Raw genomic sequence first — 57671 nt, 5'->3', positions numbered from 1 at the left:
ATTCCGAGTTTGCTCAATTCCCTGAACATTATCTCTGGTGAGACCTCAGCGCTGTACGGGATGGCGTCGCGTTACTTGTTGCCGGCGAGTTTGGTGCTCTTTACTATCAGCCTCGACCTGAAAGAGATCTGGAAACTGCGCCATAAAGCCGGGCTCATGTTCATCACTGGTACAGTTGGTATTATCATTGGCGGCCCACTGGCGATTCTTATTGTCTCTACTTTCGCACCCGATGTGGTAGGAGGAGCAGGGCCTGATGCTGTCTGGCGCGGATTGACTACCATTGCGGGCAGCTGGATTGGTGGTGGTGCCAACCAATTGGCCATGTACGAGATCTTCCAGCCTAGCCCGAACCTGTTCTCTGCTGTGATTGCCGTGGATGTGATTGTGGCCAACGTTTGGATGGCGGTGCTCTTGTACGGAGCTGGTAAGTCTGAGAAGGTGGATGCTTTCTTTAAAGCCGACAGTTCCGCCGTGACTAATCTGAAAAACAAGATTGAGCAATACCGCAAGAGCATCATGCGAGTACCTTCCATGCCCGACCTGATGCTGATAGCCGGCATAGGCTTTGGCCTGACAGGTCTGGCGCATTTTTTCGCTGACATCATCGCTCCCTGGATTGAAGCTAATGCCCCGGGATTGGCCCGCTTCAGCTTGACATCCGGTTTCTTCTGGCTCGTAGTACTGGCCACGACTTTTGGTATGCTGCTGTCCAATACCAAGGCCCGTAATCTGGAAGGGGCGGGTGCATCGCGTGTCGCCAGTATTTTCCTGTACATACTGGTCGCCACTATTGGCATGCAGATGGATGTGACAGCCATTGTGAGCCAACCGGGGCTGTTCCTGGTCGGTCTTATCTGGATTTCGATGCACATGCTCTTGTTGTTCATTGTGGGCAAGCTGATCAAAGCGCCATTCTTCTTTTTGGCGGTGGGAAGCCAGGCCAATGTGGGCGGTGCGGCCTCGGCTCCGATTGTGGCGGCGGCCTTTCATCCGGCGTTGGCGCCGGTGGGGGTACTCTTGTCCATTCTCGGCTATGCTGTGGGCACCTATGGGGCTTATATCTCGGGTATCTTGATGCAGCTCGTAGCGGAGTAACGAATTATTGTTAATGTATTAATGTTCAGTATGTAATGCTGTTGTCAGGCCATAGTGCCTGCCCAAGAATCAAAACTTATACTATGATTAAAAAGAGTCTTTTTGCGTTGTTGCTTCCATTGGTGCTTTCAGCCTGTGCTGGTTCACAAACCACGACACCTGAAACGACAACCGCAGCAAGCGCTGCCTCGGCTGTTTCTCCTGCCAAAACCCACATCGATGCCGTGCGCCAACAGTTTGCGCCGGATAAACGTGTGGCTTTGTTTGATGTGGAGCCAAATGGCCAGGTGCTGCGTGGCGAAACCAACATGCCCGAAGCCAAAGCCGATTTGCTAAAGCGTCTGCAGGCAGCTAACGTATCGTTTGTGGACAGCATACAAGTGTTGCCGGAAGCTGAGCTGGAGGGAAAACATCAGGCCATCGTAACGATCTCGGTTGCCAATCTGCGCTCACAGCCGAAGCACTCTGCTGAACTAGCCACCCAGGCTACTATGGGCACACCCCTCAAGGTATGGAAGAAGAAAGATGGTTGGTATTTGGTGCAGACTCCTGACCAGTACCTGGCTTGGGTAGACTATGGTGGCGTGGCGCTGATGGACCAGACAACTTTCACAAACTGGCAGCAGGGCAAAAAGCTGATTTACACCAAAACCTACGGTTTCGCTCACGCCACGGCTGACAAAAATGCGACCACTGTGTCGGATATGGTGTACGGTGACGTGATGGTGCTGAAAAACAAAGTGAAAGATTTTTATGAAGTGAATTTCCCGGATGGTCGTTCTGGATTTGTGTCAGCTTCTGAGGCCATAGGTTTTAAGGAGTGGGTAAGCAGTCGTAAACCAACAGAAGAAAACCTTGTCGCTTCGAGCAAAGAGCTTTTAGGACTGCCATACCTGTGGGGTGGCACTTCCGTGAAAGGTATGGACTGCAGCGGCTTTACCAAAACTGTGTTCTTTATGAACGGACTTGTATTGCCGCGTGATGCTTCACAGCAAATACACATTGGCGAACTGGTGCCTACTGATAAGGGTTGGGGCGAGCTTCGTCCGGGTGATCTGTTATTCTTCGGTGTCCCTGCCAAAGACGGTAAGCCGGAACGTGTAGTGCACGTAGGTATGTGGATCGGTGGCAACCAGGAATTTATTCATTCAGCCGGCCGTGTGCGCATCAACAGCATGAACCCATCAGCCGAGAATCATGACGCTTACGAATTAGGCCGGTTCCTGCGGGCAAAGCGTATATCTCCCGAGGCTACCTTGGTAGATTTGCGTGAGAAACCACTTTATGAATAAGGTATAGACCCAATAGATATAATAGGAAAGGCAGTGGCGAAAGCTACTGCCTTTTTTTATGCTAGCATATCCTATACTTCTGGCTTCACCAGAAATAGGAATTGATGAAATTTTAGATCATTAAAAAGTAGATAAAATAAAAATTTTAGAATCATTAATAACTTTAATAAAAATTTAATAAAAGTATTTGGATGTTAGCGATTAATCTCCGTACTTCATATTATCACAACTAAACTGAACGCATGAGTGCATTCCTGGCATTGGAAAACGATTTTCTGGAGAAGCTAAACCACGTAGAGCGGAAGAAGCATCTGCAGAAGATCAAGATCGTGCGGCACTTGTATGTGAAAGGCGCTCGGTCAAACGCCGAGATTTGTAACAGGTTCAGTATCAGTTCGCCCACTTCCATGGCGCTGCTAAACGAACTGATCTCTGAAGGACTGGTAGAAAAGCAGGGTCGTGGTGAGTCAGTAGGAGGGCGTAAGCCTGAATTGTACGGTTTGCGAAACAATTCACTTTTCGTGCTGAGCATTGAAATGGAGAAGTTCAGCACCCGCATGGCCATCTTTGATGGGAATAACAACAACATCACCGGCACGCACACTTTCCCGATTCGCCTGTCTAAGAACCTGCAGACACTAGACGAGCTTTACCAGCATGCCAACAGTTTGGTGCTGTCCTCAGGTATGGATGCCGATAAACTAATGGGCATCGGCCTGAGTATGCCAGGGCTTGTTTCCTCGCGCGAAGGCGATAGCTATACCTATCTGATCACCGGTCAAAACGAGACACCGCTACAGGATTTGCTGGCGTTGAAGTTCAACAAACCGGTCTACATTCAGAATGACGTGAAGAGCGCTACGCTAGCTGAGTACCGTTTCGGAGCTGCCCAGGGCAAGCGCGACGTGCTCGTGCTCACATTGGACTGGGGCATCGGTCTGGGGATTATCATGGATGGTAAACTGCGTATCGGTACCTCCGGTTTTGCGGGTGAGTTTGGCCATATCCCGTTTATAGATAATGGAGTGCTGTGCCACTGCGGTAAGCGCGGTTGTCTGGAAACAGTAGCTTCGGGAAGTGCCCTGGCACGTATGGCCCGCGAAGGCCTTCAGGCCGGACAGGATACTTTGTTGAAAGCACTGTCGGGGCAGGAACTGGAGAAGATTGAACCACAGGCGATCATTCAGGCCGCGCACGAAGGGGATCAGTATGCGATCAACATACTGGCCGAGACAGGGCGCAACCTGGGAAGAGGCATTGCGATGCTGATTCAGCTCTACAATCCGGAACTGATCATCATCGGTGGCAAAATGGCTGAAGCCCGTCAGTACCTTACCACACCAATACAGCAGTCCATCAACACTTACTGTATGACGCAGTTGCGCGAGCGGACCGAAATTGCCTTGTCGAAGCTAGGGCAGGAGGCAGGTATACTGGGGCCGGTGGCCACGGTGATGGAGCGCATTTTCGAGCACCGCATTGAATCAACCAAATAAAGAAACACAACATCACATTATAGCACATTAGAAACTATGGCTCGATTAAATCTTCTGGAAGAAACCCGTTTTGAAAAGCTTCCGGTTACCGTTTACTCCGATGAATATGTCGCTTCTGTCAAAGTGGCGCAGCGTATTGCGGAGCTGATCCGATACAAGCAAGGGCGCAACGAGAAGGCTGTGCTCGGACTGGCCACCGGTGCCACACCGGTAAAGGTATACGCCGAGCTGGTGCGCCTGCACCGCGAAGAGGGCCTGAGCTTCCGCAATGTGATCACCTTCAACCTGGACGAATACTATCCGATGCAGCCAACTGCGGTGCAGAGCTATGTCACGTTCATGAACGAAAATCTGTTCGACCACATCGACATCAACAAAAATAATGTGCACATACCGGATGGCACCCTGCCGCAGGAGAGAATCCATGACTACTGCCTAGAGTACGAGCGCAAGATCGAAGCCGTAGGCGGACTGGATCTGCAGCTGCTGGGTATCGGTCGTACGGGTCACATCGGTTTCAACGAGCCGGGTTCTGCACCAAACTCAGGTACACGCCTGGTGACGCTCGACGACCTGACCCGCCGTGACGCTTCCCGTGACTTCGGTGGTAAGGAGAACGTCCCGCGCAAAGCCATTACCATGGGCATCGGTACCATCTTCAAAGCCCGCGAGATCATCCTGATGGCTTGGAGCGGCAAGAAAGCGCCAATCATCAAGAAGGCCGTGGAAGGCGAGATGTCGAGCGACGTGCCGGCTACTTATCTGCAGCTGTCTGACAATGTGGAGTTTGTGCTGGATATGGACGCCGCTTCGGATCTGACCCGCTTCAACACGCCATGGCTGGTGAAAGACTGCGCATGGGATGATGCTTTGATCAAAAAAGCGGTGATCTGGCTGTCGCAGACGGTAAAGAAGCCGATCCTGAAGCTGACCGAGGAGGACTACAACAACCACGGCATGGCGCAGCTGGCTACCGAAAAAGGTCCGGCTTACGATATCAACATCGATATTTTCAACAAACTGCAAAGTACCATCACGGGCTGGCCAGGCGGCAAACCGAATGCGGATGACAAGCGTCGTCCGGAGCGTGCCGAACCTGCACGCAAGCGGGTAGTGATCTTCTCGCCGCATCCGGATGATGATGTGATCTCTATGGGTGGTACGTTCATCCGACTGGTAGACCAGGGACATGATGTGCACGTGGCCTACCAGACTTCCGGCAACACCGCCGTGTGGGACGATGATGTGCTGCGTTATATGGAGTTTGCCATCGACTTTAACAAGAGCATCGGGCAAGAGACGGACCACCTGGAAAACCTGTACGAGGACATGCGAGGCTTTATTGAGAACAAGCAGCCAAATCAGCTTGATACGCAGGAAATTCGTGATGTAAAGGGCTTCATTCGCAAAAGCGAAGCCATCGCCGGTGCCCGTTACGCTGGTCTGGATGATGATCATATTCACTTCATGGCACTGCCTTTCTATGAAACAGGCAAAACCGTGAAGAAGCCGGTGACTGACATCGACGTGGAGCTGACCATGGAACTGCTGCAGCAGGTGAAGCCGCATCAGGTATTTGCTGCCGGCGACTTTGCCGATCCACATGGTACGCACATTGTGTGCTTCAACATCGTGCTGGCGGCTCTTTCACGCCTGCGTGAGACGGAGGAGTGGGCTAAGGATTGCTGGCTGTGGATGTACCGCGGCGCCTGGCATGAATTTGCTACCCACGAGATCGAAATGGCTGTGCCATTGTCGCCGCAGGAGGTGGAACGCAAGCGCAACGCTATCTTTAAGCACCAGTCTCAGAAGGATCATCCGGTGTTCCCCGGTGATGACGCCCGTGAGTTCTGGGTACGTGCCGAGGAGCGGAATCGCGAAACTGCCAAGAGCTACGATGACCTTGGCCTTGCCAACTACGAAGCCATGGAAGCTTTCGTGAAATGGAAATTCTAGAGTAGACAATGACAGCTGAAACGAAGCAAATTGCTTAGCTTTGTTTCAGCTGTTTTTTTATACCCGAGAGTAGGATGTCCTTCCCTTTTTAACAATGCCAAATGCTTTCTAACTTTGTCATCCTGTAAGGATCTTGTTAACAAGTAGCATAAGCTTGACTTCTTAGGTATAAGCCTTTTTTCTCATCCGAAAAGCCATAGTATCGCTTTTAAGCATTACCAACATTATCAAATTTTCATTTCTGACATGACTTTCAGAAAATACACTCTCACCCTTTTGCTCTCCCTTATCTGTACAGCAGGTATAGCTACGCTTTCACAGGCGCAGGTAAAGCCAGAATCACTCTCGCTGATACCACAGCCCGTGAAGCTGACCACTCAGAAAGGTGGCTTCCTGGTACAACCTTCTACCAAGGTATATGTGGATCCCAAAAATGACGACCTGCTGCGTGTAGGCGAATTTCTGGCGCAGCACATCGAGGACGCAATTGGACATAAGCCGGAAGTGATTCAGAAGAAGCCTAAGAAAAAAGAAACCAACCTGATCTATCTGACACTGAAAACAGACAACGATACATTGGGCGCAGAGGGCTATACCTTGGGTGTGAAACAGGGGCGTATAACACTGGCTGCAAAAGAAGCCCATGGCACTTTTCTGGGTATACAGACCATGCGTCAGCTCCTGCCTATCCAAAAGACAACAGGCTCGGCCCTTATACCTGCCCTTGAAATAGTGGACAAACCCCGCTATATCTGGCGCGGCATGCACCTGGATGTGACACGCCATTTCTTCCCGGTGGAATTCGTGAAGCAGTACATCGATTTCCTGGCCATGCACAAAATGAACTCCTTCCACTGGCACCTGACAGATGATCAGGGCTGGCGCATCGAGATCAAGAAATATCCAAAGCTGACCGAAGTAGGCGCTTACCGCGACAGCACCCTGATCGGCCACTATTGGGACCTGCCACAGACTTACCGCAAGCGCCGTCACGGTGGCTACTATACCCAGGAGCAGATCAAAGAGGTGGTGAAATATGCGCAGGACCGTTTTGTCAACGTAGTGCCGGAGATCGAAATGCCTGGTCATGCACTGGCTGCGTTGACTGCTTATCCGGAACTTTCATGTACCGGAGGACCGCATAAAGTAGAGTCGAAGTGGGGGATTTTTCCTGATATTTTCTGCGCAGGCAACGAGCAGACATTTGCTTTTCTCGAAGACGTGCTTACCGAGGTGATGGAGCTTTTTCCAAGCAAAATTATTCACATAGGGGGCGATGAAGCTCCCAAAACCCGTTGGAAGGTATGTCCGAAATGCCAGAAGCGCATTGCTGACGAGGGCCTGAAAGACGAGCATGAACTGCAGAGCTACTTTGTGCAGCGCATGGAAAAATTCGCGAACAAAAACGGCCGCATCATCATCGGTTGGGACGAGATATTGGAAGGTGGATTGGCGCCGAATGCCTATGTGATGTCGTGGCGCGGTACCAAGGGTGGTATAGCTGCTGCCAAAGAAAAGCACTATGTGGTGATGTCACCGGGTACGCATGTGTATTTCGATCATTACCAGGGTGAACGCGACCTGGAGCCAACTGCCATACACGGTTATAGCACGCTTTCTAAGGTATATGCCTACGAACCAACGCCAAGTGAACTGTCAGCCGAGGAGAAAAAGTACATACTAGGCGCGCAGGCCAATGTGTGGACCGAGTATATTCCGACTGAGGAGCATGTAGAGTACATGGTTTTCCCTCGGATAGCGGCGCTGAGTGAAGTGCTCTGGACGCCTGCCAAACTGAAAGACTGGAAGAGCTTCCAGAATCGCATGAAGGAGCAGTACAAGCGCTACGATGCGATGGGTGTCAACTATGCCCGCAGCGCTTTCAACGTGAATCAGCAACTGCAGGTGGACTCAACAAGCAACCGGGCCACCGTGACCTTCGAGACTGACGCGGCGGATGTGAACATCCACTATACCCTGGATGGATCGGAGCCAACGGCCAAGTCGCAGGTATACAAAGGGCCTTTCTCACTTAACAGGACTTCCACAATTAAGGCTGGTTCGTTTGAAAACGGCAAGCTGATTGGCAAAGTAAGCACCCGCACTTTCGAGGCGCACAAAGGCTTCAACAAAAATATTACCCTTACCACTCCGGCTCACCAGAGCTTCGCCAAGAAATCAAAATTAGTAAATGGCCTGAAGGGTTCTACTGATCAGTACGACGGCCACTGGGTTGGATTTTTGGGAACAGACGTAGAGGCAATCATTGATTTGGGTAAGGAGCAGCCTATCAAAAGGTTGAGTACTAACTTTATGCAGCACATTGGCTATCGCATTTTCCTGCCTGTTCAGGTAGAATACGCGCTGTCAGTGGACGGTATAAGATATGTGACAGTAGACGTGATTGACGACCCGAATCCACTAGGGGCAGAAGGCATTACGACCCATGAAGTAGCCGCCACAATACCGCTCACCAAAGCCCGCTTTGTGAAAGTGAAAGTTCGCAATGTAGGGGTGAGCCCAGAGAAATACCCATCAGCCGGACAGAAAACCTGGTTGATGCTGGATGAGATTGTGGTAGAGTAAGCAATCGCCTAAATTTTAAGGTTATAACACCTGATATCCACGAGATAAATTTTATATTGTACTCTTATTCCCGGGCTTGTTGACCCGAAATAGTTTTGCACCTTATCCATACCTTAACTAAACATGACTAAAGTAGCCCCTTCCACAAACAACAAGACCGGGCAGGAGAATGCTTCTGGTGGGTACATGCGCTCGATCATCATCATCGGTGCACTGTTCTTCATCTTCGGCTTCGTTACCTGGCTGAACTCCGTGCTGATCCCATACCTAAAGATCGCCTGCGAGCTAAATGACTTCCAGTCTTACCTGGTAGCCTTTGCCTTTTACATTTCCTACCTGGTGATGGCGATTCCTTCGGCCTGGTTGCTCAAGAAAACGGGCTTCAAGAAAGGTATGTCGGTTGGCTTGCTGATCATGGCAGTGGGTGCCGCTATTTTTGTACCAGCGGCTATGACGCGTATTTACGAACTGTTCCTGCTGGGGCTCTTTGTACAGGGCACAGGTCTGGCAGTGCTCCAGACAGCATCTAACCCTTATGTAACCATACTGGGTCCTTTGGAAAGTGCCGCCAAGCGCATCAGCATCATGGGTATCTTCAACAAAGTGGCCGGATCGCTGGCGCCTATCGTGCTGGGGGCTATTGTGCTTTCGAATGCTGATGCCTTGGTAGAAAGCCTGGGAGCGATGAGTGCTGCCGAAAAAGCCGTTGAGTTGGACGCCCTGGCTGCTAAAGTGATCACGCCATACCTGGTAATCGTAGCAGTCCTTATTGTGCTGGCAGTGCTTATATACTTCTCGTCACTGCCCGAGGTAGACACTGATCAGGAAGACGAAACTGTAGCCGCCGCCAATACCAACAAGACAAGTATTCTGCAGTTCCCGCATTTGCTGATGGGGGCTTTTGCACTGTTCCTGTATGTGGGCGTGGAGGTGATGGCCGGTGACACGATCATCAGTTATGCCGCCTACGGACAAGGTATACCCTTTACGGAAGCTAAGTTCTTTACATCCGTTACCCTGATCGCGATGATTGTCGGTTACCTGATTGGCATCGCGGCTATACCTAAGTTTATCCGTCAGGAAAAGGCGCTTCAAGTATCCGCTGTACTGGGTGTGCTGTTTACGATCTCGGCTATCATGACAGAAGGCTACTTCTCCGTACTTTCTATCGCACTGCTGGGCTTTGCCAACGCGCTTATGTGGCCTGCCATCTGGCCGCTTGCTTTGGCTGACCTTGGCCGCTTCACCAAGATCGGATCCTCTTTCCTGATCATGGGTATAGCAGGTGGTGCCATACTGCCGCTCGTATACGGTGCGCTGTCTGATGCAATCAACTCGCAGCAGGCTTATTGGATAATGGTGCCTTGCTACCTGTTTATTCTATACTTCGCTATTGTCGGCCATAAGGTACGTACGAAGTAATTTTTTGAGCGCTATAAAACAGCAGGAGGAGCCCCGTAAGAGGCTCCTCCTGCTGTTTTATAGGTATGGGTGACCTGCCAGTTAGCTGCAGGTATAGCCAAAGTATAGGTATGTACTATATAGTATTTGGCAAGATTGTTGTGTTAGCGGCAGTAGCAGGGGCCTCAACCGGCGCATCTACAGCTTGCGCATGGTTGTCGTCGCAGGACGAGAAAAGGGCGAGGACGAGTAGGGTCAGCAGCAGCACCCCATATAGTCTGTTCAGCATGGCTTCTCAAGTTTAACATGCCAGGAGGTTGGCACTTGGATTAGTACGAAGGTGGCTTTTGCTAAGTTGATGCTGAGACGTCGAAGTGATAAATTAATTTTATAGGACGGAAGCCATGGATACTTTAGTTTTTAAAACAATTGCATTAAATACAGTCACAAGCATGGTTAGGTAATCGACTGAATACATACATTTGTACCTGCCAAATACATTTTATTTCCCACAACTATAATATACACTTCAAATGCAAAGCCTTAGACTTCTTCTTTTGGTTGTACTATCTGTCGCTACTATGGCGTCGTGTACTTCATCCCGTAAGAAAAACAGCAATACCGGTCAGGTAGTCATCATCAAAGACAGCAAAGCCGGGCATCACAAGGGCTACAAAAAAGGCTGGACTAAGAACACAAACAACCCGCATCACCCACGCACAACCAATCCGGGCCACACTAAGCACAAGCAGGGCAAGAAAGGCGATACCGTGATTATTGTGAATAACAACAATACCACCGTCAAGCAGGCTGCCCCAAAAGGTAAGCCCGGCCATGGCAATCACCATAAAGGCGGAAAAGGCAATCAAGGCAAAGGAAACCCTGGTAAAGGAAAGGGTGGCAAGAACTAAGCAGCTGTAATTCAATGCGCTGCTGCTCAGGTATAGGCAGGTTCGGTTTCGGGCCTGCCTTTTTATTTGAGCGAGTTTCAGTAAGTATTGGTCGTGAGAATAGTCTGATTTGTATATAGAATACCTTATTAGGTATAAATATCCTGTGTTATGAAAAGTAAAAAGACTATATTTAAGACATATCCTTCAATGCACTGTGTAGGATAAATACGTGCAGCCTTTTCCAGGCAATGAACAACAACCTTAATTTTAAAAACTTTAGATGAACAAAAAGTTTTACACCCTGGCCCTGACAGCCATCTTGCTAGGTACGTCCGTAGAGCAGGTTGTACTGGCTCAGAAGCCGGTAACGTCAGCAGTAGCGGAACTGAATCAACCTATTCCGCTCAACCCGAATGTGCGTACCGGTAAGTTAGCCAATGGCCTGACCTATTACATCCAGAAAAACGGAACGCCCGAGAAACGTGCCGAGTTGCGACTTGCCGTTAACGCGGGTTCCATTCTGGAAGATGACAGCCAGCAGGGATTGGCTCACTTCACAGAGCACATGGCCTTCAACGGGACCAAGAACTTCAAGAAGAATGAGCTCATAAACTACCTGCAGTCTGTAGGGGTGAAGTTTGGAGCGCACCTGAATGCCTATACCGGTTTCGACGAGACGGTATACATCCTGCCTATACCCACCGACAAGCCAGAGATCATTGACAGAAGCTTGCTGATACTGGAAGACTGGGCCTTCAATGTGACCTTCGAAGGAGAAGAGATCGACAAGGAGCGTGGTGTGATCGTGGAAGAGAAGCGTTCACGGCAAGAGGCAGGTATGCGCATGGCTTACCAATACTTCCCGGTGCTTTTCAAAGACTCCAAGTATGCGCAACGTCTGCCAATCGGCACTGATGAAGTGCTCAAGACCTTCAAACACGAAGAGATCCGTCGTTTCTACAAAGACTGGTATCGGCCTGATCTGATGGCAGTCGTCGTAGTAGGCGATATCGACGTGGATGCGATGGAGCAGAAGATCAAAACGAGCTTTGGCAAGTATAAGGCAGCCGCCAACCCGAAAGAGCGCAAAAGCTTTGAAATTCCAAACCACAAAGAGACCTTAGTGAAAGTTGTGCGTGACAAAGAGGCCACCATGCCCGGCGTACAATTGCATTATAAGAAAGACGCTCAGAAGCTGAAGACGCTGGGTGATATGCGCAACAAACTGGCCCGCGACATGTACAACGGCATGCTGAACCAGCGCCTGAGCGAACTACAGCAGCAGGCCGATGCACCTTTCCTGTTTGCCAGCACAGCATATACCTCCTTGCAGGGCTTGAGCTCTAAAGATGCTTACTCGTCTTATGTGACCACAAACGAAAGCGGAGTGGTACGCGGACTGAAAACAGTGGCCGAGGAAAACGAGCGCGTGATGCGTCATGGTTTTACAGAGTCGGAATTCAACCGTTATAAAACCCAGATGCTGGCCTCGTACGAGCGAGCTTACAACGAGCGCAGCAAAACCAATTCGGGCGTATACGTGAACCAATACGTAGCCAACTTCCTCGACAACATGCCGGCCACAGGTATAGAGTTCCAGTTCGAGTTTATCAAAAAGCACCTGGAGGGTATATCGCTTGCAGAAGTGAATCAACTGGCTACTCAGTGGATGACGGATGAAAATCGTGTCGTGGTGATCACAGCACCGGATAAGGAAACTGTGAAGCTGCCGTCAGAAGCCGAGATTCTAGCCATTCTGAAAGAAGCCTCTACGGCCGATCTGCAGCCTTACGAAGACAAGATGACCGCTACCGCTCTGATGGAAGGAACGCCAAAGGCAGGTACGATCACCAAAGAGAGTAAGATCGAGAAGTTGGGTGTGACAGAACTAACGCTCTCCAACGGAGTGCGTGTTGTGCTTAAACCAACCGATTTCAAAGACAACGAGATCCTGATGTCGGCTTACAGCCACGGTGGTCACTCCCTTTATAATGATGATGATTACTATACCGCTTCTTTTACTTCCGAAATCGTGTCACGCAGCGGTGTGAAGGATATGTCGGCGGTAGATCTGCGCAAATTAATGGCTGGTAAGAGTGCCAATGTGAACGCTTTTATTTCAGAACTGCGCGAAGGACTTTCAGGTATGGCGACGCCAAAAGACCTGGAAACCATGCTGCAGCTTACCTACCTGAAGTTCACGGCGCCACGCAAGAACGAGCAGGACTTCCAGGCATTCCTGACGCAGTACAACGGCATCTTGCCTAACCTGATGGCTAGCCCGCAGAACTACTTCTCTGATCAGGTTTCGCGCATCATGACACAAGACCACTTGCGTGGCGGAGGTATACCTACAGTAGAGCAGCTTCAGAAAATAAACCTGGATCGGGCTTATGAAATATACAATGACCGCTTCAGCGATGCCAGCGACTTCACTTTTGTGTTTGTAGGTAACTTCGATGTAGAGCAAATGAAGCCAATGCTGCAAACTTACCTTGCTAGTCTGCCGACCAAAAACCGTAAAGAGAGTTTCAAAGATGTAGGCAAGCGTGCGCCAAAAGGTGTTGTGACCAAAGACTTGGTGAAAGGTACTGACCAGAAAAGCAATGTGATGATCAGCTTCCGTGACCAGACCAAGTACAGTAAAGAGAAAAGCTACCACCTGGCTGCCCTATCCGAAGTTATGAAAATCAGGTTGACAGAGAAGCTGCGTGAGGATATAGGCGGCGTGTACGGCACTAGTGTGTCAGCCAGCGCAAGCCGTGTGCCTTATCAGAACTACGCCTTCAATATCAGCTTCACCTGTGCTCCCGAAAACGTTGATAAACTGGTAGCGGCTACTTTCGAAGAGATTCAGAAGCTTCAGAAAAGCGGTGCGATTGAAGCCGATCTCAACAAGGTAAAAGAGGCTGACAGACGCAGCATCGAGACCAATATGCGTGAAAACCGTGCCTGGCTAAGCTCACTCGAAAGCGCTTATTACTACGGTGAGCAACCTGCAGCCATCAATGACAAGCTGGCGTTAGTGGAAAAGCTCAACTCTAAAGATATCAGTAAGGCAGCCAAGAGCTATCTGAAGATGAATAATTACATCAAAGTAGTGATGAACCCTGAGCCAGTCCAATAGGCGAACTCAAAACTCAAAACGGAGGTGCTGCATGCGACCTGGCTTAGGCTGGTCTCGTGCAGCACCTTTTTTTGTTATACCTTATCATTGGCTGCCTACGTATAGGCAGCTATGGAAACAGCGAACACGCACTATACCCGTACTCCCCGTACCGAAAACCTGAAGTGGGTTGACAGAATCACGCACTTGATGGACAACCAGTTCCGCTTTCCAGGAACGAACTGGCGATTTGGGTTGGATCCTGTGCTTGGTCTTTTTCCGGTAGTGGGTGACCTGGCATCTTTTAGTGTGTCTGCAATGCTTATCCTCACCATGGCCCGTTATGGTGCCAGCGGCAAGATGGTTACTCTGATGCTGCTCAATGTGGCGCTGGATGCGCTCTTCGGCAGTATCCCCATTCTCGGTAATATCTTTGACTTTGCGTTCAAGGCCAACGAACGAAATGTACGCATGCTGAGGGAGCACTACGAAGAGGGTAAGTACCAAGGCAGTGGCAAAAATATCATTCTGGGTGTCATTGTCGGCATCATCGTGGTATTCATCCTGCTGGTCTGGGCCATTTGGGAGTTATTAGCTTTTGTATACCAACTGGCGCAGGGCTGGTTTTAAGCTATATCCTGCCGAGCGCCTTTGCCACAGCCAATGCTTTGTGGGCACTGGCTTCCTTGTCCTTTATTTCCAGCATGATGTCCATGTCGATATCCTCCGTCTCTACGAGGAAGTCATGAAAAGCCTGTTCTCCTATACTCTGCACGTGTTTGCCTTTGCGCTCCCCAGGTGACTGAGCACTATAGTCTACCATCAGGGTGCCATCACGATCAGGCTGCCAGGTTTGAGCAGCCAGCATCACAGCTTCGCGCATAGACTCCCCGTTGTTGATGCATTCGTGATGGAGGTTGTCAAAGATGATGGGCATACCTGTCAGCTCGTGCAACACCAGGCAGTCAGTAAGGCTGTAGGTCCGGTCATCATTTTCTACGCATAGGCGGGCTTTTACCGCTTCGGGCAACATGGTGTGATATACTTCTGCAAAACGATGGAGAGCGGTCTCTTTATCGCCATAGGCACCGCCACCGTGTATTTGTAGCTTTGCTGAGGCGTCAAGTCCTATCAGATCCAGTATGCTGCCCTGGTATACAAGTTCGGCAATGCTGTTCTGCACCGTCTGTGGGTTGGGGGAGTTGAGCACTACAAACTGGTCCGGATGCATGGATATGCGCAGGTTGTGACGCTTAATGTAATCACCGAGCCGGCGTAAGGTTAGTTTAAAATGTTCCTGCCAGTTGTAAGTGTTGATAGGGTGTGATGCAAAAGGCACCAGATCAGAGGTTAACCTGAAAAAGAACAGACCGTTCTCGACATTGAACTCCAATATGCGGCGCAGGCAGCTCAGGTTCTGCTCCACTGTTTGAATAAGTCGCTCCTCAGAATAGGAGGCCAATCGAAAAGTGCGGGACGAAGAGCAGTCCAGTGTCTGGTTAATGCAGGGGTATCCGATTTTCATAGGTATAGAGGTATGTATGGCTATACCCTAACCTACGCATCTGCGGATTGTTTTGCCGAACCAGACCCTAGAAAGGAGCTATTAGCGGTCTAGTTCGAAACCCGTATTATCTTTAAAAAAGCGGTTGTAATTTTCTTTTTCTTCCCTGCGGCGCTTCAGTTCCTGAATCAGGAGTAATTGCTGCAGTTTCTGGTTCTGCTTTCCTTCTTTAGAAAACATATCATAGAGCAGCGAGATAGGGCTTAGCGGTGTAGGGGCAACAGGAGGTGGCGGAGGCCCAGGCTCTAACTCAGGACGGTAGCCTTTGCGCTTTACATACTCTGGCTCTTCCTTTTTCATGTTACGCAGCGCCCGTTGTATCATTTCCTCAGATGGACGGCTTGTGATCTCTACTTCGCCCAGCATCACATTGTCTGGCTGCAATACGATGTTCACGCGAAGTTCTGAAACAGGCAGATTGCGGGGGAGGTATAGCAGGGACTTAAAGCCAACAGCACGAATCAGTAGTGTATCACTTTGGTCTATATCAATCAGGAACTTACCTTCCTCATCGGAGATAACGCCGTAATTAGTGCCATAGCGAATGACGCCCGCACCAGGTATAGGCGTGGTCTTGTCAGGTTCGAGCACGGTACCGCTCACACGGATATTGCGCTGTGCCTGGGCAGGCAACAGACATACCAATAGCAGGGTAGAAATAAGTAGCAGTCGCAGTAGGGGCATGTTGCAGCAGCGGCCACTTTAGCAGTGGCAAAGGGTTAATGTCAATACGCCAGAAAAGGCTTAAAAGTATACCATTGCCAAAATAAATAGTAGCAAAGCGGCATGATGCTAAATTACTAAAATTTAGCGTAAAACAGGCTTAAAATGCGAAAGCCCGTAGCTACGGGCGCTACAGGCTTTCAACACTATTTATACGTTCAGGAAATCTATTGGTTTCTCTTCATATTGGTGCCTGAGTTCGGGTTGCTGCTGTTTGTGCCAGGCTGATTGCTATTAGTACCAGAGTTGTTCATCTGGCCATTATTATTCATTTGATTCTGGTTCTGTATCGTACCAGAGTTGTCCAGCTGATTAGTGCCGTCATTGCTCATGCCCCAGTAGTTGGCACGTTTATCCAAGTACTGGCGAAACTGTTCCTGAGTTAGGATAGACTGCAACTCACGGTCTGTATCCTGCATGATACGCTCACGCTCCGTATCCAGGTCGGTAGTGCCTGTTGTACCAGCGGTATTGTTTTGTGCGTTCGTGTTCATATTGGTTCGGGTGTCGGTCATGGTGCCTCCATCTCTATCGTATCGGTCTTTTTCGGTAGTGGCCATATTGTCAACCTCTTCGGCTACCTGACCACCCATGCGGCTAGTTTCATTGTAGTTGTACTCTAATTCTCCTAATCGACGCTCTCGGTCATAAAGCACCTGCTGTACTCGGCTCTGAGTGGCAGTGTCGAGACGCATATCTGTTGCCATCTGGCCAGAAATACGCTCTGAATTGTTACGCCATGCCGCGTCAGAGTTTGCCATATCGGTTGTCGTGCCCATGGCTGTTTCATTGCCTCTGATATGACTTGGGTTTACATTTTCGTCCTGGTTAGCGTCTGCTGTTTCATACGTTTTACCTCTGTCTTCTGTACAAGAAGCAAACATCATGGCACTAACTATAGCTATTGAATAAAATACCTTTTTCATCTTTCAAATACTCTAAATTAAAAATCTAAAACAAAGCTTATTTGTCTAAAATAGTATAAAACAAATATTGCTTGTCCTAGTGTTTTACGACGAAAGGCATGATAGGTTTATGCGGAGGATTGTGGTTAGCTTTCAGAAAACATCTTTCAAGCCCCTTTGGTGTGTGTTGAGAGATGGTTTTTGGGCGCTGGTAGATTTTTGATATTATTAGCAATAATGAAGTCTGATTAAGTGTTTTTTTGTTCTGTTAATATGACAAAATATATATGCAGGTATTGCTCTAAATACAGCGAGCTGACCATTTATGGTCAGCTCGCTGTATTTAGAGTGAATTGGATAAGGTCGTTTTAAGCTTTTCTTAGCTCAAACACTGTGATTTCGGGTAGGAAGCCTACACGGCCTGGGTAGCCGATAAAGCCAAGGCCTGTGTTAACGTATAAGTGCTGTCTGCCTCGTTTGTAAAGGCCCGCCCACTGTTCGTACACATACTGCACCGGGCTCCATTTCAGGCCAGGTACATTGACACCGAACTGCATGCCATGGGTATGACCCGAAAGAGTCAGGTCTATGTCATCATACTTCTGGTTGATCTCGCCGTCCCAATGCGAAGGGTCGTGCGAAAGCAGCACCTTAAACGGACTGCTTTCTGCTCCGGCGTAAGCCTTGGTCAGATCACCGTATTTCGGGAATCCGGCTCGGTTACCCCAGTTCTCCACACCTAACACAGAGATATATTCTCCGTCTTTTTGGATGAGGCGGTTCTCATTCAGGAGCACATCCCAGCCCATACGGCGCTGTGTTTCGATCAGGGTCTGCAGGTTTTGTGCCTTGGTTTCACGGCTCTCCCAGCTCACATAGTCACCATAGTCGTGGTTGCCAAGTACTGAAAAAACGCCTTGCTTTGCCCGAATCTCTTTCAGGGTATCCACGTGCGGCATCAGTTCGGTGGCTACATTGTTCACAAGGTCACCCGTGAAAAACACCAGATCCGCCTCCTGCTTATTGATAAGTTTAACAGCCTCTTTCAACGGCTCTGTAGAGGTAAAGCTACCCGTGTGCATATCCGAGATCTGCAGCATCTTGAAGCCCTCAAAAGCCGCTGGCAGATTCGGGAAACGGAGAACAATATTTTTGACGCGGTAATCATAGGCGCCTTTTACCATACCATAGATAAAAGCCGAGAACGGCACAGCCGCCACCAACAGGCCCATCTGGTTAAGGAACTTGCTGCGGGAAGGGTCAAAAGTTGTTTCTCCGCTATTTACGTTGTTGAAAACCAGCTTGCCAAGGCGTAGGGCATCATCCACAAAAAGGAAGAGCACCACGACTAGCTTAGAGGCGAAAATGATGAATAGCGTGCTGGCCAGGTACGTTTTGAACGCATCGGGAGGTGTGCCCCGTGTAAACGAGGCAAGTGCAAATGTGCCAACTGTAATCGCAAAAATAGCCCAGTGCAGGATGAAAATGATGCGCTGTGTACTGGCAGAAAGGTTTTGGCTTACCGTTTTGATGGCCTGAAAGACATAAAAGTCCACCAGGAATAGGATGAAAATGACTATTCCTATTGAAAAGAATCGTTGCATGTTGTATGGTAATAGCTGCTTAGGAACACACCGCAGCAGCTTTTGTTTAAAATTGGATATTATGATAAAAAAGTAAGCAAACCGCCCACATACTCTGAACTATTTTCAGGTGAAACAGATTCACTTAACAATCTTTTATCTAACAAAATCTGTACCGCAGTGAAAGAAGAAGTTACGTCTGCACTTTTGGCATACGACACCGCCAACCTCAATATCAAGACCTGGGCTGAAGAAGACCGCCCCCGCGAGAAACTCCTGCTCAAAGGCAAGTCTGCCCTAAGCGATGCCGAGCTGATTGCCATCTTGATCGGCTCTGGCACCCCAAAACTGACTGCTGTAGACGTAGCCAAGCTTATACTGGCAGCCGTGGGCAACGACCTGAACGAATTGGCCAAACTGACAGTAAAAGACCTGACTAAAATAAAAGGTATAGGCGAAGCCAAAGCCATCTCAATTGTAAGTGCGCTCGAACTAGGGCGCCGCCGCAAAGATACCGCTGCCGCCGCTAAAACCCGCATTACCTGCTCTACTGACATCTACAACTACATCAAGCCTCAACTCCTGGATCTGCCGCACGAAGAGTTCTGGGTGATTCTGCTGAACCGCGCCAACGTGGTAATGAAAAAAGAAAGTATTAGCAGTGGAGGCGTGGCCGGCACAGTAGCCGATCCGAAAATGATCTTCAAGAAAGCCATCGAGCAGCTGGCAAGCTCCATCATACTGGTGCACAACCACCCCAGCGGTAACATCAAGCCGAGCGCCGCCGATATCGCCCTCACCAAAAAAATGAAAGAAGCCGGACAGTTCCTGGACCTGCCCATCCTAGATCACATCATCTTCACGGACAATGACTATTATAGCTTTGCTGATGAAGGGATTTTATAAGCCTGAAAAAATTCTATAATTGTCATTTCGAACGCTAGTGAGAAATCTGGTTATATTAAATCTTTACTTCCAGATTTCTCAGAGTTTCGCTCACCCCCTTCAACCTGCGTCTCAGGCGTGTTCAAAAAGACAAGGCCGTTTAATCTTCTTCCAAAACTTCTTTCACCCTGCCGACTTCCCCTGTCTCTAGCCTGACTTTGATACCATGCGGGTGGTTAGGCGAATTGGTGAGAATGGCTTCTACGTAACCCTCTGTCAAGTAGCCGGTGCGCTGGTCTTCTTTGAGCACGATGTTTACATGCGATCCTATCTTGATGTTACTGCGTTTGGTGCCGTCCATGTTAGTTTAATACTTAGGTTGGGGTTTTGAGATGATGTGTAGAAATTCTTCTTCGTCGTTTAAGCTCCAGCGTACAGGGGCCATTACATCCTGTTTTTTAATTTCTACTTTTTCGATCTGTTCCAGATTAGCCAAAATCAGGCTCGTGTCTTTAACTAATTGATTGTTGATGATCACTCTTAGGTTTTGCTGAGCGGCAGGTATATCGTATTTGGTATAAATATCCTCTAAAGTAGCCCATGATGCTGTTGGGTTTGTCTTGATGAGGACCGCTCCGTTTTTAGCTTTGTCGCCAAATTTACTTGTCGCCTGTTCATCTTTCAGTACTTCAGCGCTTTCAATGTGCCTGGCCGCTATCAGTGCCAGACTTGCTTTCTCTACCTGCTTGCCATCAACCTCAATGTAAGGCTGTGGTTGCTGCACGATCACTTGCTTTTGCTGTTCTTTTGGGTGGATGAGTTCTTGCTGCGCAAAGGCCTGTAGGCTGCTAGCGGCGAAGAGGAAAGAGAAGATAAGTTTTTTCATAACAGGGTGTTTACATACATGTGGTGGTCAGTATAACACACCAAATGGAACAAGCTTCAGATAACAAATTCCGCTCAGGATGTAACTTGTTTTCTGGCGATCCAGTCTTCCTTTGCGATCTTATATACGTAATTTAATTTTGGTAACTCTCCGAAATAAGCCACCTGTTGTTCAGAAACCTTTTCGGCACCCAAGCGGCCAATCGCTACCTGTGAACGAATGTTGTTTGCGCCGATATGAAAGTATACCTCTGTCACGTGTTGGAATAGGTAGTCCAATAAGAGTGCTTTTACTGCATGGTTAATCCCTGTACCCCAATACGCTGTGGCATAGAAGGTATAGCCGATCAGGATGCTATTGTCTTGTGCATTGTAATCGTACATACGGATGCTGCCAGCGATATTGCCGGTTGCCTTATCCACAATCTTAAAGGCGCCCTTGCTCTTCATAGCACCATCAAAAAAAATCCGGAAAACATCTTTCTTCCAGCGGTCATTGTTGGGGTGCTGCTCCCATATTTTAGGATCAGATGCTACTGCATACAATGCTTCAAAATCACTTTCCTGCAAAGGATAAAGGATGGCTTTGTCGTTTTCTAATGTGGGTTGTGTACTGAATGACATTGTTGATGATAATATGGTCTAATTTCAGCGGATGAGTAATTCGAAGCTTCAGATGCGCTCTATTATATAATTGTCAGGGCATGAAAAGCATATTCCACTGTGTATGAGTATGGCGGAATGCTGATTGTTTGTAGCGCTGTTCGGCCAAGCTATCCAGCCATTTACCTTCCAGTTTTTGAAGTATATAACTAAACACATGCTTGCCTTCCGCTCCCTCCGCAACCTGCCCTTTTCTGCCGACCGAATCTGCTTTCATCTGTTGATTATCAGATTCCACCATTCGTTCGATCAGGCGGTAGTCTTCCATGGACAATACTGGCTCTGTAAAACCGCTACTGTCAAATTCAATCAGTGTGTTAACGGCGGCAGAGTTGTTGAAGCCTGCCTGTAATAACTTTTTAAAATAAGTCAGTTTAAACTGCTCAATGTAGATTGTTCTGTACTGTTGCTTCAGTAATCTTTGTCTGCTGGTGCTACACTGTGTACAGGTTCCTAAAATGAAAAGTAAAAGGAGTGAATATGTAACAGTTGATTTGAACATAACTTATTGAAATTATCGCTTATGCTTCCGAATATTCACCCACATACTGATAATGGCCAAAGCTAAGCCAGCACCAATAAAAGCCCAGCCAATGTATTTGTTATCGGAAAAGTGACCAATATTTATGACGAGCCCCGCTATAGCTAAGGCCACAGCAATAATGCCCAATAAGTTGAAGGATTTCATAAGCTGACTTTAGGTATACACAAAACTTATAAAAAGCTTGTACAAGAAAGATACATAGAATTGCCGGTATATTCATTTTCCTTTTCAAGATTTCTCTGTTCACCATTAAGTTCTGAATTCTTCAGTTTCCCAGGATTTCAACTGTCTGAGCTTTTGAATAGCCCCCTTAACCATTGTAACCACTTCGGTCGGGTATCAGCGACAGCTCCAATGTCAGGCGCAGCGACCGGGTGGATCGTGTTGCCCAGGATGTCATTTGAAGCAGGAGAGAAAGGTGGAGGAAGCGGCACTGCTATACCTTGGCCAATCAGCGGGGACTTTTTGAGGAGGCTATATTTTTCGCGCAGGGCTTGTAAGTTTAATGGATAGCCGAGAGTGCCAGCTGTGCCTGGTGAGGATAATTCAGGGTTAGCAACTATACCAGTTGGCTGGTTATCGTTCTTTTCCTGACCTGTAGCGGATCGGAAGTCCTGTAAGGAGGTATAGCGATGCTCGCCCCACTGGAAGGTATAGGTATTGTTCTCATTGTAATATGCATTGTTTTGAAAACGCACATCAAGCGCGGCCGTGTCTGTGGCGACTATCAACGGGGCGCCGTTGCGGGTGTAGAAGATATTGTTGAAGAAGCGTACGTTGTGGTGCTGACCACTTTTGAAAAGCACACCACCCCCCGTTGCCGCTATACTTTGGTCAGCGAATACAGTATTGTTATACACGAGCAAGTCTCGATTACCACCGTTATGATTTTGTTCAGCTACCCAGAGTGTGATGCCTTTGTAGTCGTTTTTTCTTCCGTCATTCTCCGAGATGTTGTACCTGATGATGTTGTTAAACATCGGACGTGCCCACTCAAACTGTGCGATCAGGAAGCCCGCTCCGTCATTGTCATGGGAGTAGTTGTATTGCAGCACAGAGTTTGTCACGCCGCCGTCCAGGTCAAAGCCGCCGCCATCACAGCCGCTGCCCGCACTGATGTTGTAGGCTTCGTTGTATTGGATAATGATGTTGTTGGCATCCCAAGCCCAAATACCGACTGGACCGCCACAGTGCGTATTGCCCATGCCGGAGCTGTGCACCACACTGTGCTCGATGGTACCCCCATCCACATCCGAGAGCACAATACCGCTGCCGCTATGCTTGTCCGGCAACGACAGGCCGTATACCTGGTACACGTGGCAATGACCGATGTACACATTTCGGTGTGCATAACCTGTTTTGTTCTGGTCGAATTCCCCCCAGGTGTTGATGCCTTCAGAACCAATATTGTGTACGACAGTGCGGGTGATGCGCACATTCTCAAAACCACTATTGCCACTCCAAGCCCCGATCGATATACCTGATTTTCGGAATCTTGACACATCTACCTGATCGATCACAATATGCGGCAGCTTAACGTCGCCGGGCAGGTCATTGTAAAACAGGATGCCGTTGTTGTCATTGTGGTCAGGGCCATTACCTTTGAAGTTCAGGTTGCGGATTTCTATACCTGCTACATTGTGCGCATAAAACCCATAGCTGGAGTCAGCGTCGATCGTGGCGCGGCCATTTCCAAAAGAACTGATGACTAAGGGAGTGCCTTTGCCCTGGAAATTACCCTGATGAAAATACAGGCCACCCGCGAAGGTATAGCCACCTTCCAGTAAGAGCGTATCACCTGGGTTATACCTGTGGCTGTTTGCTTTGGCAATAGTGCGCCAGGCTGAAGCACGCGAAGTGCCCAGGTTGGCATCGTCGCCTTTGGAACTGAGGTAATAGGTGTTCGCCAAGGTATAGGGGGCTGTGCAAAGGTATAGAAAAGAACAAATTAGAAGCGCCAGGGCCTGTTTCATGATCATGTTGCGCCAGGTTAGAAATGTAAAGACGAGTGCGGTTGAGAAATCGTATCCTGACTTTTACTAGATACGGTGATGGTTCATTATGATCTTGTTAAGGTGGTCCTGATGAAGTTGAATTTGTATTTCAATCTAAATATAAGTGTTCTAAACAGGATGCTTGTATCTTGAATAGCCTGAATGGTTAGCAGCAGGTATAACCAGATGGTGGCCATACCTGTAAGCGTTTAATCTACTGCTTCGTTAGTGGGCATTTCGAGTTCCGAAACGTGCAGTAAGCGCAACATAGATGTTTTCTTGTGCTGATGTTCCTGCATTCGTTTCAAGATGTCGTCGAGTAGCTCAATAGCTCGCAGCACATAGGGTCCTTTATTGAGCATCACGCAATCAGCCCGTTGCGACATGGCCGCATCAGTGATTTCGGCACGTGACGGACGCCCCTTTTTGGAGAGCGACTCCAGTACCTGTGTGGCCCATACTACAGGTATATGCGCTGCTTCACAGAGCCACAAGATCTCTTCCTGCACCTCCGCTAACCGTTGCCAACCACATTCTACGGCCAGGTCGCCACGCGCAATCATGACGCCGGCAGGATGGGTCTTCATAACGGTGAGCAATAGGCGGGGGAGGTTCCGGAAACCTTCTTTGGTCTCGATTTTCAGCATAATGCCCAGCTCCGGAGCCTGCAAGCGCTTCAACTCCTTGTGCAACGCCTCAATCATCTCAGGCTGGTTCACAAATGACAAACTGACGGCATCGGCATACTTTACCACAAAAGCCAGGTTTTTACGGTCCTGCTTCGTGAGGCCTTCCAAATTCAGCTTGGTCTCGGGTAGGTTGATGCCTTTGTCGTACAGCAGACGGCTACCTGATTCTTTGGCTTCAGTAATTTTTACGAGTAAGGCGTCATTTCCCGCTTCCATGATTACACCCGCAATTTTGCCGTCGTCAAACAAGATCGGGTGGCCTGTCTTTACGCGGTCGAACACTTCCGGCAGGGTGCAGGCAATGTGGGCAGGCTTCACGATGTGGCCTTCGGCATCGTACAAAGCAGGTTCACCTGGAGTTTGCTCTTTAGTGAGTACCAGTAAGTCGTCTTTGCGCAGGTAGATGGGGACCTCACTGGCTGGAAGTTTTCCTACTTTGGCCGCTCGATTCAGGGCGCTCTGTTTATTGATGGTTAGTTCTGTGCCTGTTTCGATGTATGACGTCTTGAAAAGATGCGCCAATACGCCTTTTTCTTTGCGCTGCATCACAGTCAAAGTGCGTTTGCGGCCACGTGTGTCCTTGAATTTGAGCTTGTCGCCCTGTTGCAACTGTGCTACCCAGGCTTCGTCGAGCGGCAGACTGGCATCTATAGGAACTTCGCTTTCCACACCGGCTGGTGCGAGCCATACCTTTGCCGGCGACACAAGCTGGCCCAGTTCGTTCTGTATCGGGCGGATGGGCAACAAAGCGGGTCCTGGCTTGAGCGGACCCGTGCGCAATTTCGGCCCCATCAAGTCCATCAGGATCTTGCAGCTTCGACCTGTTTCCGCTTCAGCTTTGCGGATGGAATCCACCATGGCTTCCCATACCTTTTCATTATCGTGGGCACAGTTGATGCGGGCACAGTCCATACCGGCCAGTAACATACGCTTGACCAGCTCGTGATCGTGGGCCAGGTCAGTGGAGAACGTGACCATGATCCGGGTACTGCGCTTTTGAGGTGCAGTTCCCAGTAATTCGTCTGTGTGCCTATCCAGTAGCGCTTTGCTCTCAGTAAAGGAAACTGCGACAGGTCTTTTGATGGGAGCGCAATCACGCAATTGGCAGAGCATGTCATGTACCGCCTGTAGACTGGCCAGTACATGCCCTTCGGCGCGACCCAGTGACGACAGGCCCATACGGGACAAGCTCTCTTGCAACTGACGGATATCATGCTGCCGCAAGGAAAGATAATGCAGTAAGTTCCGGGCACTTTTTCGGAAAGACGGATGCACGCTTTTGATAGCGCCGTCAAACTTTTTGTCCAGCACAAGGGCGTCCTGGTGCAACTGGTCCAGCTGCGCGACCATCTCCCTGATTTGTTTCTCGTCTGTTTGCATTATGTGAGTAAGTATGGCATACTATCAAACTGAAGAGAGAGGAGTAGGGTTGCTTGTGACCAGGCGAGTTATGAGTTAAAAACTGTTCTTCATAGCTCTGTGCATCGATGGTGCACTCCAATAGCCGCTCGCAATAATTCGCCTGATCGAGTGCAGCGGATCTTGCGGGTCACGTTTGCCAGCCAGTTGGAAAGCCGCTACCATACCACGCTCTTTCAGTTCAGGTATAGCCTCCGGGTTCCAGAGTCCGAAGGGGTAGGCGAAATACTCGATCGGTTTACCCGTGATTTCCTGTAGCTGTCGCGACGGCTTTTCTACCTGCGTCACCCAGTCTTGTCCCTGGTATTTTTTTACATTCTGATGATCCCAGGTATGCGAACCAATCACGTGCCCCTTGTCCGAGAGTTCCTTTACCTGTGCCTTGGTCATGTAGTTGGGCCTGCCCAGCGATACGGTCATGATGAAGAACACGCCCTTGAAACCATACTTTTCGAGTTCGGGGGCGGCCACGGTGTATTGTCCGATGCTGGTATCGTCGAAGGTAAGCATGACGGGTTTTTCGGGCAGAGGGGTGCCGGTGGTGAGATAGGCCAGCAGCTGGTCAGGAAGCACTGTCTGGTAGCCGCTGTCAGCCAGCATTTTGATATGGTCTTTGAAGCGATCTTCCGGGATGATATAATCTTTGGCCTGCTTGGAGTCTTTTTCACGCCAGTCGCGCACCTGGTGGTAGCACAAGATAGGCACCTGTTTGCGGGCGATGATGGTTTCGGCATCGGCGATGGAGGTGGCTGCTACAGCCGTAGCCTGCGTGTTGCTGGTAGGTATAGCCGACTGTGATTGGGTAGTTGCCGCCGCTTGTAGGTATAGACTGTCAGGTGCAGGCAGAGCAGCATCGGTATTTTCGGGGGACGCAGGTATAGCGGCTTCAGTGGGCGATTGCGTTTCGGCGGTTTTGCCCTCCTGCACACAGGACGAAAAGCCAAACAACAAAGCGGACAAAAATGCAAAAACACGGAAGCGGAAACGTGAGTAAAGGTAGTTCATGGTAAGATTTGTAAGCGGTATAATGTTAGCGATTTTTTAGCTTCCGTCACATCCTTCGAAGAGAAAAATCCACATGAATTTATCAGTAAAAAGCACTACCTTAAGCTATCATTCACAAAGCGATCACCAAACCCACGCTATACCTGAAACCGCCTATGGCAGTTGTTCCCTTTACCCGCAAGGCCATGCTACGGCAGCTAACTGAAGTATCCGAGTGGGACGTGCTGGTTATTGGCGGTGGCTCCACAGGTTTGGGAACTGCCCTGGATGCTGCTTCGCGTGGGTATAAAACACTTTTGCTGGAGCAGTCGGATTTTGCCAAGGGTACGTCGAGCCGGAGCACCAAGCTGGTGCACGGCGGGGTGCGCTATCTGGCACAAGGCAACATTCGGCTAGTGTTCGAAGCGCTTCGGGAGCGGGGACTGTTGTTGCGAAATGCCCCGCATGTGGTGTCGGTGCAGCCTTTTGTCATCCTTTGCTATACCTGGTGGCAGCGCTTTTTCTACGGCACCGGCCTGACTATGTATGATTTTCTGGCTGGCAGGTATAGCCTGGGCCGCACTACCTGGTGGAACTATAAAACGGTACTCGAACGCATGCCGAATATTAAGACCGAGAACCTGAAAGGCGGCATTGTGTACTACGACGGACAGTTCGACGATGCCCGCCTGGCCTTGAACATCGTCCAAACTTGCGCCGAGCAAGGCGGTACGGTGCTTAGCTACGTACGGGTAACTGGTCTGACCAAAGAATCAAACGGGAAAGTAAGCGGTGTGGAGGCACTGGACCTGGAAAATGGACAAGCCTATACCTTGCGGGCCAAAGTAGTTGTAAATGCCACAGGCGTATATGTAGACGACATCCTGCAGCTCGATCAGCCTACTCAGAAACCGCTTGTCATGCCCAGCCAGGGTGTGCATGTAGTGTTAGATAAATCCTTCCTGCCAGGCGACACGGCCCTGATGATTCCCAAGACCCCCGACGGTCGCGTGCTATTCGCTATACCTTGGCAGGGCTACGTACTGGTCGGCACAACCGACACCCCCCTACAGGAACTAAGCCTGGAGCCCGTGGCACTGGAAGCCGAGATCAACTTCATCCTGCAGACTGCCGGGCAATATCTGCAAAAGCCCCCGACACGACAGGATGTTCGGAGCGTATTTGCAGGGCTGCGCCCCCTGGCCGCTCCCGACAGTGAAACAGGGAATACCAAAGAGATCTCCCGAAGTCATAAATTGCTGATAGCATCGTCAGGTCTTATCACCATAACAGGCGGCAAATGGACGACCTACCGGCAAATGGCCGAAGACACGGTAGATGCAGCCATTCGGGTTGCAAGCCTGCCAGCTATACCTTGTCGCACCGAAAAGCTGCCCATTCACGGGGCTATACCTGCATCAGGTATACCTGTGGCAAATGTCCCATCAGAACTTGCCAGGTATGGCAGTGATGCAGCAGCTTTGCAGGATCTGATGCAGTACGCACCTGAATTGGCCCAAAAGCTGCACCCTGATTTTGGCTATACCTTGGCCGAAGTAGTTTGGGCCGCGCGTCACGAGATGGCCCGCACTGTGGAAGATGTGCTGGCCCGCCGGCTTCGGTTGTTGTTTCTCGACACCAGCGCTGCTATAGATGTAGCCCCCGCCGTAGCAGCTGTGCTGGCCCGGGAACTGAACCGTGACGAAGCATGGCAACAGGAGCAGGTAGCGGCGTTTAACATGCTGGTAAAGCATTACCTGCCGCAGGATACTAATCTTTATACTTGCCAACCCAGTCAAAGTGCTGCTGAATGATACTGCTTTTCTCCTGCTGTATGTAAGAAAGGTATGCCTCGGCCACAGGTGAGAAACTTTTGTTTTGCAGCCAGATCAGGTTCCAGGAGGTTATCAGTGGCAGACCATCCACAGGTATAATCTGCAGGTCTTTCTGGTTGAGCTCGTTCTTGATCCCGATCAGCGGCATGATGGAATAGCCCAGCCCAGCCAACAGCGCCTGTTTCACCGCTTCGTTAGAAGTCAGTTCTATCTTTTTCTTAACACTTACTTTGTTGCTGGAGATAAAACGCTCCATGGTGAGGCGCGTACCGGAGCCCGGCTCTCTATAGATTAATGGAAGACTTTTAAACACCTCAATACCGTGGGGCTCACCACCGTTTTGCGGCAGCTCGCGCCCTACCAAGTGTAGCCTGTTCTGCATCAGCTCTACATAGTCCACCTTCAGGTGCTCCGGCAGAATGGATACCAAGGCAAAGTCTGTTTCATTGTTCTCGAGGCACTCCAGCACTTTCGACTTGTTGGTCACATCCATTACCAGCTCCACTCCCTCGTGCTGCTTCAGAAAACCGGAAAGGAAATAAGGCATCACATACTTGCCAGTCGATACCACCGACAGCTTCAGCCTGCCCGAAAGGAGCCCTTTATGCGCGAGCGTTTTGAAGTTGATGGCATGTACCTCGTTTAGTATTTTCTCTGCCGCTACGGCCAACTCCTTCCCAAAATCAGTGACATGCAGCTTCCTGCCGATGATCTCGGTGAGAGGAATGTCAAACTGCTCCTGCAGGTTTTTCAGCTGGATCGATACCGCTGGTTGCGACAGGTGCAGCTCTTCTGCAGCCTTCGTGATGCTCTTTGTCTGTGTGATTTTCAGGAAGACGTGCAGCTGGTGCAAAGTGTAATGCATAAAAATTGTTTATGTATACCATTAAAATTATAAAGTATTATTTATAAATCAAAAATATGATGTTTGCGGTTGTAAATCAAACAACGCCAAATAATATGATAACACTTAATCAAGACCCGACAGTCAAGGCACCAGTCGGTATAGCTACCCGCACCAAAGTGGCGGTAGCCAAAGGAGATGGCATTGGGCCAGAGATTATGGAGGCGACGCTGCGCGTGCTCGAGGCAGCAGGAGCCAACATAGAGGTGGAGGAGATTCAGGTAGGAGAGCATGTATACCTGACAGGTAATTCCTCCGGCATCACAAAAGAAGCCTGGGAAGTGATCCGGCAAAACAAAGTGCTACTAAAAGCACCTATCACGACCCCACAGGGCGGCGGGTATAAAAGCCTGAACGTGACCATGCGCAAAATGCTGGGACTGTATGCCAACGTTCGCCCCTGTACCAGTCTTGCTCCCTTTGTTAAGACCAAGCACCCGGTGATGGATGTGGTGATTGTACGGGAAAACGAGGAGGACCTGTATGCCGGCATCGAACACCAGCAGACCGATGAAGTAGTGCAATGCCTGAAGCTCATCAGCAGGCCCGGATGTGAGAAAATTGTCCGCTATGCCTTTGAGTATGCCCGTCAGTACGGCCGTAAGAAAGTAAGCTGCTTTACGAAAGACAACATTATGAAGCAGACGGACGGACTGTTCCACAAAGTGTTTGACGAAGTGGCCGCAGCGTATCCGGACATACAGCACGAGCACTGGATTGTGGACATAGGCGCCGCTATGCTGGCTGACTCGCCGGAGAAGTTTGATGTGATCGTGATGCCCAACCTCTACGGCGACATTCTGTCTGATGTGGCGGCGCAGATCACAGGCTCGGTCGGCTTGGCGGGCTCTGCCAACATCGGCGAGACCTGTGCCATGTTCGAGGCCATCCATGGTTCGGCACCGCTTATTGCCGGCTTAGGTATCGCCAACCCTTCGGGCCTGCTACAAGCGGCCTGCATGATGCTCAACCACATCGGGCAAAACGACATCGCTGAAAAAATCTACAACGCCTGGCTGAAGACAATAGAAGAAGGTGTGCATACCCCTGACATCTACCAGGAAGGCACCAGCAGCCGCAAAGTAGGAACACAGGAGTTCGCCATGGCTGTGATCCAGAATCTGGGGCAAAAGCCTGCCCAGCTTAGCTCGGTCGCCTACGCCAAGGGTATAAAATTCAACCTGCCCAAGTACACGCCTAAACCCGCTGCAACTAAAGAGCTGCTGGGAGTAGATGTGTTTGTGCACTGGCATGGCAGAGACCCGGAAGAAATAGCCAGGCAGGTACAGCTACTGAACACGCCGGAGGTAAAGCTAAGCATGATCACGAACCGGGGTATCAAGGTATGGCCGGAAGGCTTTGCCGAAACTTTCTGTACCGACCACTGGCGCTGCCGCTTCCAGCATGTGCAGGAGCAGCCGATAACAAAAGAGCACATCGTTGCCATTCTGATGAAAGCCATCCAAAACAATATAGACACCATCAAAACAGAAAACCTATATGCCTTCGATCACAAAAAATCCTTTTCGCTTGGACAAGGGCAGTAACCCAACGCATTCTGCCCTGCCTGCGGCGAGCGGCGAGAGAAAAACGCCTTTAAAACTGCGCCTGCAGTTGGCACTCAATGGGCTTGTCGTGCTGGTCTGCCTTTCCCTGCTGGCCTATACCAATGACATTGCCGTGAATGAGCTTTGCAAGGCCTTAGCCATTTTGGTTTGTCTGAACATGTTCCGGGTAATTTCAAACAGTAACACCTTAACTGAAAAATAAAGAATATGGAAACTATCAAATTTATAGACGGAAGCTTTACGCCCGAGGAGGCAAAAGAAATCCTGGTTGAAGTGATCACTAAGAAGGTCAACTTCCATAACCTGAAAAACTACATCTCGACCATCCGTTTTGACCAGCCGGACGAGGAGTCAGAAAGAAGATTGGAAGAGTTGAGGGAGGCGAAGGAGAAGGTGCTCCTGCTTATTGAAGAAGCCAGGAGAGACAACCGCAACTTCATCATAGAATCCACGATCAACATAGCACTGGAAAATCAGGAAACGCCTGAAAGAAGATGTTTAGAGGCAGAAAGCTACTAATTGCCACCAAGCATCAGAAAGAAAAGGTAATGGCGCCTTTGCTGGAGGAAGCACTTGGGGTAAGCTGTGAAGTGGCTGTGCAGCTCGACACAGATGTGCTGGGGACGTTTACCGGCGAAGTGGAACGTGAAGCAGACCCGGTGACAACCGCACGCAGAAAATGTGAAATGGCTATGGCGTTGCACGGCTGCGATTTGGCTATTGCCAGCGAAGGCTCTTTCGGGCCGCACCCGGTGCTAGGCTTTATACCTGTTGACGAGGAGTTCCTGCTGTTGCTGGACAAAAAGAACAACCTGGAAATAGTGGTGCGGGAGCTAAGCACCAATACAAACTTCGCGGGTGAAACCCTGACCACAGAAGAGCAACTGCTGGCCTTTGCAGCAGAAGTGAAATTCCCCTCGCATGCACTGGTGATCAGGCCAGCGCGGACTTCTTCCAGAAATGTGGTCAAGGGGATCACCGACACGGCACAGCTGGTGGAAGTGTTCCGGCAACTCCGGGAGCAACACGACCTGGTGTATGTAGAAACGGACATGCGGGCGATGTACAACCCAACCCGCATGTCAGTCATCGGGCAGGCAACCGAAAAGCTACTGTCCAAAGTGAATTCCTGCTGTCCTGCCTGTCATACCCCGGGTTTTGGAGTTACCAGTGTCAAGCAGGGGCTGCCCTGTGGCGTCTGCGGCTTTCCGGGGAAGTCCATCCTAAGCGAAAAGCTTAGCTGCCAGAAGTGCGGACATCACACAGAACGTCTGTACCCAAACAATAAAAAGGTAGAAGACCCTGCCTATTGCCAACTTTGTAATCCTTAATCCATGAAAAATGTATTGTTCCTGATATGCCCCAGCAGCAAGCTGGAGCATTTTCTAAGGAAGAAGTATCAGCATGCCTATTTTCTCACCTCACTTGCTGCCGTTTTCAGGCTAGAGGAGCAGGCCTATGTGGAGGAGCTGGTCGACTTTATAGAAAGGGAGTCTATAGAAGAGGTGATCATTGTCAACGATGTAGCCTGTCGGTTTATAGAAAGTGTGCTGTCGAAGCAGAAAGGATACGGCACGTATGCTGAAGAAGTGCTCATCGATCTGCTGGTCGATCACTATGCCGAAGTAATGGGCAGCCAGTATGCCGCCAGGCAAAAGTTGCGGTTGGCAAAGCTGAACGTGCAGCGACAAATGCAGGCCCTTTTGCACATCGACTACTTTCTGCAGCAGGTTGTGCTGCAAATGCTGCAAGTAAAAGGGCTCGTCACCTCCGTAGCAACAGGTAAAGTAGCAGTTGTGAAAACGCCTAAAACTGTGTTCTCTGTATGAACCTGCAACTGTTGATTGAAAACCTGACAAGTCCGGCCCTGCTTTTCTTTGTCCTGGGAATTTTGGCTGTTCATGTAAAAAGCGACCTGGAAATTCCCCCAACCTCTTCAAAATTCATATCACTTTACCTGCTGTTTTCCATAGGCTTTAAAGGAGGGCAGGAACTGGCGCACAGCAGCTATAGCCTCGAGATTGTATGGGCCCTGTTGTTCGGGGTACTGATCTCCTGTGCTATTCCGCTGTATACCTTCTTTCTTCTGAAAAGGAAGTTGAGTGTTGAGAACGCAGGTGCTATTGCCGCTGCCTACGGGTCTGTGAGTGCCGTTACGTTTGTCGCCGCCGTGTCCTTTCTTGAGTTTCAGCAGCTCCCGTTTAGTGGGCACATGGTCGCGGTCATGGCATTTATGGAGGCGCCTGCCATTATAGTGGGGGTTATCCTTATCAGTTTGTTCTGCGACAGAAAAGAGCATGCCCCCAGTCTGAAGCATATTGTGCATCATTCCTTCACAAACGGGAGTGTGTTGCTTATTCTGGGAAGCCTTGCCATCGGCATGCTGGCCAGCGAGCAGCAGGCGCAGGGCATAAAACCGTTTACTTCCGATATTTTCAAAGGGTTCCTGGCGATCTTTCTGCTGGACATGGGCATCATGAGTGGGCGTAAGCTGCAGGACTTCTTTAAGAGCGGCTGGTTCACCTCTCTTTTTGCGATTGTGATTCCGCTGCTAAACGGGTGTGTAATAGCCATATTGAGTGGCCTGGTGACAGAAGACCCCGGAAACAGGCTGATGTTTTCGGTGCTGGCGGCAAGCGCCTCCTACATTGCAGTGCCAGCTGCCATGAAAATAGCCGTACCGCAGGCAAACCCAGGTATCTTTTTGCCCATGGCGCTGGCTGTCACCTTTCCATTCAACATCACCTTAGGTATGCCGATTTACCTTTCCGTGATCAGTAGCTTTTAAAAATAAAGTTTAGGTGCAGTGCTGTTTGTAGAGGTAGCTACCTTCGCTAACTGGTTAAAAAGCTGGTTGCGAGGGTGGCTACCTCTTTTGCTTTAGGTTTGGCAGGCTTGTTTTGACATACAATGGGAAATTAGCAGGTAAAGAGGAAGAGGAGAAGCGTTACAGTTTATACTTCTCTCCAAAATTTCCGACCTTTGTCAGAGTTATTAAAGCTAATCATGCAACGACCCATCAAGCTTATCATCATAGCCGGCATTGCGCTGGTACTTTTTTACTTTGTGCGCGAGTCTTTTATGAGTGACGACAACTACCTGATACCACTACAGAAGGAGCGGGAAGACAAGGACTTATCGTTCCGTAGCCGCACCAACAGCCCTTTTGAGGAGGCCGAGCGCCGTGCTTTCAGCAATTTGGTGTACTTTGAGCCCAACCTGGACTACCGCGTGAAGGTGAAACTGGATGAGGTTGAGCCCAAAGACACCGTGCACATGCCGATGACCAATGGCAGTACAGAGGCCTATTTGCGGTACTTCATCGCCAATTTTGAGCTAAAAGGAGAACCGCAACGACTCACGCTTTACAAAAAAGTGAAAGAAGCGGAGGAAAAGCTGTTCGTTCCCTTTACTGACAAAACCAACGGCTTCGATACCTATGGCGGAGGACGCTACATCGATGTACCGTTTAAGGAGGGCGCCAAAACTGCCACCATCGACTTTAACCGCGCCTATAGTCCCTTTTGCGCCTACAACCCCGAGTACGTGTGCCCCGTGCCGCCCAAAGAAAACCGCCTGACCGTGGCAGTAGAGGCGGGCGAGAAAAATTACGAGAAGGCACATCCGGTGGTAGAGTAGTCTGGGGATGATCCTTTGTCATGAAGTCCAAAAGACAAAAGGTCTTTTGGAACAAAATAATCCTTAATTTTGGGAATTAGCTTCAACCAAGCGAGGCTATACCTTACAGAACAACAGAAATAACCATGCTGATTTCATTCGACTGGCTGAAACAACTCATTCATATAGAGAAGACCGCTGAAGAAACGGGTGCTTTGCTGACAGGCGCAGGTCTTGAAGTGGAGGCGATTCATAACTTCGATCAGGTAAAAGGTGGCCTGGAAGGCATCGTGATAGGCGAAGTGCTTACTTGTGAGCGCCATCCTGACGCTGACCGTCTGAGTGTCACCACTGTGGATATAGGCACAGGTGAGCCGAGCCAGATCGTGTGCGGTGCGCCAAACGTGGCCGCCGGGCAGAAAGTGGTGGTGGCCACCGTGAACAGTACGCTATACCCAACCGGTGGTGAGGCTTTCAAGATCAAGAAGTCTAAGATACGCGGTGCCGCTTCCGAAGGTATGATTTGCGCCGAAGATGAAATTGGTGTAGGTACTTCGCATGCAGGCATCATGGTGCTCGACACCGACCTGCCGAACGGTACGCCGGCTGCCGAGTATTTCGGGCTAGGCTCTGACAAGGTATTCGAGATCGGTCTGACACCAAACCGTGCCGACGCGGCTTCGCACTTAGGTGTGGCCCGTGACCTGAAAGCCCTGTTGCGTGTGCCTTATACCTTGCCTTCGGTAGAAGACTTTACAGTTAACAACACGTCCCGCTCGATTGAGGTGGAGATCGAAAACATAGAGGCTTGTCCGCGCTATGCTGGTGTAACCGTGAGCGGTGTGAAAGTGGGTCCTTCGCCTGAGTGGCTGCAGAAGCGCCTGCGTGCCATCGATCTGGCTCCGATCAACAACATCGTGGACGTAACCAATTACGTGCTGCACGAGTTGGGCCAGCCCCTGCACGCCTTCGATACGGATAAGATCAAAGGCGATAAGATTGTGGTGAAGACCGCCGAAGCTGAAAGCAAATTTGTGACACTGGACGGTGTGGAGCGTAAACTCAACGCCAACGACCTGATGATCTGCAATGCCGAGGAGCCGATGGCGATTGGCGGTGTGTTCGGTGGCAAAGAGTCAGGTGTGAGTGACGAAACGACGAGCATTTTCATTGAGAGTGCTTATTTCTCACCAGACTACATCCGTCGCACAGGTATGGCGCATGGTCTTAAGACCGATGCCTCTTTCCGCTTTGAGCGTGGTACTGACCCTAATATCGTGATTACCGCTTTAAAGCGTGCCGCTTTGTTAGTACAGGAAGTAGCAGGTGGTGAGGTGAGCTCCGATATCGTGGATGTATATCCGCAGCCGATTCAAAACCTGGAACTGACGCTGGATATTGCCCGTGCCCATACCTTGATTGGCCAGCACATCGGTGCCGAGCGCATGAAAGAAATCCTGACCGATTTAGGTATAGAAGTGACCGACGAAACGGAAGAGAAGCTGCATGTGTCAGTACCGCCATTCAAGGTGGACGTGACCCGTGAGGCCGACTTAGTGGAGGAGATTCTGCGCATCTACGGCTTCAACAACATCGAAGTGAGCGAGCACATGGCCTCTGCCTACATGGCTAGTTTCTCAAAACCTTACCCGGAGGATGTTAACAAGACGATACTGGACTACATCTCGGCCAACGGTTTCCACGAGATTATCACGAACTCCATCACCAACTCCAACTACTACGCCGCTGGTGGGGACGAGGAGACGGCCGGACTGGTAAAGGTGCTCAACTATAACAGCGAAGACCTTGACGTGCTGCGCAAGAGCATGGTGTTCTCGGGTCTGGAAGTGCTCCGTTACAACATCAACCGCCGCCAGCGCGACCTCAAGGTATACGAACTCGGCAAGGTATACGAGCAACTGGAGGACGGTTACAAAGAGAGTCGCAAACTGGCGCTCTACATGGTGGGGAACACTACTGCCGAAAGCTGGAAACAACCTGCCATGAAAGTGGCTTTCCACGATCTGGCCAGTGTGGTGCAGAACGTGTTGCAGAAACTCAATGCCGCCGACTACGAAGTACAGCCGGTGGAGGCAAGCCGCTACATGCGCCAAGGCATCACCTATGTGAAGAACGGTACCGTGATCGCGCAGGTCGGTTTGCTGGACGCGACCGTGACCAAAGCCATGGATGTGAAAGAGCAGGTATGGTATGCCGAACTCAACTGGGACTACCTCCTCAAGAAATACAAAGACAAACTGGTGGCTGAGGAGCTTCCGAAATTCCCGGAAGTGCGCCGTGACCTGTCGCTGGTAGTAGACAAGAGCATGACCTTTGAGCAACTGAAGCAAGTGGCCCTGCGCACTGAGCGCAAACTTTTGCAAAGCGTGAACGTGTTCGACGTGTACGAAGGCGACAAGATAGAAGCAGGCAAGAAGGCCTACGCTTTGAGCTTCACTTTGCTGGACCGCCAGCAAACTTTGACCGACAAAGTGATCGATGGCGTAATGAACCGCCTGATGCAGCAATTTGAGAAACAGCTGGGAGCTATTATCCGCAAATAGTTATGGCAAAAGAGAAACAACTGCAACAGCTTCAGTCCATTGAGGACAAAGTGCGTAAGCTTCTGAGTAAGCACGACGACGTGTTACACAAACTTGTAGCCGCTCAGGAAGAAATTAAATTACTGGAGTCGCAGTTAGAAGAACGGGAACAGCAAATAAAAAATTTTCAAAATCAAGAGAATATTGTTAAGATTGTAGATACGATAGCAGGAAACACTGCAAATTCGACAGAGTTAAAGCTGAAGTTAAACGAATATATAAGGGAAATTGATAAGTGTATCGCCTACTTGCGTGACTAGCGGGAGGCAGTGAGCCGGAGCCGGACATACGGCAGGCCATTGCAGGAAAGCAAAGAAACGAGGTAGCCCTATACCATAAGAACGCAACGGATGGGTGAATTAGCAATTAAGATTCGCATCGCAGAACGCGAGTATCCGATGCGGGTGAAGGAAGAAGAAGAAGAAAGGCTTCGGGTTGTAGGTAAACTTTTGAATGAGCGTCTACGCTTCTTCAAAGACCAGTTTGGCATACAGGATAAGCAGGATTTGCTGGCCATGGTGGCTTTTGAGACCATGGTGGACAAGCTGAAACTGGAGGATGACAAAAACAACCATCTGGCCAAAGTGGGAGAACAACTGAGCGTACTGGACGATCTCTTATCAAATAAGTAAACATATTCCGAGGCGGCTTCCCAAGCGGCCTCTTTAACTACGGTGTGGTTTGTAAGACCACCTCACTGTCCTGCTGCAGGTACTGCTATAGTTTTTATAAACCATAAAAGCTGATAGTAATGCCAGATATTTTATCCATTTTAATCACCGCCATTGTAGCGCTCGGAGTGGGCGTGTACATAGGGCGTGTCCTGTTGCAGAAGGTATACAAGCAACAGGAAGAAGCCGCTCGGCAGAACGCCAAGGCCATTATTCGCGAGGCAGAGATCAACGCCGAGAGCATCAAGAAAGACCGCATGTTGGAGGCGAAGGAGAAATTCCTGAAGCTGAAGTCTGAGTTCGAGGAAGAATCGAACAAGAAGAAGAACATCATCATCCAGAACGAGAACAAGGTAAAGCAGCGCGAGCAGCACGTAGCCAAGCAAATGGAGCAAACCAAGCGCCGCGAAGCCGAGCTCGACAAAGAGAAAGAAGCCCTTGACCACCAACTCGAGCTGCTGAAGAAGCGCAAAGAAGACGTAGAGCAGCAGCACAACGAAGTGGTGGCCCAGCTGGAGAAAATTGCTGGTCTGACCGCTGCCGAAGCCCGCGAGCAGATGGTAGAGGCATTGAAGAGCGAAGCCACGTCGCACGCATCTTCTTATGTGAAAGACATCGTAGCGCAGGCCAAACTCACTGCTACTAAAGAAGCCAAGAAGATCGTGGTGGAGACCATCCAACGCACTGCCGCGGAGCACGCTATCGAGAACTGCGTTTCTGTTTTCAACATCGAAAGCGACGACATCAAAGGCAAGATCATCGGTCGTGAAGGTCGTAACATCCGTGCCCTCGAAGCCGCTACAGGCGTGGAGATCATCGTGGACGATACGCCGGAGGCGATCATCATCTCTGGCTTTGACCCGGTTCGCCGAGAGATCGCGCGTCTGTCGCTGCACCGTCTAGTGGCTGACGGTCGTATCCACCCAGCCCGCATCGAGGAGGTGGTTTCGAAGACCCGCAAAAATATTGAAGAAGAGATCGTGGAGATCGGTGAGCGTACTGCCATCGACTTAGGTATACATGGTCTGCATCCGGAGTTGATCAAGATGGTGGGCCGCATGCGTTTCCGTTCGTCTTACGGTCAGAACCTGTTGCAGCACTCACGCGAAGTAGCCAACCTGTGCGCCACGATGGCCGCCGAACTTGGTCTGAACGTGAAGCACGCCAAGCGTGCCGGTCTGTTGCATGACATCGGTAAAGTGACACCAGACGAGCCGGAATTGCCACACGCGATCATCGGTATGGAACTGGCCAAGAAATACAAGGAGCATCCGGATATCTGCAACGCCATTGGCGCTCACCACGACGAAATCGAGATGACCGCGATGATCTCTCCATTGATTCAGGCTTGCGACGCCATTTCCGGTTCAAGACCGGGTGCCCGCCGCGAGATCATGGAGTCTTACATCAAGCGTCTGAAAGACCTGGAGGCAGCTGCCGTATCATTTGACGGTGTGAACCAGTGCTACGCCATTCAGGCTGGCCGCGAGCTCCGCATCATGGTAGACGCCGACAATGTGACCGACGAAAAGGCCGCGCAGCTTTCTTTCGACATCTCACAGAAGATCGAGAAAGAGATGCAGTATCCGGGCCAGATCAAGATCACGGTAATCCGCGAAATGAGAGCCATCAGCTACGCCAAGTAAGGTATAGCTCTAGGTATAAAATCAAAGCCCCTTGCCGGTAATAGGCAAGGGGCTTTTGCATTAAACTAAAACTAATCGTCACTTACTATTTTAGCTCAGGAAGGCTCGCAGCATCCAAAGCGTCTTTTCATTTTCGTTGATATCTTCACTTACCAAAGCTACTGTACCCTCGTCGTCGCGTTCTGCGGCCATAGCCAGAATGTCGCGCTCCAGGTTTACAATCACCGATAGGTTCTGGTGTGTAGCCTCTACTGTCTCACGGTCACCGCTCAGGCTGGAAGCTTCCTGAATGCTGGAGACGCGCAGGTAATCTGAGAAGGTATGCAATGGTTTCTGTCCGATAGTCAGGATACGCTCCGCCAAGGCATCAATCCGAGCCAAAGCATTGTTGTATAGCTCCTCGTATTTGGCATGCAACTGAAAGAAGTGTATACCTTTGATGTTCCAGTGAAAACCGCGCAGGTTTTGGTAATAAATATGGTAGTTCGCCAATAGCTCGTTCAGCTTATCAGCGATCTCTACTGAATCTTGTTTTTCCAATCCGATATTCGTTAGCTTATTCATAGTCTTTCGTGTTTTGTCTTCTGTTGTTTGTATATACAAATATATTGCCTGTTAGGTTATCAATCAAATCAATTATATCTATGGATATATAGGTGTGTTCTATAACTTAGCGGGGTGTTGCGCCAGTTTGAAAACAAAGACACCTGGAAGTGGAGGGCGTATACCACGACGGATATTTATATTACTACTATACGGTTATAGATATGACACTGGTACAACTGGAATACCTTTTGGCAGTAGATACACACCGCCACTTTGCCACAGCGGCCGAGCATTGCTTTGTCACGCAGCCTACTTTAAGTATGCAATTGCAGAAACTGGAGGAAGAGCTGGGCGTGCAATTGTTCGACCGAAGCAGGGTACCGGTGCGGCCTACGGAGATCGGTAAAGAGGTGATTGCGCAGGCCCGGATCGTAGTGGCGGAATCAAAGAAGATAAAAGAACTGGTGCAGCAGCAAAAGCAGGAGCTGAGCGGTGAGCTCAGGATTGGGGTTATACCTACGCTGGCTCCTTACCTGATCCCACTTTTCGTGACCAGCTTTATGGAGAAGTACCCCGATGTGCGGTTGGTAGTGCAGGAGTTGCTCACGGAAGAAATCGTGCAGAAACTAAACCACGAGTTGTTGGACGTAGGCTTGTTGGTCACGCCTTTGGAGGATAAGTCCATCAAAGAGCTTCCCTTGTTTTATGAGGCTTTTGTGGCGTATATCAACCCTGCCCATCCGCTGGCCAGCAACAAAGCTATCAGCCCGGAACAACTTGATCTGGACGAACTCTGGGTGCTGAATGAGGGCCATTGCTTCCGGAGTCAGGTGCTTAACATCTGCAACAAAGGAGGAGCCAGCACGACGCCTTCCGCTCACTTCGACTACAAGAGCGGATCGCTTGAAACGCTTAAGCGCATTGTAGAAACCCAGCGTGGGCTCACCCTATTGCCAGAGTTGTCGGTGCTGGATATAACCGAAGAAAAGCGATCGCTTGTCCATACCTTTCAGGAACCCCAGCCACAACGGGAGGTGAGTTTAGTTGTGCACCGCAGCTTCCTGAAGAAGAAGCTGATCGAAGCCTTACAGCAGGAAATAGTAGCGGCTATACCTGCCCATATCCGCAGTCGCAAAAAGGAACAGGTGATTGGAGTTAAAGAGCCTGGGAGTTAGAAAACAAACGAGGCTGCCTCTTGCGAAGCAGCCTCGTTTTATGTTTATACCTATTACAGGTATAGCAAATCAAATTATGCGTTGATCATGCCAGCGCTTTTCAGCACCTCTACCATCGTAGCACCGATCTCTGCCGGAGAGTCTACTACGTGGATACCGTTCTCACGCATGATCTTCATTTTAGCAGCAGCTGTATCATCAGCACCACCTACGATCGCACCAGCGTGACCCATACGACGACCAGCAGGAGCTGTCTGGCCAGCGATGAAACCAACAACTGGCTTCTTGTTGCCAGTTTCGCTGATATATTTCGCAGCCATTGCCTCGTAGTTACCACCGATCTCACCGATCATCACGATCGCGTCAGTCTCAGGGTCTTCCATCAGCAATTGTACCGCATCTTTTGTTGGTGTTCCGATGATCGGGTCACCACCGATACCGATGGCAGTAGATACACCTAGTCCAGCCTTCACGATCTGGTCAGCGGCCTCATACGTCAAGGTACCAGACTTAGACACGATACCGATACGACCTGGCTTGAACACGAATCCTGGCATAATACCAACCTTCGCCTCACCTGGCGTGATCACACCCGGGCAGTTAGGACCGATCAGGGTCACGTCTTTGCCTTTCAGGTAGTTTTTAGCCATCACCATGTCCTTCACAGGAATGCCTTCTGTAATTGCTACGATTACTTTGATGCCTGCATCAGCAGCTTCCATGATCGCGTCAGCAGCGAAAGCCGGTGGCACGAAGATGATAGAAACATCAGCACCCGTTTTTTTCACAGCTTCCTCCACTGTGTTGAAAACCGGAAGGTCCAGGTGGTTGTTGCCGCCTTTGCCTGGTGTAACACCACCCACTACGTTTGTGCCGTACTCGATCATCTGAGAGGCGTGGAACGAGCCTTCTGAGCCAGTGAAGCCCTGCACGATCACTTTCGAATCTTTATTTACTAAAACACTCATGTGTATCTTATTAAGTTGATGAATGATGGTCTAAAATAAGGTAGTGCAAAAATAGGCTTTTTTGTGGCGCTTCCAAAAAATAGTTATACCTAATATAGGCGCTAAATCTGCCCGGCGGAACAAGAACAGGTACACCCTCTGTTGTACGTGAGGCAGAGCGCTATACCTGTCAACTATGATTTTAATTACTTACCTTTGCACCCGAATCCTAAATTAAGCATTCAAATGAAATACCTGAATCATATAACCGAGGCAATCGGTAACACACCTTTAGTAAAGCTTAACAACGTAACTGACGGCATCAAGCCGACCGTATTGGCCAAAGTGGAGTACCTGAACCCAGGCAACTCTGTGAAAGACCGCATGGCTATCAAAATGATTGAGGACGCAGAGAAAGCGGGTCTTCTGAAGCCGGGTGGTACTATCATTGAAGGCACATCCGGTAACACCGGTATGGGCCTGGCGCTGGCTGCCATTGCCAAAGGCTATAAGTGCATTTTCACGCTGGCCGACAAGCAGAGCAAGGAGAAAATGGACATCCTCCGTGCCGTTGGTGCCGAGGTGCGTGTTTGCCCTACCAATGTGGCGCCTGACCATCCGGATTCCTACTACTCCGTGGCCAAGCGTCTGAACGAAGAGATTCCTAATTCATTCTATCCGAACCAGTACGACAACATGTCTAACTGGGCGGCGCATTACGAAACAACTGGTCCTGAGATCTGGGAGCAGTCTGAAGGCAAAGTGACGCACTTCATCACAGGTGTAGGTACAGGTGGTACCGTAACGGGTATTTCACGCTACCTGAAGGAGCAGAAGCCGGAGCTTGTAACCGTAGGGATAGATACGTATGGCTCTGTGTTCAAGAAATACAAAGAGACGGGCATTTTTGACGAGAACGAGATCTACTCTTACGCCACCGAAGGTATAGGCGAGGACATCCTGCCTAAGAATGTGGACTTCGATGTGATCGACTCTTTTGTAAAAGTGACTGACAAAGATGGTGCTGTAATGACACGCAGATTGGCCAAAGAAGAAGGTCTGTTTGTAGGCTGGTCTTGTGGCACGGCTGTGTATGGTGCACTGGAGTATGCCCGCGAGAACAACCTGACTGAGGACGACGTCATTGTTGTTCTATTGCCAGACCATGGTACCCGTTACCTGGGCAAGATTTACAACGACGAGTGGATGCGTGCACAGGGTTATATTGACTAAACATCCTGAGCATAACTAAATTGGAGAGTTGAGATTTGTTTCAGCCATTCAATTTAGTATCTTGTGTTGCGGTAAATACATAATGTTAAAATACTGCAGATTTACTAATTTCAGAAACGTCAGCTTGAAATAAACAGCTTGCGTATTAATACAAGCTGTGTATAGTGTTACTATGAAAAAATTATCAGGCGTTCTTCTTATAGACGACGACGACACCACGAATTTCCTTAACCAGCGTTTGTTAGAGCGAATGCAGGTGACAGACAATATACGTACGTTTGTAAACGGCAAGCAGGCATTCGACTACTTGTATAATGTGAGCAATAACAATTACGAACAGACGGACCAAAATTACTTCCAGCCGGAACTGATCTTCCTGGATATTAGCATGCCGGTGATGGATGGGTTTGAACTGCTAGACCTGTATGAGCGGCTTAACCAGGATTTCAGAAAAAATATAGTACTAGCCGTGCTGACTACTTCTACACATCCACAGGATACGGATGCTGTTCAGAAGTATTCAGCCGAGTATCTAACAAAGCCGCTTACCGCTGATAAAGTAAACAGCCTGATCAACAAGCATTTCAGCTCTGCCAATCAGGAGGCTTAGAAAGTCGGTAGGTATAGAAACGAGCCGATGCGCTGACTCCATCCGGATAAGCGCATCGGCTCGTTTTATTTAATTCTGATGTAGAGTATGGTATAAGGCTGCTCTACTACGCTTAAGTGCATACACACTATTATCGGAGATAAACCAATGGGGAAAGGTATAGGATACTAGTCTCGTAATCTTCTATACCTAGAAGGAGAATCCGAAATTGGACTTGATCAGCAGGTTAAGGATCACACCTGCGCCTGCCAATAGCAGACCAATGCCGATCAGCTTTTCAATATCCTGCATTTTACCCTGGCGTTTTTTGAGCATGTTGCCGCCAATGGCTCCAATGGCAAAGGCTGCCATCAGCGGAAGGCTGCGATTCCAGATCACGTTGCCCAGCAGGTAATGGCTGATAAATCCGGTGAAGCTGGTAATCACCAGGATGAACAGGGAAGTGGAGGTGGCGATCTGAGGGGGTATCCGAAATAGCTTGATCATCATGGGCGTCTGCAGGAAGCCGCCACCTATACCAAACAAACCGGCCACTATACCTGAGGCAAAACCGAAAACCGAAACCACACCACCATTGAGCCGGTAAGCCAAGTGCTTTGCCCTGTTTTTGCGAATAAAGGAAGTCGGCACTCGCCGAATACGGTACATCATACCTGAATGGCGCTGGACCTTTTCTTTTTCGGGCGGCTTTACCATAAAAAAGCCCACTGTCAACACAAACAGCGCAAAGATCACTTGTAATTCCGTAACTGGCAGGAAGGCCACCATAAAGGCGCCCAGCACTGTGCCAGCTACCGCCGGGAACTGTATAAGCGAACCGACAAGGTAGTCGATGCTGCGGTCGCGGAGGTTGAAGACGGAAGCAATGATGGAGGCAGGCACCAACGCTGACATGGTCGCACCGATGGCGATCTCGATGTTGTACCCGAAGAAGATGATCAGGATCGGCACCATGAACACGCCTCCCCCGAAACCGATGATGGTACCAAACCCGCTCACGAGCGCACCGACCAGAAAAATAATGAATTCCTCCATGTGCTATAGTCCCGCAGGACTAGGGTATCATACCTTTTTTGCCAAGGTATACTATTCTGCTACAGGTACGAATTTAAAGTCATCACCGTTAAATAATCCTTTGTCGCTAAGTTTGAGCGAAGGTATAACGAGCAGTGCCATAAACGAGAGCGTCATGAAAGGGGAGGCCAGTTTGCTGCCCATCTCCTTGCTCAGGCGGTCGATGGCCGAGTAGGCATTAGCCACCTCGTAGCCATCGGCCGCTGACATAATACCCGCTACCGGTAGCGGCAGCAGTTGTTCGTTGTCGCCGTCTACAGCGGCCACACCACCCTTAGCGCTAATGATCAGGTTCACGGCACGGGCGATGCTTTCGTCGTCTACACCCACGGCGATGATGTTGTGCGAGTCATGACCTACCGAGGAGGCAATGGCACCGCGCTGTATACCTACGTTCTTAATGAAAGCCACGGCAGGTTCGGCATTCTCATACCTGTTCACCACGGTTATCTTCAGCACATCCTGCGCCACATCGGAAACGATATGACCGTCTTCTGTTTTAGGCTCCGCCCATACCTGATGTGTGATCAGCTGTCCGTCAAACGCCTCGATCACCCGGATCTTGCTGGCACTGTTGGCCGCCAGTCGGAATTGCGCCGGCGTTTTGGGCTCGGTGTTGAAGTTGTTGATTTCTTCGCTTGGCGTGAAGACGATCTTAGACTTTCCTTTTTCAGCTACCAGTTCCCCGTTGATGTAGGTGGCTTCTATAGCAAAGTCCTCAAGGTTATTGACTACTACAAAATCGGCCGGATCGTTTTCGCGCAGCAAACCAACTTCCAGTTTATAATGCTCCACCGGGTTAAGGCAAGCAGCACGTAGTACATGAAACAGGTCATGGCCTTTGGCAAGCGCCCGCTTCACGAGCAGGTTCAGGTGACCTTCCACGAGGTTGTCGGGGTGCTTGTCGTCGGAGCAGAACATGATGCTGTCCGGATGGCTCGCGAGCAAAGGTATAAGCGCCTCAAAGTTTTTGGCGGCACTGCCTTCTCGAATAAGGATCTTCATGCCTACGGCCAGTTTATCGAGTGACTCTTCGGTGGTGAAGCACTCGTGGTCGGTGGTGATACCAGCAGAAGCGTAGAGCGCTGCCTGTTCGCCGCTCAAACCGGGTGCATGGCCGTCCACCGCTTTACCATACTTCTTCGCTAGTTCGATCTTCTCCATCATCACTGGGTCGCGGTGCAGCACGCCGGGCCAGTTCATCATTTCGGCCAAGTACTTTATTTCGTCACGCTGAAACAAGGTTTCAATGTCAGCGGCCGTTATCTCGGCGCCAGCCGTTTCGAAGGGTGTAGCAGGCACGCAGGAGGGGGCTCCAAAATAGAACTTAAACGGCACTTTCTTTCCGTTCTCGATCATATACTCCACGCCTTTTATACCCAGCACATTGCCGATCTCGTGCGGGTCCGATACCGTGGCCACGGTGCCGTGCGGCACGGCAAGACGGGCAAACTCAGAAGGCACAAGCATGGAGCTTTCTACGTGCACGTGGGCATCCACAAAGCCCGGCAAAATATAACTGGAAGAGGCGGTCGCCTCACGAACTATTTTAGAAATGCGGCCGTTTGACACATGGACTGTTCCCTCAAAAATCTCTTGCTGGTGCAGGTCAATGATGCGTCCGCTAACGGTATAGGAGCTATGCATGGGTAGGGCTGTCTTGTTGATATAAAATGCCCGCTGATGGGGATTGAACCCGTAAATTACTTTATATTTGCGTTAAATTAAGTCGTTTTGAGAAAGATAATTTCATACCTGATACTGGCGGGCATTTTGGCAACCGGCCCCTTGGCGAGCTGCTCAACCAAAACCCCACAACAGAAAAAGACGGCCTCGTACATGAAAAAGAGCAAGCGCGGCAACGTGCCTTGTCCATGCGATTCTAACTAATTCCTTGCAGCTTACCATGAAAAAAATTGTAATCGCCATAGATGGCTACTCCTCGTGCGGTAAAAGTACAACGGCCAAACTGGTGGCTGCCGAACTAGGCTACGCTTACATCGATACCGGGGCTATGTACCGTGCGGTTACGCTCTACTTTTTGGATCACCATGTGAGCCTCACCAACCCTAAGGAGGTGAAGGACGCCTTGGATAATATAGATATTACGTTTCATTATAACCCAAAGGCCAAAAGAAACGAAGTATTCCTAAATGGCCTGAATGTTGAAGATGAAATTCGCAAGATGTACATCTCCAATCAGGTAAGTGAGGTAAGTGTCGTGAAAGAAGTGCGCCGCGCCATGGTTTCCCAACAGCAGAAGATGGGCAAAAAACGTGGTGTGGTAATGGATGGCCGTGACATTGGAACTGCCGTGTTCCCGGATGCGGAAGTAAAGATCTTTATGACCGCCGATGTAGACACACGCGCCCGTCGCCGGCAGGATGAGTTGTTGGAGAAAAAGCAATTAGTCAACCTCGGCGAGATCAAAGAGAACTTACAGAAGCGTGATTTGATTGACTCAACACGTCAGGAGAGCCCTTTGCGCCGTGCCGACGATGCTTTTCTGTTGGACACGTCACACATGACCATCGATGAGCAGGTAGAGTTTGTGCTTAACAAGGTGACTTCCCGTATCTTCAACGGCGATTATGCCTTACAGGAATAGAAGGAAAGAAGAGATGAACGTAACGATAGACAAGAATTCCGGTTATTGCTTCGGCGTGGAATTCGCCATTCAGATGGCGGAGGATGAGATGGAGAACTGCGAAGAGCTCTATTGTCTCGGCGATATCGTGCACAACAGCATGGAAGTGAAGCGCCTTTACGAAAAGGGACTCCGCATCATAGACCGGGAGCAACTCAAAGAACTACGCGACACCAAAGTGCTGATCAGAGCGCATGGCGAACCCCCTGAAACTTACAGGACAGCTCTGGAAAATAATATTGAACTGATAGACGCCTCCTGCCCGGTGGTGCTCAAACTGCAGAACCGCGTTAAACATGCCTTCGATGTTGATAAAACCAAAGGCGGACAGATCGTGATCTATGGTCAGGTGGGTCATGCCGAGGTAATTGGCTTGGCGGGCCAGACTGGCGATGAGGCCATTATTGTGACCACAGAAGAAGATCTGGATAAGATCGACTTTTCGCGTCCGGTTACCCTCTTTAGTCAGACGACCAAAAGCACCAAAGGCTTTTATCATATTAAGTCGCTGATCGAGGAGCGCTTGCAACAGGCCAATCAGGACAGCACCGCTTTTAATGCCAATGACAGCATTTGCCGTCAGGTGTCGAACCGCGAGCCGCAGCTGACCAAGTTCTCTGCGGAGCACGACGTGATCATTTTTGTGAGCGGTAAAAAGAGCTCTAACGGAAAGGCTCTGTATGCAGTGTGCAAGCAGCATAATCCGAATAGCTATTTTGTGGAGAACGAGGATGAACTGGATAAAGAGTGGTTTGCCAATGTGGAGAGCGTAGGTATATGCGGCGCCACTTCCACCCCGATGTGGCTCATGCAGCAAGTAGCCGACAGCATCAAAAGATTTGACCTAGAAACAGTATAGGGATAGTTCTATACTGCAAAATAGTGGCTTTTTAGCTACATTTAGGCTTTGCTTCGGTAAAGCCTATTTTTTTAACGCACCATCACACATGAGACGCATTTTACGCTATTTTCTGAACGGTCTACTCATTGTAGCACCTTTCACCATCACGATATGGATCATTGTGGCCATTATCGATTGGCTGAATAGCATGTTTGACCTAGGTATACCGGGTCTGGGCATCATGCTGATGTTCGTGTTGCTCACCCTGATCGGCTTTATCAGCTCTTCTTTCTTTGTAAAGCCATTCATTGTCATCACGGGACGTTGGTTTAACAAAGTACCATTGGTAGGAATCGTTTACTCCAGTATCAAGGATCTGTTCGATGCCTTTGTGGGCGACAACCAGAAGTTCAACAAGCCTGTGATGGTGAAGATGTCGGAAGAATCTGATAACCTGAAACTGGGCTTTGTAACGCAGGATGCCTTCAGTTCCATCAATGTGGAAGACCGTGTAGCGGTGTACTTTCCACACTCTTATAACTTTTCGGGAGAACTCTTTGTAGTGCCCAAGCGCAACGTCGTATACCTCGACCTGCCTAGCAGCGACGTGATGAAGTTCATCGTGTCGGGCGGGGTTTCACGTTTGTAATAATTCAATAGCCACAGCTTATTTCAAAAGCCGCTCACCAAGGCTCTCAAAATTTATAAGCCATTATGTGTATCTTATTTGTATGCATGCCGAATAAGTTAAGAGAGACGCCATAACTTAGAATGCCTTACATTATACATAACGGAACGAAGCTGCATTACAGGGTATTGGGAGAAGGCTCCCAGCCTCTGCTGGCCTTTCACGGCTATGGGCAGAGCAGCAGTTATTACTTACCCATGGGGCAGGCACTGGGCAGCGATTATACCATTTATGCTTTCGATCTGTTCTTTCACGCACAGAGTAACCTGCACAAGGAGAACATGCCACTCGATAAGGATTTTCTGCAGGAGTTAATTGGGCTGTTTCTCGAAAAGGAAAAAATAGATCACTTCTCACTAATGGGTTTTAGTATGGGAGGCAAGTTTGCGCTTACCTTGGTGGAGCGTTTTCCCGAATTGATCGACGAACTTTTCCTGATTGCACCGGACGGTATTAAGACCAGCTTCTGGTACAACATCGCCACTTACCCGGGCTGGCTGCAGCAGCTCTTCAAACGAACCGTGCTCAAGCCGGAGCCTTTCTTCAAGTTGCTTAACGTGCTCAACCGGTATAACATGATTCACAAAAGCCTTGTGCGCTTCGCCCGCTTCCAGATGGACAGCACCGAGAAGCGTCTGCGTGTTTATCGCAGCTGGATCGGCTTTCGTGAACTCAACTTCGATATCCGCGAAATCGTGCGCTTGCTGAATCACAAGCAAGTTCCTGTCACCATGTTTCTGGGCGAGTTCGATCAGATCATCTCTCCAAAGCGGGTAAGTGTGTTTATAAAGGCCTTGCATAAAGGTGAGCTTGTTGTGCTCAAAGCCGGGCATTCGCACCTGTTGCAGGAGGTTGCAGAGTTGCTGCATGCAAAGAGGATGGGAGCTATACCGCCTACAAGCTAAGTGTTATACCTATAGAGTTGAAGAATGTCAGTTTGTACCGCAGGTTTAGCGTTCGCGCAAATGTGTTTATACATGATTGTTAGTTTGCAACTGGTGTAGCGAGAGATCTTGTAGGTATAGCAAGTGTGTTGTTTTATAGCTTCGCCTGTGCGGCGGGCACCTACTTTTTGTCTTGACACAAAAAGTAGGCAAAAAAGTCAAGACGCTCCAAACTCGCTGAACGCTCAAACAGTGGAGCGCCGAAAGTTGCACTTGGCTAAAGTGATCTATTTCATAGTTGAAGGGGCGAGTAAGTATTTCGATGCGTGCCAGTGGTATTCTCTATAACTGAAACTACAACGCTTATACCTTAAAACTGGTAGCGGCAGAGATTCCCCTCTTGAGAGGGGTCGGGGGTGTGTTCAGTAAGCTGGTAACTTAAACGGCAGAAACTACAGCGCTTTAGACTCTAAACTGTCAACCACGGTAATGTCCCCCTTTGAAGGGGGTAGGGGGATGACAATCATGCACGGGAATCCATAAATCCCGAAAATCCTGATCCTGATTCGTCGTACGTAAAGCATTATGCTTAAATTGGCCTGTAATGAAAGATGAGAACCTAAAAAAGCCCAAGCCTGAGAGAAAGATCATCGGAAGACGCGAGATGGTGGCCTTTCCTGAGCTGGATATCGACGAGATCGAAGCGAAGATCGACACAGGCGCCTATACCTCAGCGATTCATTGTTCGGATATACATGAGGAAACCCGCGCCGATGGAACTAAAGTGATCTGTCTGGACTTGTTAGACCCGTCGCACCCGCAGTACAATCACAAAAAACTCACGTTTTCTGACTATAGCTTGCGCGATATCCGTAACTCATTTGGCGACGTGCAGGAGCGCTATGTCATCAAGACCAAAATCCAGTTTTTCGATGAACTGATAGAGGCCGAGTTTTCGCTTTCGGACCGCAGCGATATGAAATATCCGGTGCTGATCGGTCGTAAGTTGCTCAAGGGCCGGTTTATTGTAGATGTTTCCCGTAAAAACGTCTCACTCAAATTCAATAACAAACAAAGGAAGAATAAATAGTTTTATGAAAATAGCGATTCTCTCTCGCAACTCTAAGTTGTACTCTACCCGCCGACTGGTGGAAGCTGCCCAGCAGCGCGGCCACGAAGTGGTAGTGCTGGACCACCTGCGCTGCGACCTTGTGATTGAGCAGGGCGACCCGCACATCCTCTACAAGGGAGAACGCTTGACTGATATCGACGCCATCATTCCGCGCATCGGTGCATCGGTTACCTTTTACGGCACGGCCGTAGTGCGTCAGTTTGAGATGATGAAAGTAAAGAGCGCCGTAGACTCTCAAAGCATCGTGCGTTCCCGTGACAAATTGCGCAGCCTCCAGATCCTGTCTCGCGCCGGACTGGGCATGCCAAAGACTGCTTTTACCAACTACTCCAAGGAAACATCCGGACTGGTGAAAGAAGTAGGCGGTGCGCCGCTGGTGATCAAATTGCTGGAAGGTACGCAGGGACTGGGCGTTGTGCTGGCTGAAACTAAGAAAGCGGCTGAGTCGGTAATTGAGGCATTTCACAACCTGAAGGCCCGTATCATTGTGCAGGAGTTTATTTCAGAGGCCGGCGGTGCCGATATTCGCGCTTTTGTGGTAAATGGTGAAGTCGTAGGAGCTATGAAGCGACAGGGCAAGGAGGGCGAATTCCGCTCTAACCTGCACCGTGGCGGCAATGCCAGCCTGATCAAACTGAGCCGACAGGAGAAGGCCGCCGCTTTACTGGCAGCCAAGTCGCTGGGCCTGGGTGTGGCTGGTGTGGATATGCTGCAGTCTAAGCGTGGACCGCTTATTCTGGAAGTAAACTCCTCACCAGGTCTGCAAGGTATAGAGACGGCCACGAAAAAAGATATAGCCGCCAAAATCATTGAGTATGTAGAGGGGCTGGCCCAAAAGAAAACCACGAAGAAGGTATCAGCCAAAAGCGTAAAAGAATAGCATGCCCGAAACGATTAAGATCAACGGTGTAAGCATTGACCGTGGAGAGAAAGTGCTTACCCGTCTCGTTATTTCCAAGTTGCCCAGCGGCACAGTCATTGATATACCAGTTTATGTATTTCGCTCCGTGCACGACGGTCCGGTGCTCTTGCTGATGGCCGGCATGCATGGTGACGAAGTGAACGGCACGGAGATCATTCGCCGCATGATCACCAAAAAGATGCTGTATCCGCTCAAGGGTACCATCATTGCGGTCCCCATCCTGAACATCTATGGCTTTCTGAACTTTTCGCGCGACGTACCCGATGGCAAAGACGTGAACCGTAGTTTCCCTGGAAACAAAGAGGGGTCACTGGCCAGCCGTGTCGCACATCGTTTTATGAAAGAGGTGATGCCTTACATTGATTACGGCGTGGATTTCCATACAGGTGGGTCGAGCCGCGGCAACTACCCCCAGATACGCTGTGTATTGGCTGAACAGAAAAATCAACAGCTGGCAGAAGCTTTCGCTGCTCCATTTACGCTAAACGCCTCTTACCGTCAGGGTTCGCTTCGCAAGGAAGCCGCCAAGATGGGCAAGCACATTCTGGTGTATGAAACCGGTGAGGCGCTGCGCTTCGACGAGAGAGGTATAGCCATGGGAATAGAAGGTACGCTGCGTCTGATGCATCATTTAGGGATGGGCAATTCTTCTCCTGCCCCAACAGAGCCAACTACCACATGTATGAAAGATATTTGGGTGCGCGCTAAGAATGCAGGCCTGTTCCGCAGCCACGTGCAGGAAGGTGGCTATGTGAAGAAAGGACAGGTAGTAGGTACCATCACAGACCCTTATGGTGAGATGGAAGTACGCCTGAATGCTCCGGCCGCCGGCTATGTAGTGGGGCTTAACAATATGCCCGTGGTAAACCAGGGCGATGCCTTGCTGCACATTGCCTATTAAAGTATAGCGAAGCGAGATACTCTTACAATTAGCAGATAGCCTGCTAACAGGTTCCTGTTTAAAACAAAAGCGCCCGCTACTTTACAGTAGCGAGCGCTTTTCATGTAGAGCTTTTCAGCTATTAGAATACGTAACGCACGTGCAGGGCAGAATCCCAGAAGAAACGGCCATGCGGTATGTTGATGAATGGCTTAATGTCAGCACCGATTGTGAAAGGAATATCGCGGATGTAATACTCCAGACCCAAAACACCATCAATACCGAGACCTACTACGTTGTCGTCATAGTACTTTCTGCGTCTGTCATCATCGTAATAGTAGTAGTAGCGACCTTCGTAGAAACCTACGTGACCACCAAGACCATAATACCACTGTAGTCCTTTTGCGTTGAATGCTTGTGCGTGTTTCTCGTAAAGCACTGTTACTACGGCACCTCTATGGCGGAATCCTGTACTCAGGATGCCCTCAATAGCGGCATCGCTTTTAATGAAGTGCTTAATAGTTAGGCCAGAAGCAATACCGCCTCTAAAGCCTATACCTGTTTTGTACTCCTGTGCCTTTGCAGCAAAAGCAAGCGTCATCACCAAACCCAGGGTGAAGCCGACGCGAAGAAATGTTTTCATTGTTCTATTAAAAAAGTTATATCAGGCTTGCCAGACAGGTATGTCCAGCTGGCAGGTTGCAAAAATATAACTTCTTACGATTGAAAAAATTAATATTTAGTGTTCTCGTAAAAAATTGCGTCAACTACTTGTATGATTGCAAATAGGCTGTCTTGGAAGTGCGCCGTCCGATTAATTTGAAAAATGTGATAAACTTCTCTTTGTCAAGCTCTAAGGCTCTTGCAAAAGCATCAGGTTCCTCTGAGTTCTGATAATCTTTTATATACTGCTCCCGTACGAGTCCGGCCTCGGTCAATTCGGTGGCTGCTTCTATTTCTACCAGACCGGTTTTCTCCCAGAGTCTTTTCCACCAATTTATAGTATGTATAAAGTACCAATAGTTCTGATAATCATCTTGTAAGAATGCTGGTACCTGATCGTGGCTTTCGATCTCCTCTGTGAAGCACACATCTACTATGGCAATGTGACCTTCTGGTTTAATGAAACGGGCAATGTAAGGCAGGTACTTCTCATCAGTGCCGAAATAGGTATAGGAGTCCACTACAATGACAGCGTCAAAGTACTCTTCCGGGAACGGGAGTGAACGGGCCTCCATTTCAAGCGGAAAAACCTTGTCTTCACAGCCCTCGCTGCAGATGCGTTCGTAATTGTCACTGGCGGACACGGCCTCGTCCACAGCCCAGACGGTAACGCCGAATTCCATGGCCAGGAAAATCGAGCTAATAGCCTTGCCACAGCCGAGGTCGAGCACGCGCATGCCGGGTTTCAGGTCAAGAGATTTGGTAAGGCTCTCAAGGTTGAAGAGCACATTCTCACCCATAGAGTGCTTGCGCACCCAGGCCGGGTCATATTGTGATGCTTTCGGAAAGGCACGGCGTAAACTTTTGTTTAGCATAGGTATAATAGGTATAGAATGCCTTGCAGCTTACGCGTCAGGTAGAGGGAGGGTTAGTGCCCCAGTCGTTCTATTTCGTCGGATAGGTATACCTTATCAATTTTCTGGTCTTGAGCGGCAACGTGCAGCATGGCACTCGCTACGGTTTCGGCCTTAATCGGGCGGTATTTGCGCATCGGCCCAAACATCAGTTTAGAGAGCGGCTTCATGATTTTTGCACTGATTGCTTCACTGGTGCGATGTTCTTCCCGCTCACCTAATAGGAGCGAGGGTCTGAAGATGTGCAACGAAGGAAAACCCAGCGCCCGAACGTCACGCTCCATCTCGCCTTTCACGCGGTTGTAGAACATGCGGGAGCCAGCATCGGCACCCATAGACGAGACTACCAAAAACTGGCCGGCATTGCGGCGGAGTGTAATCTCTGCCAGCTGGGTGACATAGGTATGATCTACTTTGTAAAAAGCCTCTTTGGTGCCCGCCTTTTTGATGGTGGTGCCCAGGCAGCAAAACACGTCATCAGCGGCTAGTTCGGAAGCGCTCTTTTTGAGGTTGTCAAAGTCGACGATTTGCTGGTCGAGCTTGGGGTGAATGATGGCAAGTTCGCGGCGGCCTACGGAGATCACCTGGCTATAGCGATCACTTTGCAGGAGCATGCGCAGCAAGTGACTGCCCACAAGGCCGCTGGCGCCAGCAATAAGTGCGGTTCGGGTTCGGTGCATGGAGGATTGCGTTTCGCTGAATTACGTGAATGCCTGCCACATTGGTTAAAAAATGCGGTGCTTTCCTATAATTAATCCACTAAAGGCTATTCTTGTTCAGAAATCAGCTTCCATCGGGTTACTACAGACTTGTTTGCAAGTTGGTTTACTCGTCACCCTTGAGGCGAATGTGGTCCGTGTCGATCTCGATCTTGCCTTCTTTATACAGACCGCCGATGGCTTTTTTGAACACCTTTTTGCTCATGCCCAACATACGGTATACCTCTTCCGGGCTGCTCTTGTCAGACAGGGGCAAGTAGCCTTTGGCTGCCTCCAGTACCTGCATGATCTTGTCTGTTGCTTCATTGGACTCACTCAGCCCGGTAGTGCCTGGCTTGCGAAGCGTCACGTCAATCTTGTTATCCGGTCGGATGGTTTTGATGTACCCACGTAGCTTATCACCCATGTGTAGCTCCTTAAACACTTCGTTTTTGTAGAGCATTCCCATGTGGCGGTTATTGATGATCACCTTGATGCCAATTTCAGTAAAGCCTGCCACCAGCAAGTCTACCTCTTCGTGCTCAGCCAGTTCGTTTGGAGCCTCGTCGTTGTGCAGGTACTTGCCCAGCTTGGTCGTGCCCACAATGCGGTCGGAAGTTTCGTCGAGGTATACATACACGCAGTACTTGCGGCCGGGTCGCATCTTTTCTTTCTGGTTGTGCAGCGGTACGAGCAAGTCTTTCTCCAGCCCCCAGTCCAGGAAAGCACCAAAGTCAGTGCTGTCTTTGCACATCAGGCAGGCGAACTCGCGCACGGTGGCATTGGGTGTCAGGTTGGTGGCAATCACGCGGTCTTCGGAGTCGCGGTATACGAACACGCGCACCTTGTCGCCTACCTTGGCCCCTTCCGGAATGTACTTGCGGGGCAACAGAATGTCGCCGTCTTCAGAGGTCAAATACATGCCGAAGTCTACTTCGCGTGCTATCTCCAGTTCGTTGTAATGGCCAAGGTCTACCATGGGGTGTCGTGTTAAGTATAGAATGCTGCAAATATAGCGAAACCATTTCAGGTATAGCCTTCCGGTCTCAGCTGTTCCCCTTATACCTGTACAATTGGGTAAAAGGATACAAAAAGTGATAATGGCTGGGGCATTGAGGAATTATGTGTTTGTCTTTTTTTAAGTAGAGAAAAAAGCTGTTCAAAAAGGTTAGTGGCTATACCTGAAAATTGAATAGTTGGGCTTGCTCTGTAGGGCGATGCGGCTTAATATGATATAAAAAGAGGCTGCTCCGGATTTTCGAAGCAGCCTCTTTTTTATAAGGTATAGCTAGGCTAATGTGTTAAGCCTTTGCTTTCTTTGTGGTCTTGGCTTTGCCGTTCTGCCCTTTGGCTGGCTCACCGTCTTCCTCCATGATATCATCTGGCTTGGCGATCAGACCGATGGATAGGCCGTCTTCACCCAGGAAGTGCTCAATATGGTGGCAGCGGTCCTCTGTCTGAAGAAGTATCCCTTCCAGTAAAGACTTGGTCGCGAAATCCTCTTGCTCAAAGGCTTTTTTGATAGATTTGCGCAGTTCCACAGCAATTGTCTTTTCGTCCTCCATGTCTTTTTTGAGCATCTCGCGGATGCGGAACACGCCTTCTTCTTCGTGTGCAATGTAGGAGAGCTCTATTTGCTTCGCCGGGTGGCAGGTAGGGCAGTAGCCCATCACCGTGAGGCGCTCGGCAATGGCGTCGTACTGTTCGTGGATCTGAGTATAGTGCTCCTCAAAAAAGAGGTGCAGGTCGCGGAACTGCGGACCTTCCACCATCCAGTGGTGCTTGTGATACTGGTTGTACAGAGTGATGAACGACGACAGGTGACGGTCCAGTTCGTTGGCCATTGCTGTCGCGGTAGTCTTTGACAGCCCAACCGGGTTGCCTTCATATTCTGATTTCTCTCTTAGCTTTTCCATGTTCAGGGTTTATTGAATTACTCTGTCATTGTACCCCGATCAGCTCAAAAGGATACAGAAACTTTACCTGAATTCAGCTATGCCGGGCTGCGTGAAGCGGAAGTCCTGAAAGTCGTAGTAGGGCCGTGAAGACTCGTAAATGCGCAGGTTGTTGAAATTCTCGTTGTTCGGGATTTTGGGATAATAGCCCACTAAAATCTGAATGGTGCTGAACGACAGATACTCGTTGCGGAAGCGTATACCTGCCCCGAAGCCCCGGTAAGGTGTGCTCTTGAATGGAGAGCTGCTGTTGCCGTACGACAGCCAGGCCACATCCACAAAGGCCAGTGTCGCCAGTCGGAAACCAAAAAGCCTGAAGGGGGTGTACAAGTTGGCTTCGTAGTTGATCAC

General features: G+C 49.6%; 54 protein-coding genes and 2 pseudogenes (2 of these 56 cut by a window edge). 32 read left to right on the top strand and 24 right to left on the bottom strand.

Annotation, left to right across the window (positions count from 1 at the left end; genetic code table 11):
- The 6 genes and pseudogenes from AC5FX6_RS12375 to AC5FX6_RS12350 all read left to right on the top strand — a co-directional run.
- Nucleotides 1-1098, top strand: partial view of a DUF819 family protein gene (locus tag AC5FX6_RS12375; protein ID WP_493597364.1) — the 3' portion only. Its footprint begins 162 nt before the window's first position; the window shows 1098 of its 1260 coding nt (coding positions 163-1260); its start codon lies beyond the left edge, outside the window; its stop codon occupies nt 1096-1098.
- A gap of 83 nt (nt 1099-1181) precedes the next feature.
- Nucleotides 1182-2390 (top strand): C40 family peptidase, encoded by a 1209-nt coding sequence (locus tag AC5FX6_RS12370; protein ID WP_493597363.1) that lies wholly within the window; start codon nt 1182-1184, stop codon nt 2388-2390.
- A 242-nt stretch (nt 2391-2632) separates the two neighbouring features.
- On the top strand, nt 2633-3886 hold the full coding sequence (locus AC5FX6_RS12365) for an ROK family transcriptional regulator (protein WP_493597362.1): 1254 nt from the start codon (nt 2633-2635) through the stop codon (nt 3884-3886).
- A 21-nt stretch (nt 3887-3907) separates the two neighbouring features.
- Nucleotides 3908-5842, top strand: a pseudogene (gene nagB / locus AC5FX6_RS12360) (glucosamine-6-phosphate deaminase); the annotation flags it as partial.
- A gap of 246 nt (nt 5843-6088) precedes the next feature.
- A complete protein-coding gene (locus AC5FX6_RS12355) occupies nt 6089-8428 on the top strand; it encodes a beta-N-acetylhexosaminidase (protein WP_493597361.1) in 2340 nt (779 codons plus the stop codon).
- A gap of 123 nt (nt 8429-8551) precedes the next feature.
- A complete protein-coding gene (locus AC5FX6_RS12350) occupies nt 8552-9850 on the top strand; it encodes a sugar MFS transporter (RefSeq protein ID WP_493597360.1) in 1299 nt (432 codons plus the stop codon).
- A 115-nt stretch (nt 9851-9965) separates the two neighbouring features.
- Here AC5FX6_RS12350 and AC5FX6_RS12345 read toward each other — a convergent pair whose 3' ends face one another.
- Nucleotides 9966-10118, bottom strand: coding sequence for a hypothetical protein (locus AC5FX6_RS12345; RefSeq protein ID WP_493597359.1), 153 nt, complete (start codon nt 10116-10118; stop codon nt 9966-9968).
- Between the two features lie 244 nt (nt 10119-10362).
- Between AC5FX6_RS12345 and AC5FX6_RS12340 the strand changes: the two genes are divergently transcribed.
- The 3 genes from AC5FX6_RS12340 (at nt 10363) to AC5FX6_RS12330 (ending at nt 14458) form a co-directional block, all read left to right on the top strand.
- The gene (locus AC5FX6_RS12340) at nt 10363-10740 is read left to right on the top strand and encodes a hypothetical protein (protein ID WP_493597358.1); all 378 of its coding nucleotides are present in this window, start codon (nt 10363-10365) and stop codon (nt 10738-10740) included.
- A 262-nt stretch (nt 10741-11002) separates the two neighbouring features.
- Nucleotides 11003-13849: a M16 family metallopeptidase gene (locus AC5FX6_RS12335; protein ID WP_493597357.1), complete on the top strand. Its 2847-nt coding sequence runs from the start codon at nt 11003-11005 to the stop codon at nt 13847-13849.
- A gap of 111 nt (nt 13850-13960) precedes the next feature.
- A complete protein-coding gene (locus AC5FX6_RS12330) occupies nt 13961-14458 on the top strand; it encodes a DUF4112 domain-containing protein (RefSeq protein WP_493597356.1) in 498 nt (165 codons plus the stop codon).
- A gap of 1 nt (nt 14459) precedes the next feature.
- Here the strand turns inward: AC5FX6_RS12330 and uvsE are convergent, their stop codons facing one another.
- From uvsE to AC5FX6_RS12310, 4 genes are all read right to left on the bottom strand, one after another.
- On the bottom strand, nt 14460-15353 hold the full coding sequence (uvsE, locus tag AC5FX6_RS12325) for a UV DNA damage repair endonuclease UvsE (RefSeq protein ID WP_493597355.1): 894 nt from the start codon (nt 15351-15353) through the stop codon (nt 14460-14462).
- A gap of 81 nt (nt 15354-15434) precedes the next feature.
- Nucleotides 15435-16076 (bottom strand): carboxypeptidase-like regulatory domain-containing protein, encoded by a 642-nt coding sequence (locus AC5FX6_RS12320; RefSeq protein ID WP_493597354.1) that lies wholly within the window; start codon nt 16074-16076, stop codon nt 15435-15437.
- 206 nt (nt 16077-16282) lie between these two features.
- Nucleotides 16283-17002, bottom strand: coding sequence for a hypothetical protein (locus tag AC5FX6_RS12315; RefSeq protein ID WP_493597353.1), 720 nt, complete (start codon nt 17000-17002; stop codon nt 16283-16285).
- Between the two features lie 386 nt (nt 17003-17388).
- Nucleotides 17389-18624, bottom strand: coding sequence for a metallophosphoesterase (locus tag AC5FX6_RS12310; protein WP_493597352.1), 1236 nt, complete (start codon nt 18622-18624; stop codon nt 17389-17391).
- 159 nt (nt 18625-18783) lie between these two features.
- Here AC5FX6_RS12310 and radC point away from each other — a divergent pair, with 159 nt between their 5' ends.
- Entirely contained in the window at nt 18784-19509 is a 726-nt protein-coding gene (gene radC / locus AC5FX6_RS12305) for a RadC family protein (protein WP_493597351.1), read from the top strand.
- 139 nt (nt 19510-19648) lie between these two features.
- On the opposite strand, the gene AC5FX6_RS12300 is transcribed toward radC, so the two are convergent.
- The 8 genes from AC5FX6_RS12300 to AC5FX6_RS12265 form a co-directional block, all read right to left on the bottom strand.
- Nucleotides 19649-19849, bottom strand: coding sequence for a YwbE family protein (locus tag AC5FX6_RS12300; RefSeq protein ID WP_493597350.1), 201 nt, complete (start codon nt 19847-19849; stop codon nt 19649-19651).
- Between the two features lie 6 nt (nt 19850-19855).
- Nucleotides 19856-20374, bottom strand: coding sequence for a hypothetical protein (locus AC5FX6_RS12295; RefSeq protein WP_493597349.1), 519 nt, complete (start codon nt 20372-20374; stop codon nt 19856-19858).
- Nucleotides 20375-20448: 74 nt separating this feature from the next.
- Complete coding sequence (locus AC5FX6_RS12290) at nt 20449-20997, bottom strand: GNAT family N-acetyltransferase (RefSeq protein WP_493597348.1); 549 nt, start codon at nt 20995-20997, stop codon at nt 20449-20451.
- A 73-nt stretch (nt 20998-21070) separates the two neighbouring features.
- Nucleotides 21071-21538 (bottom strand): hypothetical protein, encoded by a 468-nt coding sequence (locus tag AC5FX6_RS12285; protein ID WP_493597347.1) that lies wholly within the window; start codon nt 21536-21538, stop codon nt 21071-21073.
- Between the two features lie 12 nt (nt 21539-21550).
- Entirely contained in the window at nt 21551-21724 is a 174-nt protein-coding gene (locus tag AC5FX6_RS12280; RefSeq protein WP_493597346.1) for a hypothetical protein, read from the bottom strand.
- Between the two features lie 137 nt (nt 21725-21861).
- A complete protein-coding gene (locus AC5FX6_RS12275; protein WP_493597345.1) occupies nt 21862-23559 on the bottom strand; it encodes a right-handed parallel beta-helix repeat-containing protein in 1698 nt (565 codons plus the stop codon).
- 224 nt (nt 23560-23783) lie between these two features.
- Complete coding sequence (locus AC5FX6_RS12270; RefSeq protein WP_493597344.1) at nt 23784-25643, bottom strand: pyruvate kinase; 1860 nt, start codon at nt 25641-25643, stop codon at nt 23784-23786.
- A gap of 75 nt (nt 25644-25718) precedes the next feature.
- On the bottom strand, nt 25719-26687 hold the full coding sequence (locus AC5FX6_RS12265; protein ID WP_493597343.1) for a polysaccharide deacetylase family protein: 969 nt from the start codon (nt 26685-26687) through the stop codon (nt 25719-25721).
- Nucleotides 26688-26842: 155 nt separating this feature from the next.
- On the opposite strand from AC5FX6_RS12265, the gene AC5FX6_RS12260 reads away from it, so the two are divergent.
- Entirely contained in the window at nt 26843-28480 is a 1638-nt protein-coding gene (locus AC5FX6_RS12260) for a glycerol-3-phosphate dehydrogenase/oxidase (RefSeq protein WP_493597342.1), read from the top strand.
- Here the strand turns inward: AC5FX6_RS12260 and AC5FX6_RS12255 are convergent.
- Complete coding sequence (locus AC5FX6_RS12255; protein ID WP_493597341.1) at nt 28437-29366, bottom strand: LysR family transcriptional regulator; 930 nt, start codon at nt 29364-29366, stop codon at nt 28437-28439. The genes AC5FX6_RS12260 and AC5FX6_RS12255 overlap by 44 nt on opposite strands.
- 95 nt (nt 29367-29461) lie before the next feature.
- Here AC5FX6_RS12255 and AC5FX6_RS12250 point away from each other — a divergent pair, with 95 nt between their 5' ends.
- The 11 genes from AC5FX6_RS12250 to rny all read left to right on the top strand — a co-directional run bounded on the left by AC5FX6_RS12250 (nt 29462) and on the right by rny (nt 39511).
- Nucleotides 29462-30952 (top strand): NADP-dependent isocitrate dehydrogenase, encoded by a 1491-nt coding sequence (locus AC5FX6_RS12250; RefSeq protein WP_493597340.1) that lies wholly within the window; start codon nt 29462-29464, stop codon nt 30950-30952.
- Nucleotides 30906-31175, top strand: coding sequence for a hypothetical protein (locus tag AC5FX6_RS12245; RefSeq protein ID WP_493597339.1), 270 nt, complete (start codon nt 30906-30908; stop codon nt 31173-31175). The genes AC5FX6_RS12250 and AC5FX6_RS12245 overlap by 47 nt, the downstream gene beginning before the upstream one ends.
- A gap of 5 nt (nt 31176-31180) precedes the next feature.
- The gene (locus tag AC5FX6_RS12240) at nt 31181-31492 is read left to right on the top strand and encodes a hypothetical protein (protein WP_493597338.1); all 312 of its coding nucleotides are present in this window, start codon (nt 31181-31183) and stop codon (nt 31490-31492) included.
- Nucleotides 31468-32304 carry a DUF6671 family protein gene (locus tag AC5FX6_RS12235; protein WP_493597337.1) on the top strand — a complete coding sequence of 279 codons (837 nt, stop codon included), beginning with the start codon at nt 31468-31470 and terminating at the stop codon, nt 32302-32304. Before AC5FX6_RS12240 ends, AC5FX6_RS12235 begins: the two co-directional genes overlap by 25 nt.
- Before the next feature lie 3 nt (nt 32305-32307).
- On the top strand, nt 32308-32802 hold the full coding sequence (locus AC5FX6_RS12230) for a hypothetical protein (RefSeq protein WP_493597336.1): 495 nt from the start codon (nt 32308-32310) through the stop codon (nt 32800-32802).
- Nucleotides 32799-33761 carry a sodium-dependent bicarbonate transport family permease gene (locus tag AC5FX6_RS12225; protein WP_493597335.1) on the top strand — a complete coding sequence of 321 codons (963 nt, stop codon included), beginning with the start codon at nt 32799-32801 and terminating at the stop codon, nt 33759-33761. The genes AC5FX6_RS12230 and AC5FX6_RS12225 overlap by 4 nt, the downstream gene beginning before the upstream one ends.
- A gap of 218 nt (nt 33762-33979) precedes the next feature.
- Entirely contained in the window at nt 33980-34612 is a 633-nt protein-coding gene (locus AC5FX6_RS12220) for a DUF1684 domain-containing protein (RefSeq protein ID WP_493597334.1), read from the top strand.
- A gap of 125 nt (nt 34613-34737) precedes the next feature.
- Nucleotides 34738-37155 (top strand): phenylalanine--tRNA ligase subunit beta, encoded by a 2418-nt coding sequence (gene pheT, locus AC5FX6_RS12215; protein ID WP_493597333.1) that lies wholly within the window; start codon nt 34738-34740, stop codon nt 37153-37155.
- Nucleotides 37156-37157: 2 nt separating this feature from the next.
- Nucleotides 37158-37454, top strand: coding sequence for a hypothetical protein (locus tag AC5FX6_RS12210; RefSeq protein WP_299703094.1), 297 nt, complete (start codon nt 37158-37160; stop codon nt 37452-37454).
- A gap of 90 nt (nt 37455-37544) precedes the next feature.
- Nucleotides 37545-37826 (top strand): cell division protein ZapA, encoded by a 282-nt coding sequence (locus tag AC5FX6_RS12205; protein ID WP_493597332.1) that lies wholly within the window; start codon nt 37545-37547, stop codon nt 37824-37826.
- A 119-nt stretch (nt 37827-37945) separates the two neighbouring features.
- Entirely contained in the window at nt 37946-39511 is a 1566-nt protein-coding gene (gene rny / locus AC5FX6_RS12200; RefSeq protein WP_493597331.1) for a ribonuclease Y, read from the top strand.
- 90 nt (nt 39512-39601) lie between these two features.
- Here rny and AC5FX6_RS12195 read toward each other — a convergent pair whose 3' ends face one another.
- Entirely contained in the window at nt 39602-40075 is a 474-nt protein-coding gene (locus tag AC5FX6_RS12195; RefSeq protein WP_493597330.1) for a Dps family protein, read from the bottom strand.
- A 203-nt stretch (nt 40076-40278) separates the two neighbouring features.
- On the opposite strand from AC5FX6_RS12195, the gene AC5FX6_RS12190 reads away from it, so the two are divergent.
- A complete protein-coding gene (locus AC5FX6_RS12190) occupies nt 40279-41232 on the top strand; it encodes a hydrogen peroxide-inducible genes activator (protein ID WP_493597329.1) in 954 nt (317 codons plus the stop codon).
- Nucleotides 41233-41306: 74 nt separating this feature from the next.
- Here AC5FX6_RS12190 and sucD read toward each other — a convergent pair whose 3' ends face one another.
- Nucleotides 41307-42200, bottom strand: a complete 894-nt coding sequence (gene sucD / locus AC5FX6_RS12185; protein WP_493597328.1) for a succinate--CoA ligase subunit alpha — start codon at nt 42198-42200, stop codon at nt 41307-41309.
- Between the two features lie 225 nt (nt 42201-42425).
- Between sucD and AC5FX6_RS12180 the strand changes: the two are divergent.
- Nucleotides 42426-43409 (top strand): annotated as a pseudogene (locus AC5FX6_RS12180) (PLP-dependent cysteine synthase family protein); the annotation flags it as partial.
- Between the two features lie 175 nt (nt 43410-43584).
- Nucleotides 43585-44022, top strand: coding sequence for a response regulator (locus tag AC5FX6_RS12175; RefSeq protein ID WP_493597327.1), 438 nt, complete (start codon nt 43585-43587; stop codon nt 44020-44022).
- 189 nt (nt 44023-44211) lie between these two features.
- Here the strand turns inward: AC5FX6_RS12175 and AC5FX6_RS12170 are convergent, their stop codons facing one another.
- Together AC5FX6_RS12170 and ade are read right to left on the bottom strand one after the other, a co-directional pair.
- On the bottom strand, nt 44212-45057 hold the full coding sequence (locus AC5FX6_RS12170) for a sulfite exporter TauE/SafE family protein (protein ID WP_493597326.1): 846 nt from the start codon (nt 45055-45057) through the stop codon (nt 44212-44214).
- 51 nt (nt 45058-45108) lie between these two features.
- Nucleotides 45109-46743, bottom strand: coding sequence for an adenine deaminase (gene ade, locus AC5FX6_RS12165; protein ID WP_493597325.1), 1635 nt, complete (start codon nt 46741-46743; stop codon nt 45109-45111).
- Between the two features lie 259 nt (nt 46744-47002).
- On the opposite strand from ade, the gene cmk reads away from it, so the two are divergent.
- The 7 genes from cmk (at nt 47003) to AC5FX6_RS12130 (ending at nt 53111) form a co-directional block, all read left to right on the top strand.
- Nucleotides 47003-47704 carry a (d)CMP kinase gene (cmk, locus tag AC5FX6_RS12160; RefSeq protein ID WP_493597324.1) on the top strand — a complete coding sequence of 234 codons (702 nt, stop codon included), beginning with the start codon at nt 47003-47005 and terminating at the stop codon, nt 47702-47704.
- A gap of 13 nt (nt 47705-47717) precedes the next feature.
- The gene (locus tag AC5FX6_RS12155) at nt 47718-48602 is read left to right on the top strand and encodes a 4-hydroxy-3-methylbut-2-enyl diphosphate reductase (protein WP_493597538.1); all 885 of its coding nucleotides are present in this window, start codon (nt 47718-47720) and stop codon (nt 48600-48602) included.
- Between the two features lie 88 nt (nt 48603-48690).
- A complete protein-coding gene (locus AC5FX6_RS12150) occupies nt 48691-49233 on the top strand; it encodes a DUF502 domain-containing protein (RefSeq protein ID WP_493597323.1) in 543 nt (180 codons plus the stop codon).
- 122 nt (nt 49234-49355) lie between these two features.
- Nucleotides 49356-50177 carry an alpha/beta fold hydrolase gene (locus AC5FX6_RS12145; RefSeq protein ID WP_493597322.1) on the top strand — a complete coding sequence of 274 codons (822 nt, stop codon included), beginning with the start codon at nt 49356-49358 and terminating at the stop codon, nt 50175-50177.
- A gap of 583 nt (nt 50178-50760) precedes the next feature.
- Nucleotides 50761-51246 (top strand): ATP-dependent zinc protease family protein, encoded by a 486-nt coding sequence (locus tag AC5FX6_RS12140; RefSeq protein WP_493597321.1) that lies wholly within the window; start codon nt 50761-50763, stop codon nt 51244-51246.
- A 4-nt stretch (nt 51247-51250) separates the two neighbouring features.
- Nucleotides 51251-52168, top strand: coding sequence for a 30S ribosomal protein S6--L-glutamate ligase (gene rimK, locus AC5FX6_RS12135; protein ID WP_493597320.1), 918 nt, complete (start codon nt 51251-51253; stop codon nt 52166-52168).
- 1 nt (nt 52169) lies between these two features.
- The gene (locus tag AC5FX6_RS12130; RefSeq protein ID WP_493597319.1) at nt 52170-53111 is read left to right on the top strand and encodes a succinylglutamate desuccinylase/aspartoacylase family protein; all 942 of its coding nucleotides are present in this window, start codon (nt 52170-52172) and stop codon (nt 53109-53111) included.
- 121 nt (nt 53112-53232) lie between these two features.
- Here the strand turns inward: AC5FX6_RS12130 and AC5FX6_RS12125 are convergent, their stop codons facing one another.
- The 6 genes from AC5FX6_RS12125 to AC5FX6_RS12100 all read right to left on the bottom strand — a co-directional run.
- Complete coding sequence (locus tag AC5FX6_RS12125; RefSeq protein WP_493597318.1) at nt 53233-53733, bottom strand: hypothetical protein; 501 nt, start codon at nt 53731-53733, stop codon at nt 53233-53235.
- 124 nt (nt 53734-53857) lie between these two features.
- Nucleotides 53858-54628: an SAM-dependent methyltransferase gene (locus tag AC5FX6_RS12120; protein WP_493597317.1), complete on the bottom strand. Its 771-nt coding sequence runs from the start codon at nt 54626-54628 to the stop codon at nt 53858-53860.
- 53 nt (nt 54629-54681) lie between these two features.
- Nucleotides 54682-55347 (bottom strand): oxidoreductase, encoded by a 666-nt coding sequence (locus AC5FX6_RS12115; protein ID WP_493597316.1) that lies wholly within the window; start codon nt 55345-55347, stop codon nt 54682-54684.
- Nucleotides 55348-55492: 145 nt separating this feature from the next.
- Nucleotides 55493-56344: a CvfB family protein gene (locus tag AC5FX6_RS12110; protein ID WP_493597315.1), complete on the bottom strand. Its 852-nt coding sequence runs from the start codon at nt 56342-56344 to the stop codon at nt 55493-55495.
- 322 nt (nt 56345-56666) lie between these two features.
- Nucleotides 56667-57281 carry a Dps family protein gene (locus tag AC5FX6_RS12105; RefSeq protein ID WP_493597314.1) on the bottom strand — a complete coding sequence of 205 codons (615 nt, stop codon included), beginning with the start codon at nt 57279-57281 and terminating at the stop codon, nt 56667-56669.
- A 63-nt stretch (nt 57282-57344) separates the two neighbouring features.
- Nucleotides 57345-57671: the 3' end of a BamA/TamA family outer membrane protein gene (locus AC5FX6_RS12100; RefSeq protein WP_493597313.1), read on the bottom strand. 1548 nt of this gene lie beyond the right edge of the window; 327 of the gene's 1875 nt are visible here — the last part of the coding sequence; its start codon lies beyond the right edge, outside the window — the gene reads right to left on this strand; the stop codon is at nt 57345-57347.

It is taken from the genome of Pontibacter sp. LHS2, from assembly GCF_058932845.1.
This window is presented reverse-complemented; position numbering and strand designations above follow the sequence as displayed.

Coding starts and splice junctions, on each gene's coding strand:
- AC5FX6_RS12240 (WP_493597338.1), top strand. CDS start 31,181: ATGGAAACTATCAAATTTATAGACGGAAGCTTTACGCCCGAGGAGGCA.
- AC5FX6_RS12340 (WP_493597358.1), top strand. CDS start 10,363: ATGCAAAGCCTTAGACTTCTTCTTTTGGTTGTACTATCTGTCGCTACT.
- AC5FX6_RS12190 (WP_493597329.1), top strand. CDS start 40,279: ATGACACTGGTACAACTGGAATACCTTTTGGCAGTAGATACACACCGC.
- pheT (WP_493597333.1), top strand. CDS start 34,738: ATGCTGATTTCATTCGACTGGCTGAAACAACTCATTCATATAGAGAAG.
- AC5FX6_RS12125 (WP_493597318.1), bottom strand. CDS start 53,733: ATGAAAACATTTCTTCGCGTCGGCTTCACCCTGGGTTTGGTGATGACG.
- AC5FX6_RS12280 (WP_493597346.1), bottom strand. CDS start 21,724: ATGAAATCCTTCAACTTATTGGGCATTATTGCTGTGGCCTTAGCTATA.
- AC5FX6_RS12150 (WP_493597323.1), top strand. CDS start 48,691: ATGAGACGCATTTTACGCTATTTTCTGAACGGTCTACTCATTGTAGCA.
- AC5FX6_RS12140 (WP_493597321.1), top strand. CDS start 50,761: ATGAAAGATGAGAACCTAAAAAAGCCCAAGCCTGAGAGAAAGATCATC.
- AC5FX6_RS12225 (WP_493597335.1), top strand. CDS start 32,799: ATGAACCTGCAACTGTTGATTGAAAACCTGACAAGTCCGGCCCTGCTT.
- AC5FX6_RS12320 (WP_493597354.1), bottom strand. CDS start 16,076: ATGCCCCTACTGCGACTGCTACTTATTTCTACCCTGCTATTGGTATGT.
- AC5FX6_RS12210 (WP_299703094.1), top strand. CDS start 37,158: ATGGCAAAAGAGAAACAACTGCAACAGCTTCAGTCCATTGAGGACAAA.
- AC5FX6_RS12335 (WP_493597357.1), top strand. CDS start 11,003: ATGAACAAAAAGTTTTACACCCTGGCCCTGACAGCCATCTTGCTAGGT.
- AC5FX6_RS12205 (WP_493597332.1), top strand. CDS start 37,545: ATGGGTGAATTAGCAATTAAGATTCGCATCGCAGAACGCGAGTATCCG.
- sucD (WP_493597328.1), bottom strand. CDS start 42,200: ATGAGTGTTTTAGTAAATAAAGATTCGAAAGTGATCGTGCAGGGCTTC.
- AC5FX6_RS12255 (WP_493597341.1), bottom strand. CDS start 29,366: ATGCATTACACTTTGCACCAGCTGCACGTCTTCCTGAAAATCACACAG.
- AC5FX6_RS12155 (WP_493597538.1), top strand. CDS start 47,718: ATGAACGTAACGATAGACAAGAATTCCGGTTATTGCTTCGGCGTGGAA.
- rimK (WP_493597320.1), top strand. CDS start 51,251: ATGAAAATAGCGATTCTCTCTCGCAACTCTAAGTTGTACTCTACCCGC.
- AC5FX6_RS12250 (WP_493597340.1), top strand. CDS start 29,462: ATGATAACACTTAATCAAGACCCGACAGTCAAGGCACCAGTCGGTATA.
- ade (WP_493597325.1), bottom strand. CDS start 46,743: ATGCATAGCTCCTATACCGTTAGCGGACGCATCATTGACCTGCACCAG.
- AC5FX6_RS12345 (WP_493597359.1), bottom strand. CDS start 10,118: ATGCTGAACAGACTATATGGGGTGCTGCTGCTGACCCTACTCGTCCTC.
- AC5FX6_RS12330 (WP_493597356.1), top strand. CDS start 13,961: ATGGAAACAGCGAACACGCACTATACCCGTACTCCCCGTACCGAAAAC.
- AC5FX6_RS12285 (WP_493597347.1), bottom strand. CDS start 21,538: ATGTTCAAATCAACTGTTACATATTCACTCCTTTTACTTTTCATTTTA.
- AC5FX6_RS12355 (WP_493597361.1), top strand. CDS start 6,089: ATGACTTTCAGAAAATACACTCTCACCCTTTTGCTCTCCCTTATCTGT.
- AC5FX6_RS12310 (WP_493597352.1), bottom strand. CDS start 18,624: ATGCAACGATTCTTTTCAATAGGAATAGTCATTTTCATCCTATTCCTG.
- AC5FX6_RS12175 (WP_493597327.1), top strand. CDS start 43,585: ATGAAAAAATTATCAGGCGTTCTTCTTATAGACGACGACGACACCACG.
- AC5FX6_RS12195 (WP_493597330.1), bottom strand. CDS start 40,075: ATGAATAAGCTAACGAATATCGGATTGGAAAAACAAGATTCAGTAGAG.
- AC5FX6_RS12110 (WP_493597315.1), bottom strand. CDS start 56,344: ATGGTAGACCTTGGCCATTACAACGAACTGGAGATAGCACGCGAAGTA.
- AC5FX6_RS12315 (WP_493597353.1), bottom strand. CDS start 17,002: ATGATGTTTGCTTCTTGTACAGAAGACAGAGGTAAAACGTATGAAACA.
- AC5FX6_RS12265 (WP_493597343.1), bottom strand. CDS start 26,687: ATGAACTACCTTTACTCACGTTTCCGCTTCCGTGTTTTTGCATTTTTG.
- AC5FX6_RS12130 (WP_493597319.1), top strand. CDS start 52,170: ATGCCCGAAACGATTAAGATCAACGGTGTAAGCATTGACCGTGGAGAG.
- AC5FX6_RS12245 (WP_493597339.1), top strand. CDS start 30,906: ATGCCTTCGATCACAAAAAATCCTTTTCGCTTGGACAAGGGCAGTAAC.
- AC5FX6_RS12105 (WP_493597314.1), bottom strand. CDS start 57,281: ATGGAAAAGCTAAGAGAGAAATCAGAATATGAAGGCAACCCGGTTGGG.
- AC5FX6_RS12290 (WP_493597348.1), bottom strand. CDS start 20,997: ATGTCATTCAGTACACAACCCACATTAGAAAACGACAAAGCCATCCTT.
- AC5FX6_RS12120 (WP_493597317.1), bottom strand. CDS start 54,628: ATGCTAAACAAAAGTTTACGCCGTGCCTTTCCGAAAGCATCACAATAT.
- AC5FX6_RS12235 (WP_493597337.1), top strand. CDS start 31,468: ATGTTTAGAGGCAGAAAGCTACTAATTGCCACCAAGCATCAGAAAGAA.
- AC5FX6_RS12350 (WP_493597360.1), top strand. CDS start 8,552: ATGACTAAAGTAGCCCCTTCCACAAACAACAAGACCGGGCAGGAGAAT.
- uvsE (WP_493597355.1), bottom strand. CDS start 15,353: ATGAAAATCGGATACCCCTGCATTAACCAGACACTGGACTGCTCTTCG.
- AC5FX6_RS12365 (WP_493597362.1), top strand. CDS start 2,633: ATGAGTGCATTCCTGGCATTGGAAAACGATTTTCTGGAGAAGCTAAAC.
- AC5FX6_RS12220 (WP_493597334.1), top strand. CDS start 33,980: ATGCAACGACCCATCAAGCTTATCATCATAGCCGGCATTGCGCTGGTA.
- AC5FX6_RS12270 (WP_493597344.1), bottom strand. CDS start 25,643: ATGCAAACAGACGAGAAACAAATCAGGGAGATGGTCGCGCAGCTGGAC.
- AC5FX6_RS12295 (WP_493597349.1), bottom strand. CDS start 20,374: ATGAAAAAACTTATCTTCTCTTTCCTCTTCGCCGCTAGCAGCCTACAG.
- AC5FX6_RS12275 (WP_493597345.1), bottom strand. CDS start 23,559: ATGATCATGAAACAGGCCCTGGCGCTTCTAATTTGTTCTTTTCTATAC.
- AC5FX6_RS12145 (WP_493597322.1), top strand. CDS start 49,356: ATGCCTTACATTATACATAACGGAACGAAGCTGCATTACAGGGTATTG.
- AC5FX6_RS12230 (WP_493597336.1), top strand. CDS start 32,308: ATGAAAAATGTATTGTTCCTGATATGCCCCAGCAGCAAGCTGGAGCAT.
- AC5FX6_RS12370 (WP_493597363.1), top strand. CDS start 1,182: ATGATTAAAAAGAGTCTTTTTGCGTTGTTGCTTCCATTGGTGCTTTCA.
- AC5FX6_RS12170 (WP_493597326.1), bottom strand. CDS start 45,057: ATGGAGGAATTCATTATTTTTCTGGTCGGTGCGCTCGTGAGCGGGTTT.
- cmk (WP_493597324.1), top strand. CDS start 47,003: ATGAAAAAAATTGTAATCGCCATAGATGGCTACTCCTCGTGCGGTAAA.
- rny (WP_493597331.1), top strand. CDS start 37,946: ATGCCAGATATTTTATCCATTTTAATCACCGCCATTGTAGCGCTCGGA.
- AC5FX6_RS12260 (WP_493597342.1), top strand. CDS start 26,843: ATGGCAGTTGTTCCCTTTACCCGCAAGGCCATGCTACGGCAGCTAACT.
- AC5FX6_RS12300 (WP_493597350.1), bottom strand. CDS start 19,849: ATGGACGGCACCAAACGCAGTAACATCAAGATAGGATCGCATGTAAAC.
- AC5FX6_RS12115 (WP_493597316.1), bottom strand. CDS start 55,347: ATGCACCGAACCCGAACCGCACTTATTGCTGGCGCCAGCGGCCTTGTG.